Genomic DNA, 57,671 nt, shown 5'->3' on the forward strand with positions numbered 1-57,671 from the left:
GAAGGCTGTGTGCCTTCGATGGAAGCAATAATAACCTTAGTTATCATTTCACGATTGATAATTAGTGCGATAACTGTGATCTGGCTAATTATCACTCCCGCGTTAACCGTTTATTTAGTCAGTTCAGCTGACAGGTAAGCACCGTTATCGACGCGTGCACCGGTGATTTTGTAAGAGGCACCCGCCTGTTTAGCCTGAGCAGCGATTTTGGCTTCTGCGCCATCCAGAGTTGAAGCGGAAGCGGTGATGCTCTGTGCGAAGCTGCCGAAAGAAACCAGTGACAGGGCCGCAACTGCAACGAAAGTTTTGATAGATTTCATGGTCAATTCCTCAGAGATAGTTTTTAGTGGGTGGGGCGTTGTGCCCCGATGTGAGAGAGAATAGACCTGTGGACCGGCGAGTAAAAGCTGAGGGTTTTGCTGAAAGCATTCAAAAAAACTGAATGAATTTTGATTGCGAAAGCAGGCAGGGCGCCTTATTAACTCTACCAAGATGTTCGACGTGTACTTCCGCAGCTGAGTAAAACATGACGACAGCACGGGTAAACCGATGAATAGAATCATTCCTTTATCATTTGGAACGCTTTATCAGCCTGCCTCAATGCATTTTCTTCAAGAGAAAATCGACCAGCACTTTGATCCTTTTTGTTTTCCCTGCGCTTTTCAGATAATACAAATACACGGGCGGATAGGTACTCCAGAAGGGTTCCATCACCGGAACGAATTTTTGTTTATCCGAGAGCAATTCATATACGGGTTCGAAAATCCGGCCGATCCCAAGGCCATTACGAATACCATCAGCCATAACATCTATGTCGTTGCTCATTAACTGAAACGGCATTTCTACCGTCAAGTGTTCGCCCTTTTCTTCCAGAATCAGCGGCAGAATACGGTTATTGGTGATAAACCGATAACCGATTAATTTATGCTGCTGAAGATCTGCAGGGGTCTCCGGCATACCGTATTCCTTAAGATAGGCTTCCGAAGCATACAGACCTGCACGAAAAGGTTTCATCAACTGGCGGGCAACCACTCCCCCATCAAGAATGTCACCAAAACGAATTCCCAAATCATATTTCTCATCAATGATGTTGATCGTGCCGTCATAGACGGATATCTCCAGCTGTATTTCAGGGTAACACCGGCAGAACTCAGCCATAAAGGGTTTGAGAATTAGCACATACGCAAAGCGGGAAAGGGTTATTCGCACCAGTCCTGATGGCACCTGATTAAGGTCTCGGACGTTTTCCAGCGCGGTTTCCAGCGATTCGACGGCCAGGGTCGTCTGCTGCAATAGCTGCTGGCCCGCATCGGTCAATTCAATGCGTCGGGTTGTCCTGATAAATAATGGGTGCCCGGTATGTTGTTCAAGCAACTTTAATGCCTTACTTACCGATGGTGGCGTGATACCCAACTTCCTGGCCGCTGCGGTAATGCTACCCTCGCGGGCAATGCTCTGGAAAATACGTATCTGACTATAAATCACGTTGTTCATTACTTCATCCTGATGCAATGCGCCTGACAGAGGGTTTGTAAAAACATTATTAGCCAATGGCTAAGAGTCTTTAAGCTATTGATGCCCTAAAAAACACAACCCACCCAGCCTATACTGAGCCCCATTCAACCAACTCTTTGTAAAGAATCAACAATGCAAAACGTATTAATAATTTCCGGTCATCCGGACCTGACACAGTCTGTAGGCAATGCAACCATCCTGAAAGAAGTGGCGAACACCCTTCCCGGGGTAGAAATCCGCTATCTGGATACGCTTTATCCGGGTTATCAGATTGATGTCGCAGCAGAACAGGCAGCGCTGTTAAAAGCAGACGTGATCGTCTGGCAGTTTCCCTTTTCCTGGTATTCAGTCCCGGGTTTGATGAAGTTATGGATTGATCAGGTATTTCTTCACGGTTTTGCCCATGGTTCAACGGCACAGCTAAAGGGTAAAAAACTTGTCGTGTCGTTTACTACGGGGGCACCACAATCACTCTACTCACCCGAAGGCTTGTTTGGGCATGATCTTGAAGATTATTTAATTCAGTTCAACACCACGGCCGCATTGTGCAATCTGGAACTGCAAGCCCCAATTTATACCTGCGGCATCAGCTACGCAGGCCGTGACGAAGCAAAAACGGCTGAGCAGATTATTATTGCAAAAGAACATGCCTCGCGTTTGATTAGCGCAATCAACAATATGGCTGCCTGAACTGAGCAAATCTGGTAAAGGTGAAATAAAATGTACATCATCAATATAACTGTTAATGCTGATATCAGTGCAGAGCAGCACGAAAGCCTTTTTCCAAAACATGCTAGCTGGTTTAAGAAATATTTTGAGGAAGGAAAATTTGTGCTGATCGGCCCTTATTCTGATCAGGAGCGCACGGGTATCATCATTGCCAGCACTGAAACTCGCAGTGAGCTGAATGCCATTCTCAGCGAAGACTCTTATTTTCCGGACCTGGCTAATTATGAAATCCGTGAATTTATTCCAAAGATGATTGCATCAGATCTGCAGAAATTACAGATAGCTTAACGCGAAAGGTGAAAATAATGACCTGGAATAAAGATGTCCTGATTAATATAAATGCAGCAGATGACCTGAAAATCGCACCTTATACCCCGGATATGCGGACCACCGGTACACCAACATGGATTTGGGAAGTCGAAGGACGCCTTTTTGTCAGAGCATACAGTGGCACATCCTCACGGTGGTTTCAGGCAGCACTTAATCAGCAGGCAGGAAAAATCCACACCTTAGGCCAGACGTTTGAGGTGTTATTTGCCCGGATAGACGATGCATCGCTGAATGAAAAAATTGACCAGGCCTACCGCCAAAAATACGCGAAAAGCAGTTATATGAAGGCAATGATTAGCGAACGCACAAAGCTCGCTACCGTTGAAATTTTGCCTGAATAAGATGCATGAGATAATACAATGCAATATACCAAACCTGGCAATATCGACCTGATTGTCTCCCGCATTTGCATGGGATGTATGGGTTTTGGGGATCCGACAATTGGACAGCATAGCTGGACACTGGCAGAAGCAGAGAGCCGCGAGATCATTCAACACGGTCTGGAAAACGGTATCAATTTTTATGATACCGCCAGAGTGACGTACAAACCCAACCAGCATCAAAAGATGCTTACGCTAAAGGCAAATACGACAAAACCGCCGCACAAGGCCAGATCATGATTGGTCGCGTGGCTGAGCTCGCCACTCGTCACCATGTTTCAATGACAGAAATCTCTCTGGCATGGTTGTTGACCAAAGTGACTGCCCCGGTCGTTGGCGCAACGAAAAAGCACCATATTGAGGGTGCAGTAAAAGCGCTTGAATTAAACCTTAGCAAAGATGAGATTGCTTTTCTGGAAGCCTGTTATCGGCCACATAGCTTATCCGGCATCATGGCGCAAAATACTCCTCAGACGAAAGAAAATAAACAGGCGCAGGACTGGTATAACTCTCCAGGATACCAGCAAATTATCCCGATCCGTCATCGCTCGGGTAATTCACGTACTTATATTGTAGAAGGTCAACCTGAATAGTTGCCGCCGGATAGTGGATTTTGACGGCCATTCAACTCACGCCAGCAGCCGTGTGAATGAACCGTCTACGGTAGAAAATATCAAATATCACTGGAGATATTGTTCATCTCCGACCTTTTCCAGCCAGTTAACATTGGTTCCCTCGTTGCTGGTTTCCTGTATCGCGATGTGAGACACACTGGTTGTCGAAGTTGCCCCGTGCCAATGCCGGACGCCAGGAGGGCAGCTTACTACATCACCGGCATGGATCGTTTTCTTCTCTTTTCCCCATTCCTGTACCCACCCCGTTCCTGCCGTCACGACCAGCGTTTGGCCTAACGGATGGGTGTGCCATGCCGACCTGGCACCAGGTTCAAAGGTGACGACCGATGCTGATGTACGCTGAGGTGCAACAGGCATTAACAGGGGGTCGACCCACACGCGGCCAGTAAAATTTTCCTGCGGTCCCTGAATAAAATCACGGCTGCCACTTTTAGAAATCGTCATCGCTGACATGTCATTGGCCATTGCCGATAACGAAAACAACACGCCAAATGATAGTGAGAATGCAGCAGTTTTTTTCTTAAGCATCATTAACTCCATAAGGTTATTGAATAAAAAGGTCAATACGTACGTTTTAAATCAAGGTCAATATTTCAACAGGCAGATCATTTGAACGTAATTATTTATAAAACCGCAGTGCATCAAACAATAAATTAAAAGCTTTTGAAGGCTATCCTCGACCTGGATAATAGATATAATATCCATCCCGGTAAGGACACCAAGCCTCCAGCACACTGGCTAACGCCCCTGCATCAAGATATTGCTGAGCAATATCCCTCGATACATATACCAGGCCATAGCCTTCAATCGCCGCATTTAATATCAGGTAGATACGGCTGAATTAGTCAGAGACACACTCCGTTTGGTTCTGGTCAGAAGTTTAACGCCAAGCCGGCTTTCCAGGGAATGCAGGCCGTGGCTCAACGCTGACTGGGATATGCCGAGATGCGCGGTTGCTCTACTTGACACCAAGGTTCGGTCGCAGTCTTAACATTTTGCAGTATAATTAATGAGAAATTCTCACAACACTTTCAATTTATCGTCACTTATCAAACACCTGCTTTCGGAGTAAAGTGCATTAACGCTTCAGGTAATACCTTTTCAGCTGATTTTCCCGCCCATTATAGACATAATTATTCCTGAAAATAATTAGTGGTGTTTATATTTTATTACCTGCCCTGGCCATACATGTTAATAACGGAGAATAAATCCGATGTTAAATGCCTCTATTTTTAATTACCACCGAGCCAGACATTTTGCCATCATTACACTTCTTGGGTTGACATCGGCATTCTGTGATGCTGCCCCTGATATTAAAGAGAAAAAGCCGATGCAACCTTCTGATAATTCCCCGACGCAAGTAAAAACCGATATATTATCCGCTCGCCAGCAAGCTATCATTCCTGTCGCCGCATTCGGTTCGGCAGGCACAATCGACAAACTCAATACAGCACTGAACGAAGGTTTAGATGCTGGCCTGACAGTCAATGAAATAAAAGAAGTTTTGATCCAGCTCTATGCCTACGCAGGTTTTCCGCGCAGCCTCAATGCCCTTGGCGAGTTAATGAAAGTGCTGGAAAAACGCAAACAACAAGGTATCGAGGATGTTTTGGGTAATCCACCCACCCGTGATATTCCCGCAGGAAGCGCACTGACTGCGGCTGGCACCCGTAATCAGACACGTTTGTCTGGTGGTCCTGTTCAGGGGCCGCTATTCGATTTTGCACCAACGATAAACCAATACCTCAGAACACATTTATTTGGTGATATTTTTGAGCGGGATAATCTCGACTGGCAAAGCCGTGAATTGGCGACGTTAAGCATGTTGTCTTCCCTTCAGGGTGTCGATTCTCAGATACAGGCCCATATGCGGATCGCCATGAATACCGGATTATCCGCAGGTCAGTTACGACATCTGACCCAGGTGCTGGCGGATCGTGTTGATGAACAAACGGCACAACGTGCACATGAAGCACTGCAAAAGCATCTTGCTGCGGTTGCAGGAAAATAGCATCAATGCAGGCTGTCTCAGTAAAGAACCCAGCACGGGCGGCACTGAGTGCCGCATTACTCGGCTTTTTTATCATCACTCTTGACGCTGTCGTCGTGAATGTCGCACTGCCAACCATTGGGAGGGAACTGAACGCGAGTATCATCGATCTCCAGTGGATCGTGGACAGCTATACTCTGGCTTTTGCCGCATTGCTGCTGTTTTCTGGTTCGCTGTGTGATCTGATCGGAGCACGCATGACCTTTGTTAGCGGACTATCCATCTTTGTGCTGGCATCAATAGCCTGCGGGATGGCTAAAAATACCGACACCCTGATTATTTCACGTTTTGTTCAGGGAGTGGGGGCAGCATTAATTATGCCAGCAACAATGTCGCTTATCCGACATCACTTTGTCGATGCAACGCAGCGAGGACGTGCGGTTGCCATATGGGCAATGGGCGGATCTGTTGCTTCCACTTCCGGACCGTTAATTGGCGGTATACTGACGCAAACAGACTGGCGATGGATTTTCCTTATCAATATCCCGGTCGGACTGATTGCCCTGGCATTATTGACACGTATTCCTGCTTCGCCAAAACGCGCCGCGTCGTTTGATTACCTGGGGCAACTGGCCGCCACCCTGTTTATGGGCTCGCTGATTTACGGCACCATTGAGTCTGGCCGGCACGATTCGGACACATTCTCTGTCTGGTTGCCTTTTATTCTCAGCCTTGTATCTCTGATATTTTTTATGATTATACAAAAACGCAACGAGCATCCTATGATTCCTGAGGCGTTAATCGCTTCCAGTAATGTGAGAATTTCCATGCTGGTAGGTTTCACGTTTATGGCTGGATACTTTGGTTTGCCCTTTTTAATGAGCCTCTATCTGCAACAACACCTTGGCCTTTCAGCCGCTAAAACAGGTGTAGTTTTCCTGCCCATGATGCTGACAGGACTTATCATCACGCCTTTCACGGCCCGGCTGGTTCACCGATTTAATGCGCGAAATTTGATCGTCTCCGGGCTGACGTCGATGGCTGCGGGTATGCTGTTACTGACGTTGCTCCCTACATCGGTGTCGGTGGCGTGGATTTCACTCACGATGATTCTGGTTGGGATCGCGGGGCCTTTGGTTGCCCCACCGGTAGCCGCCTTATTACTGAACAGCGTCTCTCCTGCACTTGCCGGTATTGCCAGTGGAGTTTTCAATACCAGTCGACAGGTAGGTGGCGCGATGGCGATTGCCATATTTGGTGCCATCCTCGCGCAATCGCCGTCTTTTATGCCGGGTTTGCATGCCAGCCTGATACTCGCTGCTTGCCTGTCTCTGGGAACCGCAGTGATTGCGCTGAAATTACATTCATAGTTTGCCTGATCCCCCCTTCTTTTGAGTCGCCACTATGCAAATGAACCGAACCGATATAGCAGATTTATTCTACTTTTGCGCTATCGCGCGGCATCAAAGCTTCAGCCGTGCCGCCATTGAACTGGGCGTAAGCGCATCCGCTCTCAGCCATGCGCTAAAAGGATTCGAAGCACGTTTAGGTGTTCGTCTCCTGAACAGAACAACAAAGAGCGTCACGCTGACCGAAGCGGGAAAAACATTAGCACAGACGGTTCAGTCGCCGATTGAGACGATCGATTCGGCACTGGAGAAACTCAATTTATTCCGTGACTCGCCTGCTGGCCGTATTCGCCTGAATGTCGCGGTTGAAGCTTCGACATTATTACTGGCCCCGATACTGCCTGATTTTGTCGAACTCTATCCCGACGTTGAACTGGATATTGTGGCAACTAACCGCATCGTGGATATGACGGAGGAAGGATTTGATGCCGGGATCCGTTACGGCGGCACCATCCCTGAAGATATGATTGCCCAGCGCTTATCCGCAGATATCCGCTGGGTTGTGGCTGGTTCTCCTGACTATCTTGATCGCTTTGGTACTCCCCTGCACCCGAATGACCTAGCCACACATCGGTGTGTCAGTAACCGACTGGGTGACAACCGCATCTATCGATGGGAATTCGACCGGGGTCACGAATCACTGGCAATTAAAGTGCCGCCGTTGATCACCGTTGACCAGGCCGAGACAGGGCTTGTCGCAGTGCTGAAAGGGGTGGGTTTGATGTATTACCCTGAGCCGTTAATTGCTAAATACGTCAAAGAAGGAAGCCTGCGTCTGGTACTTACCGATTGGGCCTCAATAGGGTCGGGTTTTCATATCTACTACTCCAGTCGCCGCCAGTTACCCACAGGTCTGAGACTATTAATCGATTTAATACGCAAAATTCAGCCGCTCGGCTTGTGATTCATTGCTGAGGAAAACTCAGCACTGCGTTAAATACGCATATCTGGTCTCAGTACAACGGAGAAATTATTGGCCGCTGGCTTGCCAGCAGTGGCAAACGAAACCGGATTGTACTGGCGAAGAAAGTTTATCAGCCCATGGAAACCGGTCCCAACGATAAATATCTTTCCGCCTGGCATATACGGCGCGCATGCGATGAAAGCCTGAGACGGCTGAAAACAGGCCATATCGGTGCATCATATTGACCGGTCTACCCTGTGGGAAGAAATATGGCAGGCGATGGAGCAACTCATCCGCGAAGGCAAGATTACCTATGCAGGCAGTAGCAATTTCGCAGGCTGGAATATTGCTACCGCGCAGTGTTCAGCCATCTCGCGTAATCTTATCGGTCTGTCATCAGAACGGAGCCTTTACAATCTGACGCAGAGAAGCATCGAACTGGAAGTGATTCCTGCTATCCGCCATTTTGACCTTGGGTTGATTCCGTGGAACCCTTTGGGCGGTGGATTACTCGGTGGTGTTTTGCAGAAGACACGCTGCGTTGCCTTGATGAAATCTGGCCGGGTCCAGGTGGACAGGCACCTGAAGCCTACGCCTGGTAAAAATGAGGCGCATTAACAATGGCGTTGAAATATTAAGCCATACTGGCGACGTGCAAGTGACATTTGGACATGTTGCAAGTGATTAAAATACGCAGTAACAGGCACATTCAGGTCGGCTGATTGATTGTCTATCGGCAGCACCTATCGGCGTGATAGTTAGCATGTTAACAATTGCAGCATTTATTGATAATATTGCAATAGTAACCTTGGTTATCATTATTCCCATCGGAGGCACACAGTCTCCCACCCAAATAAACTAAGGAAATGACCATGAAAACTATCAAAGCAATGTCTATCGCCGCTGTCGCCGCTCTTTCTCTGATGTCATTCGGTAGCTTCGCTCAGAGCGTTACGGCTTCTGACTTAACTCTGGATGGTGCTGAAGCACAGATTGCTGCACAGGCTCAGCAACAAGGCGCACATTATAAAATCACTGAAGCCAGCAACAATAACTTCGTGCATATGACTGCTGAACTTTATAAATAACAGTGAGTGGGTTGTAAGAAACAGCATCTGCTTTGGCCGCCCATCGGGCGGCCTTTTTCGCAGGGATCACGGCGTTTCAACCCATGACCAGCAATGTCATGACTCCCCGCGCCATTGATCACGGGTGATGTTGAACATCAGGCTTGGTGGCAATCCGTCAAAATCGTAAACCTTTTTGAGAAAGGTCAGCCCCGCCTTTTCCAGCACCCTGCGTGAAGCAAGGTGGTGCTCCCGGACCACACCAACGATTTCACTTAAACCCACTTCTTCAAACCCGTAGCGGAGCGCTCTTAAGGCAAGCTCTGTGGCATAACCTTTTCCCCATGCGTCGGGGGCAAAGCGGTAACCCAGGTTGTTCGTCTGGCGACCATCGAACTGGCTGACAAAAACACCGCCAAAACCGATAACTCTGTCGGGGCTGGACTTTTCAGATATCGTCCAGTCACCGAAACCGTGCTCTCTGTATATCTTCAACGTTCGTTCAAGCGCATCACGTGAATATTCAATGTCAGGATGAGGCCCGCGTGGATTAAATTTATGCGTCTCCGGGTCACCATATATTCTGAACAGATCATCGAGATCTGCAGGAGTGGTGTATCGGTACAGTAACCGCTCTGATTCCCAAAGCATTCTTCTTTCCTTAGGTTTGTTAGCTTTATATTCGGTGAGGCCTTTACAGACCTCAATCATATTGCTCACACCTGGGGTAAAAATCGAGTGGAATGTTAACAGAGTGTCAGACTCAGTTATCCACAGTTAAGGTGCATATCCGGCTCAACACCCTGTGGATAACAAAGGAAATGTCACGCAGAATGCCAGCTGGCGGCGAGGTGATCAATTCCCGACCAACTGGATACTCATTCAATAACAGTCTGGCACCAGCATACTTTCCGGAACGGGATGCCGGGCGTAATCAGCATGATGAATACGCGAAGGTAAGGTAATCGGAGTGCCTTCTTCAGCCTCATAAGGCACCTGTTTTAACAGATGCGAAATACAGTTGAGTCGGGCTTTTTTCTTATCCACGCCCTGAACGATCCACCAGCGCGCCTCCTCAATATTGGTGCGCTCCAGCATGATCTCTTTGGCTGCGGTGTAATCCTCCCAGCGACGGCGACTTTCCAGATCCATTGGGCTCAGCTTCCACTGTTTTAACGGGTCATGAATGCGGCTCAGGAAGCGCGTCTCCTGCTCTTCATCGGTGATTGAAATCCAGTACTTCACGATCTGAATGCCGCTGCGAACCAGTAACCGTTCAAACTCCGGAGCGCTATGGAAAAATTCCTCGTACTGCTCGTCACTGCAAAAACCCATCACTTTTTCAACGCCAGCGCGGTTATACCAGCTGCGATCAAACAACACGATCTCACCCGCCGCAGGCAGATGTGACACATAACGCTGGAAATACCATTGTGAACGTTCACGCTCGCTGGGCGCAGGCAGCGCAGCCACCCGGCAATAACGGGGGTTCAGTCGCTGCATGATGCGTTTGATGACGCCTCCTTTACCCGCCGCATCGCGGCCTTCAAAAATCACCACCAGACGGTGACCCGTGCGTACCACCCAGTTTTGCAGTTTGACTAATTCCCCCTGCAGATGCAGAAGTTCAGCAAAATAACGACGGCGCCAGGCCAGCTCTTCAGGGTCACGCCTTGCTTCGGGATCCAGATCCTCCAGTTCCAGCTCAAGCGCTTCATCGTAACTGTCACAGAACTCCTGCAAAAAGCGCCCATCATATTTATTGTTGTAATCAATTTCATGTGCAGACATCGTCTTATATCCCTGTCGAAGCGAGCGTTACAGTGAAACCATCATCCAGTAGAGACCAGCGGAGAGCAGTGCAGCGGCAGGCAGCGTTAATACCCAGGCCAGCACCATGTTGCGAATCGTCCCCATCTGTAAGCCGCTTTTGTTTGCCGCCATGGAGCCGGCAATACCCGAGGAAAGCACATGCGTGGTGGACACCGGCAAACCGAAGGCATCTGCCGCCCCGATAGTCCCCATTGCGACCAGCTGAGCGCTGACACCCTGCGCGTAGTTGAGATGGCTTTTGCCGATTTTCTCTCCCAGGGTAGCGACAATGCGACGCCAGCCCACCATGGTGCCCAATCCAAGCGCCAGCGCGACAGCCACTTTTACCCAACTCGGGATAAACTGCGTGGACGCGTTAAGCTGTTTCTCCAGGTCCTGAAGATTCTGGCGCGTTGTGGCCGGTAAGGTCAGCGTCTTATCGGTTGTCAGGTGTTTAATGGTCTGAGCGGCAAGATACATGTCATTGCGCACGGAAGGCATCTGTTCAGCAGGAATATTCTGGAGCGATCCATAATGACGCAGGCTGTCCCCAATTTGCCCCGAGACCTGAGCCAGCGCGGCTAATACCGTGGCATTGCTTTCGCCAGTACGCAGATAGGTGGTCAGCACATCATTCACAGGTACCGAAGAGGCAACCGACGTTTGCTGCAGCAGCTGGGTTTTGCTGTTCTCAGCCAGCGCAATAATATGTGGAACTTCAGACTGCGGCATGGCGCGGTTAAGGGAATAGGTCACCGGCAGAGCAGCGACCAGAATCAGCATCATCAGCCCCATCCCCTTCTGACCGTCATTCGAACCATGCGCAAAAGAGACACCGGTGCAGGTCAATACCATCAGACCACGGATCCATAATGGCGGGGTGCCCTGCTCTTTCGCCGCCTGATACAGCTCTGGTTTCTTCACTAACCTCTTCATCAGCACCAGCAGCAACGCCGCACTGAAGAAGCCAACAATCGGCGACAGGATCAGCGCATTGCCGATGTTTAACGCCTGGCCCCAGTTCACACCACTGAGCGCACTACGGCCATGCATCACCGCATTGGCAATACCGACACCCATAATCGAGCCAATCAATGTATGGGAAGAGGATGCGGGCAGCCCCAGCCACCACGTTGCCAGATTCCAGATGATGGCGGAGAACAGCAGCGCATAAATCATGACAAAACTATCGCCACTGCCACCCTGAATAATTAACTCAGCCGGTAAAAGAGCAATGATGCCAAAGGCCACTGCCCCGGTTGAACACAGGACACCAAGAAAGTTAAAGATGCCGGACCATACCACGGCAACCGTGGGCGATAACGAGCGGGTATAAATGACGGTTGCTACCGCATTGGCGGTATCGTGGAAACCATTGACGAATTCGAAACCCAGCGCGGCCAGTAGCGCGATACCTAAAAGAACGATGGGCAGATAGCTGTTGAATGTCAGCCCGGTTTGCTGAATATCGCCGAGGAATTGTGTTCCAGTGAAAACAAGACCAGCAATAATCAAAGCACCAAAAATCAATAACGGCTTTTTACTGTTGCCCTGATTGATTTCTTCGGAAGTGGATAACGGAGTTGCGGTAACACTCAAAGCCTGAGACGTAACGTAATCGCTCACTAGTGAAAATTTCCTATAGATCGCTAAAGCAGCAAAAGCACAACGATTTGTGTGAACACCATATAGAAAATTTATGAAAGTTTTATGACAGAGCTGTCAAAAAAGCGTCACATAGAAAAGAGGGAAAGATCGTGAATTCATAATAAATTACATATACATCAATATATTAACTTAAAAATGAAAAAATCTCAACTTCAGATTTGAGTTAGCGAAATGTCATAAACCTGTCACAAACACCCGAATTATGATAACCAATGTTAACATTTACCATAGATAATTATTATCTTTCTGACGCCATTGAACCCGGGCCTCTTTAATTTAAGAGGCCCATCTGCTGCTTATTTAGTCGTATAACCGCCATTGACCAGGATAGTCTGCCCGGTCATCCACCAGCCATCACTGACCAGAAAACGCACCCATGGCACGATATCTTCAATGTCTGTCAGACCGGTTTTGCTGAAGGGGGACAGCGCCGCAGCGGTTTTGTGATATGCCACCGCCTCGGCACCTTCAGCCGGATAGAAGAACGGTGTATCCATCGGGCCGGGACCTATCGCGGTGACCGAGATACCACGCTCACCCAGTTCTTTCGAGGCTGCACGTGTAAAGTGCTCGACCGGAGCCTTCATGCCCGCATAAGCGGCATAAAATGGCGTGTAAGCCCCCAGCAGAGATGTCACCAGCGTGCAGATTTTCCCGTTATCGCTGACATGCTTACCGGCTTCCTTCAGAAAGAAAAACGCAGTCTTCGCGTTAACCGCACTCATGGCATCAAACTCTTCTTCTGTGATGTCCGCCATCGGCTTCTTCAGCACTTTACCCACGGTGTTGATAGCAATGTCAGGCTGTCCCACCGCAGCCACAACATCTGCGAACAATTTTTCCATCGCCGCAGCTGAGGTCAGATCCGCCCGAAATGCGCAAGCCTCAGCGCCGGAAGCCTTTATGGCGTTCACCGTGGCTTCGGCATCCTGTTGCGTAGCGGCACTGTTATAGTGAATAGCAACAGCACGAGCGCCGTGTCGGGCAAAGTCACGGGCAATCAATCCCCCGAGATTTTTAGCCCCTCCGGCGATAAGGACAGTTTTTCCTCTGATGGCATGGTCACTCATGGTTGGCTCCTGATGCAGTGGTTTTGCGGGCAAATCCCGTGATCAACAGCTTAATGTGAATCAAAAATAGATAAAGACTGATAATCTGCATGCACTGTGCAGAATTAACGAATAATCAGGACATATGGATACTGTTGATCTGTTTAAGATATTTCTCCGGGTAGCGGAAAACGGCAGCTTTATTCGCGCAGCTGAAACGCTGAATCGACCTGCCTCCACCGTCTCAGCCGCGATCCGCGAGCTTGAGTCCCGGCTGGGCACGCGCCTGTTCCACCGCACAACACGCACCGTATCGCTGACACATGACGGCAATGCTTTCTATGCGCGCTGCCAGGTGGTGGTGCAGGATATGGAGGAAGCGGAGAATCTTTTCCGACAGACCAGCAATCAGGTGACCGGGAAAATCCGCGTCGATGTCCCCGGACGCGTTGGCAGCCGTATCATCATCCCTGCCCTGAAGGATTTTTTTACCCGCCACCCCGGCATTCAAATCGAGCTTGGGGTAACCGACCGCAGCGTTAATCTTGCTGAGGAAGGGATTGATTGTGCGGTACGCGTCGGCAGGCTGAATGATTCTGGCATGGTGTTACGGAACATCGGATCGCTGAGTATCATCAACGTCGCTTCTGAGGCGTATATTGCGGCTTCTGGCGGATTTTCCTCACCTGGTGAACTTAACCGTTATGCGGCTGTAGGCTATGCCTCGCCCACTACCGGTCGCAGGGAGCGCTGGGAATGGGTAGAGGAAGGGGAGATGTTCAATACAGACGTCGACAGCCAACTCACCGTTAACAGTGCTGAAGCCTCTATCGCCGCCTGCGTCGCGGGTTTAGGTGTCATTCAGATCCCCGAGTATGACGTCAGTGACCTGCTGGCTACGGGGGTATTGCGCCAGGTCATGACCGATTTCCGGCCAGGTCCGCTCCCCGTCAGCATTCTGTACCCTCACCGGCGCCACCTTTCCCGCCCTTTACGCTTATTCACCGACTGGCTGACGCCGCTGTTGCAGGAAAAGATGTGCCTGCTGAATGCACAGTGAGGTCTCCCCTCACCTTCTTCAGTCAACCAAATCCTGCAATTCACTGACGGTGGTACGGCTGGAGAACCCACTCAGCTCGCCAAACAGCGGATCCCATTCCTGAATATCCAGCTGCGAGATGAGATCTTCACGCGCAAACGGGTCCGCATTGACCATCGCATGAACCTCATCCAGCGTTTCTGCTTTGAAAACCAGAAAGCCAGCCCGTAACGGGGTGTTCTTCAGTGGTCCGGAAGCCAGCAGTTTCCCTTGTTTGATCAGCGCTTTGAGATAAACCACATGTTCACGCACAAAGGCGTTCCATTCCGTGCCATCCGGATGGTCCATTCTTACCACATAGATACCCATCATTATCTCCGACCTGTTGCTGATGAAAAAAACCAGCATAATGCGTACTGACAGTATTTAAAATTGACCAGTATTGCGTTCTGAAACAACCAGGAGTTGTTAATGCTTGATAAACTTACGGGGATGCGCACCTTTGTGGCTGTGGTACAGACCGGGTCTTTCGTCGCCGCCGCAGATAAACTCAGCATGTCTCCGCAAATGGTGGCTCGCCATATCACCACGCTGGAGAAGCAGCTGGCGACCCGCCTGCTGAACCGAACCACTCGCAGGCAAAGCCTGACGCCTGCTGGCAGCCAGTATTTCAGGCGATGCGAGGTTATTCTGCAGGCGATTGATGCCGCCGAGCGTGAAGCCAGCGGAAATACTGACCTCCCTTCGGGCACATTGCGGCTCAACGCGCCGGTGACATTCGGGCGCTATGTATTGGTGAATTTCCTGAGCCAGTTTCTTGAGCGTTATCCGCAAATGAGTATTGAACTGACGCTGTCCGACGAAGTTATCAATCCGGCGGCAGAGAGTTTTGATATGGTTATCCGTATCGGCGATCTGGATAAAAACCTTCGTTTTGCGGCAAAACCGTTACCCACCTGGCGGCTGATTGCCTGTGCCGCCCCTCAATATCTGGCAAAACATGGCTGGCCGCAGCATCCCTCCGATCTGCAACATCACGAGTGCCTGGGCTTTTCCCCCTGGCCTGCGGGACTCACCCACCAATGGCCTTTCGTCAGCAATGAGGGACTCACCGACGTGACGATACATTCCCGGCTCACCATTAACGACTGGGGTGCCATTCTGGCAGCAGCAATAAATGGGACGGGCGTGCTAATTGGTTATGAAAAGGGGCTTGAACAACCGATTAAACAGGGGCAACTCGTCACACTCCTGGCTGACTATAAAATTCCCGAACGGGCGATGCATCTGTTGTATGACCCTTCCCGCGCCAGTGAAACCCGTTATCAGGTTTTCATTGATGAGTTGTGTGCGTTTTTTAACTGATGAATCTGGCTGAAATACCGAATGTTTGCACTACACTTTACTCCCAATCGTGCTGATGAAGGGAGTTCTTATGAAGCTATGGCATGTGGTGACCGGTGCTGCTATCGCGCTGAGCCTGGTTGCCTGCAAATCGCCCACACCGCCGAAAGGGGTAACGCCTGTCACCGGTTTTGACGCCAGTCGTTATCTGGGAAAATGGTACGAGATAGCCCGTCTCGAAAATCGTTTCGAACGCGGGCTTGAGCGCGTCACCGCCACCTATGGCAAACGCAGCGATGACGGGATTAGCGTGCTCAACCGCGGTTATGATCCGCAGACGCAAAAATGGCAGGAAAGTGAGGGAAAAGCTTACTTTATCGGTGATCCGGCAACTGCCGCACTGAAGGTTTCGTTCTTTGGCCCCTTCTATGGCGGCTATAACGTGATCAGGCTGGATGATAATTACCAGTACGCGCTGGTGAGCGGCCCCAACCGTGATTATCTGTGGATCCTCTCCAGAACACCCTCCATCCCGGATGCAGTGAAACAGGATTACGTTAACACCGCACGTAAGCTCGGCTTCCAGGTTGATCAACTGTTGTGGGTGAAACAGTAATATCCTTGTTTAGCAGCATGCAGGGGGTGCGTGCGCCACCCTGCCTGTACATCAGTCGGGCGGAGGGAAACTCGCACGAGAAATAAAAGATGCCAGGAAAAATAAGACACTTAGCCTCGGGTATTATTACCTATTACAAATTCCTCCCGAATTTTTTGAAGTATGACAACTAATTCATCGACCCTTGTTGTTGGGTTGTCTGTCCCGGAGTCTGCTGCGGCGGCTCTTGCACGTTGACTATGAGTGATTGCACTGTCTAACCGACTAACAAGTGTAGAGAATACTCCCTTTTTTCTCTTTTCATAATCAGGCATGAACTTTCTCAATTCATTCAACATTTGATTCCCCGAACTATTTTCCTTAAAATTTCCAAAGGATTTTGTCGAGTAAGTAAAATGTAATAACAGCCAGAATTCAAAGCAAGGCACTGAATTAATGGCCATGAAGACACCTGCAGGCTTAAATGTTTTTAAACGATAGATAGCGTCTTGATAACAGGAATGTGAGTCTTTATCAAAAACACAATATACGTGGTCATATGGGGCACTCCGCTCATCTTCTAAACGATATTTTTCTCGTGCATGCTCCACTACACTTTTAGGACTTGATCCGCAATCGCCTGTTACTTCAATAACGCTAGCCGCGCTTAGTCTAAAATGACTGATAAGATCGCTGAAGTATTGAGGTTCTGTTTTTTCCCCTTCGCATACTATGAGTATTTTTTTCATAGGTATGCGTTTTTTGTTACCACGTCTAAGTTCAACAGATTTTTTTGGCCTGCGTTTATGAAAAAGATCTTCAGAACCCATCGATTTTCTCCAGTTTCCCTACATATGGCAGTGCTCCGTATCTTCCATCAAGATAAGATGCTTCAAGATTTTCTCTTCCTTTTCTTGGGCTGAATTCAGAAAGTGGGAAAAGTTTAGTTGCCCCATTAGCATCTTTCTCGACAAACCAGATTTGATCCCTTCTAAATACACTCTGACTCAGAATAGAGGTTTCATGAGTTGTGAAAATTAGCTGTGCGCCATTTATGTTTAACAATGGGTCGTTAAATAATGTTACGACAAACTCTACAAGTTTGGGATGTAAATTATCATTTAATTCATCAATGAATAGTACATTCCCGGTTTTAAGAGTATGAAGTAAAGGGCCTGCGAATCTGAAGATTTTCTTCGTTCCATGTGACTCATCTTCTAAGTTAAAAGGCGTCAGGCTTCCTTGTGCATTTTTATGAAATGTTTTAACAATGTACTCATCCTTATCCTTCATGTTCTGGATGATAATGTCCCTGATTGCTTCAGGCATGATGTCAGGCACTTCATTAGGATCAAATTTTTCCTTAGTCACTTTAATGTCATCAATGCCAACATCAGCCGCCTTGAGGAAGTTGAGAATACCCTCCTTATTATCGATGCATTGTTGTGCTGTAAAGTCGTGATTCCAGCCTGACAATTCAGTGAATTTGAATTTATAGTCAAACCAGTCATAAATTGGTTTCAATTGTTGGCTATTCAACTGAACAGCTGTAGATAAAAATAGTGCGTTAGACCTTGTTGACTTCACCCATGTTTGCTTTTCTCCAGTTAGAGCATTTCCAATATCCCATTCATATTCAGATTTTTCATCATTCCACAATCTTAGAAACCATTTTTGGGATCTTCCTTTGGGAAAAGCAAAAAGCCACTCATCGATAATACGTTCTTTTGTTGCTGAAAAACCATATTGATACCTGATATTCTCTGCAATGAAGTTAACTTCAAACTCAGCTGGATTGCCACTAAAGTTGTCATCCAATCTAAAATTAGAGAGTGGAAGTAAATCTGAACTTTTAAAGTCAGTTGCTGAGTTTACTACGATAGCAGCCATAGTGGTAATGGCTTCAATAATATTAGACTTTCCCGCAGCATTTGCGCCATAAATTGCAGCGCTCCTTAGAAGCTTTAATTTTTTAGGGTCATCGAGTGCAATGATGTTTTTTTCTAATTCATTACCGGAATCGGCAATAAGACTTAACGTTTGCTTATCCGCAATTGATTTAAAATTATAAACCGAAAATTCAATTATCATTATGCATCCTCTCTGGCCTGGTTTAAACCAGCATCAGTAAATAGCCATCAGATGTCATTTTGGGTGAAAAAATGACATTTTTTGTCAAAAATCACCCCCAAATGGGCCTGACACTCATTTTACATGTTGCCAAACGGAATGATAGTCGCCAAAAGCCGCATTTTAAGGGATTTGAGACAACACTCGTGTAAAAGTGCATAGTCTCATTTTTTGCATACTCACTATGTGAGAGAACACCATAGGTCGTTATGGGCAAGGAGAGAGGGGAAAGCTACCCTGCTCTCAGATTAGGAATTCCAGGGGATGTGATACTAAACAGTGACGCTCAGCGAATGGTTTTCCGTCCTGCCTGGCAAACCACACCAGACAGGACAATCAGCAAGATACAACTATTTGCGTTGTTTTCTGCGCATCAGCAGCAACAGGGCCAGCACCACAATCACCCCACCAGCAATCATGCCGCCTTTCGCCACCGCCAGCAGCGACGAAGGTTTACCCCCCGCACGCAGTTCCTTCACCCGTTCCGCAGTCGTCTGGACCTTAGCGTCACCAAAGTTCTGGAACAGGTAGTTCACCAGCGTCGCAACCTGTTTATCATCCATCTGACGGGAGAACGCAGGCATTGCCTGGCCCTGATCCGGCACCAGACCATCCAGCACCGCCATCACGGCATTATCCGCCACCGGACGGCGGAACACCGCGTTGCCATAAAGCGCTGGCAAACCGTTACGCCCTTCCCCCGACAGCTGGTGACAGGTGGCACAATGGTTGTTGTACAACGAGGCACCTTCTGACGCATTACCTGACATCAGATCGAATTCACTCATCGGTTTTGCCGGAGGAAGCTGCGCTTTGTCAGCGGTCGGATTGATTTGCTGTGCCGGTACATCGCGCAGATAGGTCGCAATGGCGCTGAGATCCTCTGACGACAAATGACTGAAGCTCTTGTTAATCGCCTCCAGCATCGGTCCACCCGCCTGCGAACCTTCACCGGAGTTACCGGTTGAGAGATAAGAAATCAGGGCTTTGTCAGACCAGCCACCAATTCCTGCATGCACATCTGAGGTGATATTAGGCGCAAACCATGTCCCCAGAGAGGCACCCGCCAGCGACTTATCCGACTGCTCGGCCATCAGCACATTACGTGGGGTGTGGCAGGTTGAACAGTGAGCCAGCCCTTCTACCAGATAAGCTCCGCGATTCCATTCAGCAGATTTACTGCTATCCGGCGTGAACGGTTTACTGTCGGCAAACAGCAGATTCCAGCCCGCCATCGACAGGCGGATGTTGAACGGGAATGGCAGGTCAGTCTGCGGCCCTTTGTCATCAACCGGCTGCACGCCATGCATAAAGTACGCGTACAGCGCCTTCATATCCTCGTCGGTAATCTTTGCATACGAGGTATAAGGCATGGCCGGATAGAGATTCGCCCCGTCCTTACGTACACCGTGTCGCACCGCCTTTTCAAAATCACTCAGGCTGTAATCGCCAATACCGGCGGTTTTAGAAGGCGTGATGTTGGTGCTGTAAATGCTGCCCAGCGGGGTCTGTAGTGATAACCCACCGGCGAAGGGTTTACCCGCAGGGGCGGTATGGCAGGCACCACAGTCTCCGGCGGTAGCCAGGTACTGGCCTTTGGCGATTAACGCGGCTGAGGAATCCTCATCGGCGTGAGCCGATGCGCTGAGTGACAGTGCCAGAGCCAGTCCGGTCAGGCTTAAAGAAAGCGATTTTTTCATGGTGGCTCTCCTTAAATTTTGCCCAGAATGGCGTCGGCGGTACGTAATCCGAGCGCGCATGCTGTCAGGGTTGAGTTAGCAGTCGCGACCGTCGGCATGACGCCGGTCGATACGATGTACAAATTGTCGTATTCCCAGGCTTTACCGTGATGGTCAGTCACAGAGGTTTTTTCATCAAACCCCATCGCCAGCGTACCTGTAATATGCTGGTTATTGCTGTAAACACCCGGTGTGGAGTAGCGCACATCGGTGGCACCCAGCATCCTGGCGATATCGGCATACACGGCTAAAGAATGCTGCATGCCTTTCTCTACGTAGCTGTCAAATGAGTAGGAGAAAGACGGCGTGGGCAGACCCAGCGCATCCTTTTTCGAGGTACTCAGCATGGTGCGGTTGTTGGGATCCGGTAACTGCTCCAGAACGTTTTTAATACTCAGTTCGTGAGAGGCACGGAAACGAATAGCATCGTCCAGCGCCTGCCCGGTCAGACCTTCCTTGATCGCGCCAGCGGTAACGCCAGCAACGCGTGATGAGTTGGAAATATCGATACGGAATGCAGCAGATTCAGAGCGGAAAGCCCCATCACGCAGCTGCTGAATGGAAGACGGGCTCATCGGACCGCGACCAGGCCAGATCGGTTCATCGACATAAAAGGTTGCCGAGTTGGAAGGGTGATCCATCAGATTGCGTCCCACCTGGTCATAGTTATTACACAGACCATGCGGGTTTTTCGCATCGGCGGAGAGGAACAGAATTTTGGATGATTCGATCGCATTGGCCGCCAGCACCACGATTTCGGCTTCCACCCGATGCGATTGCTTGTTCCAGTCGTAATAATGTACGGCAGTTATTTTGCCCTGACCATTCTGCTCCAGCTTATACACCACCGCCTGAGGAATCAGTTGCACGCCCGCTTTTTCTGCGGCATCGGCGGCGATGCCACCGTGATACTGCGCATCAATCGGGCAGATCGGCATACAGTTATTGTTGCCGCAGCACTGAGGACGTCCATCGTAAGGCAGAGAATTGCGCCCGGTGGTGTTGGTCAGCACTTCATACTTCGGTGCCAGACGCTCCGTGACCCGCTGTTCAAGGTAAGATTTTTTCACGCCAGGCATCGGAAAAGGCTGTTTGCGCGGCGAATATTTTGCCATTTCGTCCGGTCCGGACACGCCCCACAGCAGCTCGGCCTCATAATAATAAGGTTCCAGGTCGTCATAGCTGATCGGCCAGTCACGCCCTACTCCGTACTGGGTCTTCAGACGAAAATCGGCGGGAACCAGGCGCCATGCCTGTGCTGCCCAGTGCCAGCTGGTGCCGCCCACCACGCGCAGATATTCAGGTTTATAGGCCTGCGGACCGGTCTGGTCGAGGTAACCGTTATCGTCCGGTTTGTAATCCGGAAAGGGGGCGATTTTTGAGTTGGGATAAGGGGCAATAAAATCGTCTTTACGTGCTGAGTGACGAAAATTGCTGACGATGGTATCGCGCTGAATACGCGGGCCAGCTTCCAGCATCAACACTTTGCGTCCAGCCAGTGCCAGCTTACGGGCGGTTAATGCGCCCACCACACCGGAACCGATGACAACAACATCAGTAGTAATAGTTTCAGACATGTCAGTGACTTATTCTCAGTAGATGGATTTAACCGATGGTTAACGGTGGTTTTGCAGCCCAGCTGCCATATGCGCCATAGGCGTAGGTCGGTGGCCTGAGTACGTCGGCGACAACCTGATTGGAGAAAGCGTCGACATAGGCCACACAGACGGCCTGATCGCCTTTACCAACGATGCCCAGATACCAGCCCGTCAGAATGTCGGCGGGGAGATGGGCTAAATCGGCGACGGCGGGATCTGCGGCCAGTTTGCTGCTGATCTCGCTGGCATCCAGGGACTGCTTTTCAATCCACTGCTGAAGTTTGCTGACTTTACTGCTGAAATTACTGTCGATTCGGGAGAAGGCGGAGAGGAGAACCCGGGTGAAATTTTCCGGGAGTTGTGCTTTTCCGGTTAGCAGCGTGGAGATTTTGGTGAAATCATCATCCGGAGAAGCGCTTGCATAAGAGGGAAACGCCGGGATAACCGCAGCCGCAGCCAGTACCCCCATGCCTTGCAACAAACGCCTGCGCGAGACACGACCTGCTTGCTCAAACATAAATTTCCTGCCAATTATGATTATGTTGTTATGACTCAATAGTCACCGGGGCCGGGTAATACCTGCCCTCTGCGCTAGAGATCTTTAATACCTCAATCATTATAGGGTGATAAAATTTAACATAGATCACAAAATCGCAGAAAAATGATAACCATTAACGCTAATGGTTATCATTGTTTCATGAATGGTAACAAGATGTGTTTGTGCAAATCTGTTGGCAGAGTGTCGGGAGCGGCAGCAAATTGAATTCTCAAGCGAAGCCAGCAACATCTGTTAACCCGGTCTGATTAAGGCCTCCCCTCACGCCGTCCCTATACGCCACTGATATGACGGTGCCTGACTTTTAACTACAAAATCCCGGACAATAAGCTCCTTCTCTGAATCGACACGATTTATCGTTATCGCGCGAATTTTGGAATGCCACGGAGTACCGGAAAACGGCGCAATAAATCGCGCCGTTACAAATGATTGCAGGCATGCACAGCCCCTCGGCCAGTTCCTGCCCGTAACCCAGCCAGATCTCCAGCCGGGCGATAGGATCATGTGTCTCGTGATACGTTTAATGTCCCGATGGTCCAGACCTCCAATTTAGTGGGTCCGAATATAATCTGCAATGTCTGGTGGTACCGGGTTACCGTAATGTAGTCCCCCACCCCACTTAACCATATATTGGGGGAAAGTGAGATTTAATCTGTCTTTCATCTCACCGTAAGATCCGATCCCACGCTTGGGTAATTTTGCTATTTTGTCTTCAACTGAATCAACTGTTGGCGATATAACTGTTGGCTCAGCGTTTGTGAAAAGCTTATCCAGTTTATCATAAACAATTTTCGCACTATTTCCTGTTAATCTGCCAAAAAACATTTTTCCACCCGGAGTTAATGAGTTCCAAAATTCCGCGGCACTATTCCACCCTTTCCTTCCACTATTTGTTAAAACTGAAGCTGTTTGTTTAAAGAATGATGCTAGTATCTCAGTTTTGTTTTGTGGATTTCTTATAAATTCCTGGGCCGCATTGGTTGCATGCTCACTCAACTTATCCATGTTTGCTTTTGCAAGTGATCCGGCACCCATATTCACCACCCAACTAATTAATGCATCCCGAATATGCCCACCTTGTTTTTGAGGGTCATCTTCAATTGAGGCCTTAAGTAATGAAGGTACGCTATTTAATAAACTAATGCCATAATTAACGGCTGGAGTTATTTTCATTGCAGGCCCCCACACAGGATATGCAGAAAGAAACAATTGTAATGCATTCGCTCCATATGTAACATTGGATTCCAGGCTACTCCAGGTGGCGAAATCAAAATCGCTTTTCTTGTTACGAATAAGGGTTGGCGTAAGAATATAGTCTATTTTCCCCCTCACACCAGGTTTAATTGCGAATTCCTTATCAAACGGAGGAGCCTCATTTTGTATTGTTCTATAATTACCCACATTTCTCAGGGAAATATTATCTCTTTTCGAAAGACCTTCGTTAATAGCCGCTCTTAATTCTTGAGATATATTTTCCTCTCTTTGTAGTTTAGAGTAACTCACTGGTTCAAACCCTGGAGTGGTGCTAAATATATAGCCCTTGTGGAAGAAAAGATTTGGTACAACTTTGCCACAAAAAACCACCTGTGTTACATCATTGAGATCGGCCTCAGTAACCATTCCCACAGGGCTGCTGTTTTGGTGGGTAATATTATAAAGCTCAATGCTCGCCTTTGCATTTTGTTTTAAATTATCCCGAATTTCATTCGTATGACTATCCAGGGCTGCCTCGTATCGATCCTCCATATAACTTACTAAAAAACCATCATTTAATTGATGTTTCAAACTATCAGGGTAGTCCGCTGGCCATGTAATTTTATATCCTGTGCCAGCAATTTTTCTTAATAGAGTATTGTTTTCCTCAATAAACTTCCGTGCTGTCCCATTAGCAACTTCAGCGGGAGTAAACCCTTCCTCAATTTTTTTCTTTAAAAATTGTGACTTAAACAAACCAAAAAGGTCCCAGGAATTATCAACATCCACTTTTATTCTGTCGTTTTTAATTCGACTGTCTGGATTTGACATGCCATTTGAGGAATATGCTTCCTTCAGTACATCGTTAGTGAATTCTGATAACGGTTTTTTTACGTCAATCTGGACATTCCTATCCAGAGATTGTTCAAGAAGATTATTTTGAAAATTTCTGGTGAGGCGCGTTTCTCGAGATATCTCACCCAGGTGATCATTAACGGTGTCAGGTCGTGAGGATATATTTGCCGTTTTTCCGGAACTGAACAGAGAATCGCCTCCAAATGCAAAGTGTAGCCCATCAGTATTATTTTCATCGTTCGCATCAAGGTTAATGTTAAACTTCCCTGCCATGCTGTGGTCACCCGTCCGCAATCCCATCAGCGTCGCCGTAATGTTGCGGGTCTCCCTCTCTCCTTTCCCCCACAGATGGGTCACCTCGTGGCGCAGCAAGTCTTTATCAGCAGCGCCTTCCCGGATAAAAATACGGCTGTCGCCCTCCCTGACGCAGGCATCAAACTCAGACTGCCCGGGCTTACTCTTCCCGAGAATAACCAGCTGGTTGGCGTTCTCACCACCAGTCTGGTAAGAGCGCAACCTCTCAGACTGGGCATCACATGCCGCTATCAGGTCCTTCTGCGTCAATCCTCTTGCTTTTATAAAATCACTCTCTGCTTTTGTCAGGGTACCGTTTAACCTGGCTTTTTCCTGTGCAAGATCTTTCAGTGCATCGTCCAGGGCGCGGTCAATCATCGCAACTTCGTCTTTCCGCATGCTCCCAGGACCTGCCCGCCCACGTCTGGCAATATCAGCCATCTCTCCGACGGCCTGTTCCACGCGGTCTCCCTGCCCCTGGTAAGGGAACACCTGATTGCGCAGTGACGCACTCTCCATGGTATTAGTGATAAATTCTGCAGCCGCCCCGACACCTTCCCTTCCCGCGGCAGCGGCCAGCGTGAATCCGGCACTGATGAGGTTATTTGCCACGAAATGATTACCTGCCTGCACCATCGTATGAGCGAAGCCGTTATTTCGGATGTCCCTCACCATCGCCAGTCCGTTTTTGGTATCCCTGAGGAGCGACGGCATTGCCGCATCGGCGGTCAATGCCCCGGCAAATTTCACGGTGTCCAGTTTGGCGTCGGAAATGGTGTGGGAAGGCAGGCCACGGCGAGGCATGCGCGTTTTTTCCAGAGAATCAACACGTTCATACCCTGCCTGAAGGACTAAACCTGCTGACACAATTCCACGGATAGCTCCCCATACATTGCCCATGACACCTCCCGGCACAAGGATGTTGACACTCTGTGAAATCAGTTTGCGCAATGTCAGACGGATGAGCGAACTCCCCAGCCTGGCTGCGCCTTTCTCTTTCATCAGATTTGCCCACTTCAGACCCGGCTCTGCCAGAACTTCCCTGTACGCGCGGGGAAGTTTTAACGTGCCGTCACATTTTTGCCGGTAATATTCTGTAATCAGTGCAACAAATGCTTTCCTGTCAAATCCGGGTGAGTCAATCTCTCCGGCAAGCTTCTCCGCCTGCGCCTCTACCAAAGCGTGCTTTTCCGCCGGACTTAACCCCTTTATTTCATCCACCTGCTCAGCCAGCACCAGTGCAAGATATATCGCCAATCTCTGCTCTGGGCCGTAAACCTCAGGATCCCGCTGGGTGACCTCCCGAAGTTCTGCTACCGCTGTCCGCATCGCCCCCTCAGCCTGTAGCAGAGCCTCTGAGGCAGGCAACCCCACTTCGGTTTTTGTTAACCGGTTCTGCGAAAACACCAGGGTCTCTGCGCTTCCTGCCGCCTTACGGGCTTCATTCACGGCCTCTTTAAATCCGTCCCGACACTTTTGAATATCTGTAAGGAATTCCCTGAGAATATTCACTTTTTTTCGCTGCTGACTTATGTCTTCAGGTCGCGCAGGGAGTTTGCGGGGGTCATCTTTTTCCATAGCGTTCAGTTGAGCTTTCGCCAGGGTGAATTCATTCTCACTGGTCTTCTGCAGCGTGTGCAGTGTATTTTTGGTTTCCTGCCAGCGGTGTTCAACGAACGAAAAGGCTTCTTTCATCTCAGTCCGGGCTAATGAAATGGCTTCAACACTTTTAGTGCGCATGTCACTCACATTGCTCAGGGAATCAGCGCCTTTTTTATGCACCCGCATATCAGCCACTTTATCGGCAGCGTTGGCATTCCCTGCCAGTGCCTTGCTCTTGAGCGCAAACCAGTACAGTGACGTAAGCAGCGGGTCACTTTTTACCTCAAGCAGGTCCGTCAGTTTTTTCCTCTCTGCTCCGGGCGAACCCATCTTTTCAGTAACCCCCACCACCTTATGTACCGCTTTAGCACCCGCACCACGAAGCGCCACCGACATCTCTTTCAGCTGCGTCAGTGTATCTGTCTTGATATCAACAGACTGCCCGCTCCGGCTATTCTCGCGTACCAGGCTGAATGCCAGTCCGGTATCTCTGAGCGGCTGTTTAAGCTCCTGCGACTTGATACTTTTATGTGCATGTATGAGTTTATCCACCGCCTCATTAAACACGTCACGCTGCGTTTTCGGCCCATCAGTAGTGTTGCCGGCACTCATAAGCGTTCTGTACATAGCAACCGCCGCAGTAGCGGCCTCTTTGAGCTCCTGCGCGCCGGCTATGGTTGGAGTTTTCCCTGATGCCAGTGCCTTCAGGTGGGGCGCCAGGAATGCGCAAAATGTCTGCAACTGGCTGACAGCATCCCTGACCTTCCCTTTCGGTAGGGTATCGACAGCCTGTGACAGCGTTTGCGTGGCCTCCCTGATATAAATCCTCTCCCGGTGAACTCCTTTTTCAAGATTTTGCTCATGTGCTTTCAGGTTGTTCAGGACATCGGTCACCGGATCTTTTTTGCTGCCGGGGATGGATACTTTCAGAAGTGCAGCTTTTACCCTGCCGGATTTATCCGGATAAGTACTTTCAATAGATTCATTTCTTCTCTTCTTCACGATCTTAAGCGCATCTTTTATTTTATGCCGGGCGTTGCTCAGTTTCTCCGGCAGTCCAAGAACATCACTCCCCGTGGCTGCTGCCCTGACGCTCTTCAGTATGTCAACCGCACCTTCCAATGCCGCAGACAGGTCTATCAGCGCCTCGCAGGCGTCAAGGCGTACCTGTTTTTCTTCCGCTGACAGACGTTCTGCGGTTTCAGGCTTGTTAACAGCTTCCATACTGTCCTTCATCACCTTAACGGCCGCCGCCAGCAAACTGCGATCTTCCTGGTTGGCCAGCTTTGTTTTCTGTGCGTCATCCAGACTTTCCACTGCGGCTTTCAGTTCCGATCCCAAATCATCAAGGTGCTCTCGGTTTCGTCCCCCCTCCCGGATAAATTCATTCGCAGTGGCAACGACGCTTTCACGGGTCTCCTCATCCAGCAGCACACGGAGAGTCTGAACATCAACAGCCGCTTCCTCTTCCGCTTCCGCTATGGCTGGCTGCGTTCCTGTGCGTTCATCCGTTCTGGCCAGGTTTTCCTTCAAATCCTGCAGGAACACTTCTGTGGAGTTGAGAAGGTCTTCGGCCTCTTTCGTGGATCCTGCTCCTCCAGAAATGTCCTGAAATTTTTCGGCGGGAAAACTCTCCCACAGTGCCTTCCAGTTTTTGCAGGCATGGGGGGCGTCCAGCTCGCCATTATCTGTTATGAATCCCTCCTCCGAGAGGTACTCCCTGAGAGCGGGAGAAGATTTCTGGTAATCATTCAGTAACCGGAGAGCTTTTTCATCAGGTTCAGGCATGTGTTGCATTACATTGCATCCCACTGATAAAACGTGAACACAGGCTATGTCCTCATGGGTGCCTGGGCTGTGTTTCCGGACGCTATCTGCCGGAGCGATGGGATCTACGAATGAGGATGGGGCGGTGTCGTTCTGCAACTTCATTGTGGTGTGCACGGGAGGTTTTCCTTGTCAATTGAGGCTAAATTGACCGGGATTCTATGCTGCCACTAAAGTAGGCTCTTTGGAGTTAAGCCGATTTTTTATGTTTTTTAGCATTGCCGTTACCCAAGCGGTGCCAGGTCGAGGCTGCTACGAAAATCGCTGCCCTGATAATCCGTATCCAGCAACCTGCGTCGTCGCAGTTCCGGTAGCAGGCCAGCCTGATAACGTTGTTCAATAGCATCCGCCAGAGTTGAGGAATTGAACATATCGATATCGAAAGCCAGCGATGAGGTTCCGCAACGCTGGCGTTCCACCTTAACGAGTCAAAAACAGTGCGGATGTCCAAATCCTTGACTGATCTTTTTGTCGTGCCGAAATGAACAGGGCATGTTCTTTTTTCTCTGCCAGCGGCAAATCGCCTAAAGCAATCTCCCCTGTGACATCGCGCGGCAACGGTTGTTCGGTGATCGCTTCAATCTCAACCTGCAATTCAGTACCGGGTAATGAATAGGTTTTCTTCGCTACCTGCAGCAGTTCAGCACCCGTGAGTTCGACGCTGAATTCCGGCGCCCAGGCATGTGGATGGGGAGTACGGATGTCCCCGACCTTTACGTAGCCAGCGATATTGAGCTGAAGTTTTAAAGCGGCATTTTCCAGCCCACCCGTTACCACCGTAAGGGTATCGCTGTCACCATTGGTATCGGTGCGCAGCCCTATTTGTGTATGACTGTGACGCCAGACTGTCTGCTCCGGGTGATCAGCCCCCGTCAGTTCAAAATGATTGATGGGGGTACCGGAAACCTCAATATGACCATGCCAGTATGCGCCACGATAGCGATCTTTAATGCGTGCACCGCTCAACCGCACCCGAAACTGACGGATTGAACGCCCCAGCTCAGCGTGGAGATCGCGTTCCCAGACTTTTTTCTCGCCGTCGTAAAGCGTAATGACTTCCCAGCCTGTGTCACCCAGCAGACGGTAGTTCAGCACCTTTTCTGCGTGGAACGGCGCAACATCCCCCATCACCGCCTCCCCATAACGCAGCTCACCATAACTGCGCTCGCCGGTGGTGGCGAAGGTATGACGCGCCCTGAGCGCCGTCGCCACCCCCTTTCGATCAAAATGTTCGGCCAGGACACCGGTCAGCCCGCCCCGTGAACCAAATACCGCCGTGGCCGGCACCCCTCCGCCACAACGTCCCTGATGTTCATCACTGTTCGCCGTCGCCCCCAGACGATAGCCGCGCTCCAGGGCTTCGGCATAAACCCAGTGAAACTGCCCCCATGCCGAACCGACCTCAATCAGACGCTCCAGTTCGGGATGATGCCAGTCAAGGTTGCAACGCCGTCCACCGACATGCGGTATCAGCAGATGTTTATGCGGTTCTCTGGCATACGCGGCATAAAGTTCATCAAGCGGCCATGTCCCCGGTTTGATTGTGCCAGCGGTAAACTCATTCCATTCGAAGGAACGAACCAGCCGCCCTTCGCGATCAAACGGAAACTGTGGATCGTCATCTTCAAGAAAAACAACATTATGGTCGCCACCGGCGCAGGTATTGCCGCACCATTCCGTGCCGGAATAGCAGACAAATTGCTCAGGCTGATTTAGTTCATTGATCAGTTTCACGGCATTTTTCCAGCGCGCTTCCGTGATGTTGAAATCATTTGCGGTATAACCCAGGACATCGAGACCCGCGACATCACGGCCATAGCTCAGGTTATACAAAGTATCGTTAGTGCCTACAGTGTCATCCGAATGCACATGCAGATCAGCATATAAGGGGCGAAGCCCGGTATGGGTTTTCTCAGCATTGATCCATATTTGCCCCTGTAACAGGGGCAGTGCATCGACAGTGGCCGTCAGGTGCCATTCACCGTTGCGAAGCAGCAGCTCCTGGAGACGGGTAATTGCCCAACCTTGTTGTGCAAGGGTGAAACGTTGTTTCAGCACATCACCATCCTGATGGGTTAACGTCAGCCAGCCCGTCAGCGGTAAATTGATACAGGTATTACCCCAGGCATCATCCAGTCGAACAATGGCCGAAAATGCGGTTTCAGGCGTTATCAGCCTTGGTGCGATTACCGCCAGACTCACCGGCGCACCCGGCTCGATATCCAGCAAAATATCTCCCGGCACTTCAGCAAATTTGGAGCTTCCCAGTGGGTCGACGAACATGCGGAAGGCAAAATCTTTTTCCACAAAACTTTGCACACGGGTGCCACCGCCGCCGTAACGGCGATCGCCGAGACGAATGATGATTTGATCGCCGGGATTAAGATAACCGTCGACAATATCGATCAGAATGGCTTTCTGAAACGGACGTTCGTGTCCTTTTTGATCGAAACGCACCTTGAGGTGCTGCACCGTGGCCGGGCTTTGTCCCGGCACCAGCGGCCCGGCCTGATATTCAGCACTAACGAAATCCGCAGCGGTGGGTTCACTGGTCTGAAAGAGCGCCCAGTCTGAATAGAATTTAAACGCAAGTTTTAGCCATGCTCCATCTGCCAGACCACTGGCGCCAACGGTGTATGTCAGGACAATCTCTTCCCAGGCCCCGGCGGTCACCGTCCGGTGCGAACATTGTACGCTGCCAAGAAATGGCCGCGCTTTATTCAGCTCATACAACCCCTGCGGTGCCACATAAAGTCCGGCATCGCGAATATCAAACTGGCTCACATTTCACCTCTCAATAATTTAATGGGCACGCCAGCGCTGATAGCGCTGTTCAATACGGCGGAAGACCAGATTTTCCATTAACCAGGCAATCAAACCGATCAGGCAGATACCGAGCAAAACCTGGCTGCTGTTACCTGTCTGGCCCCCCATGGCAACCATCCAGCCAATACCCTGTGATGCACCCAGCATCTCGGCGGCGACCAACGCACGCCAGGCCTGGCTGAAACCAATACGCAGCGCTGCGGTGATAAAAGGCAATGAACTGGGCAGATAGACATGCAGCAACAGCTGACGACGACTCGCACCCAGCGTGCGTGCAGCACGTACCTCCCCTCCCCGAATACCCCGGATCCCCTCCTGAATGGTGATACACATGGGAAACAGGGCGGCAATAATGATCACCACCACAATGGAGGTAAAACCCAGACCAAAAATCAGCAACATCAGCGGTGCCCAGGCGATGGGCGGGATCGCCATGAACAGGCTATTCAGCGGCGTAATAAAGTCGCGAAACCGGTCGGATAAACCGGCGCTGACACCGAGCAGCAGCGCCAGGACGACAGCAATGCTGAAGCCGACAAATTCTTCCAGCAGACTTGCCCCCAGCTGTACCCAGATGGAGCCATCACTGAACCAAAGCTGCGCCTCATGCCAGACATCCCAGGGCTGAGGCAACACGTAAGAGGGATAGCGACTGGCCACCGCGATCCACAACAGCAGCAGCACCGGTAACGAGGCCCAGCCCCAGTTTGGTTTTATTCTCATCACGACTACAGACCTGCTTTGTGAAGCCAGTCAGGATTCACCACATCATTCAGTCTGGGTGCCTGCTGCATATAACCCAGGCTGAGCGAATCCTTCATCAGTCGCTGAATAAAGGCGCTATCCTGACCTGTCAGGGAAACCGACCAGTGAATGCGTTTACGCGCCTCCTGCACCACCGCTTCAGGCGCTATGGTCTTCCCGTCAGCGGTTTTGATAGCCTGAAGTTTGAAGGCAGCGGCAATGATCTTATTCGCCTCATCAGGATGCTGGTTGATGAAGGTGACGGCTTTCTGGTGCGCACGTAACAGCTTCAGGACGTCATCGGGACGATTTTTCAGTGTCTCAGGTAACGCCATAATGACGTACCAGGGATAATCCGGTTGCACCTGGTTCACATCCAGCAGAATTCGGGCCTCACCACGCAGCACGGCTTCACTGATAAAAGGCTCCCAGGTGAATGCCGCATCCACCACATTCTGCTGCAACGCCGCTGCCATATTGCCCGCTGGCATACTGAGCACCTCAACATCTTTATCCGCCGTCAGTTTCGCCTGCTGTGACAGCACCAGCCCGCGCAATAGCACATCCATGCCACTGCCTTTTTTCACACCCGCGATACGTTTGCCTTTGAGATCGGCAAGGCTGGCAATCGCGCTATTTTTATCCACCAGCAGTGCCGCCTGGCCGCTGTTCACTTTGGCGATAATCTGCCCCTGCAAACCACGGGAGTACCATTGAAACACCGGTGGCGCACCAATATAGGCCGCATCCAGCTCATGCGCGGCTAATGCCTGAGTGATAACCGGGCCATCGCCAAAAGATTTCAGCTCGACATTGAGACCTTCCTGCTGATAAAAACCTTCCTTCTCGGCAACAATTGCCGGTGCGTTAGCCAGTGCATAGACCCAGCCAATGCGCAGCGGTGGATTATCCGCCGCCAGTGTGGATGCAGAAAAAAGGATGGCCGCGACCAGCACGGCAAAGCGTGATTTACCCATAATGGTGTCCATTTTAATGTTGTGATTTTTGCGGGGATTGCTGCATCACGTAACTGATGCGCTTGAGTAATTCTGTGCGTAAAGCAATAAATTCCGGCAACTGGCGTGTCTCAAGATTGCTGCGCGGACGGGGTAAATCGATGCTGAGTTCACTGTGAATGCCACCCGGTGCAAGGTTGAGCACAATGACGCGATCGGCCAGGAACACTGCCTCTTCAATATCGTGGGTAATGAACACCGTGGTCTGTCCCAGCGCGGTCCACAGACGCAAGGTTTCTTCGTTCATATCGCTGCGGGTGATGGCGTCCAGTGCCGCAAACGGCTCATCCATCAACAGCACTTTCGGTTCCATTGCCAGCGCGCGAGCCAGCGACACGCGCTGTTGCATCCCCCCGGACATCTGATGAGGTAACAGATTGGCAGCATGTGCCAGACCTACGCGAGCGAGGTATTGGTGTGCCAGCGCGAGCTGCGCCGCTTTGCTGATCTGATTGCGCATGCGCAGGCCAAAACGGACATTCTCTACCGCGCTTAGCCAGCCGAATAAATGTGGTTGCTGGAAGACGTATCCCAGTACATCGTCCTCAGGTGCAAGACTTTTGCCACCGACCTGTACGCTGCCCAGGTCAGGTTGAGTAAAGCCCGCCAGCAGATTCAGGAGGGTACTTTTTCCACAACCTGATGGCCCCAGTAATACGACGAACTCGCCTTCGTCCGCATGAAAACTAAAGTCCCTGAAAACCGCGGCTCCGCCAGGATAACCAAAGGTGAGGGAATCAATGGACAACATGGCAACCTGTGTATTCATCAAAACGACTCTGTGAGAGAATGTATTGGGATGTGGTTATAATACGTATTAATACAAGTTGATCTAAGATCGCTTCTGGCTAAATTAGATCCAAATGGAATACCAGCAGGCGGAGGATGCAATGGCATTGGTTCGTGAAAACCTGACGTCACTTTACCGACAGATAGCCGATACCTTACAGCAGGAGATTACGGCGGGTTGCTATCAGCCCAGCGGCAAACTCCCGTCAGAATCAGCGCTGGAACAGCGTTTTGCGGTGAGCCGCGTGACGGTGCGGCTGGCCTTAAAACACCTGACGGAACAGGGTGTCGTGGAGCGTAAGCAAGGGAAAGGGACTTATGTCTCCGGGAAAAAAGTGGCACATGGGATTAATGTGATGCGCAGTTTCCATGAATCGCTTAAACAGCAGGGCCTGGATGCCACGATGCGTTTGCTAAATAAAGAACGCTATCCAACGCCAGCCACGCTGCAACCTTTGTTTGAGGTACAGGATACGCTGACCTTTATTGCGCGATTACATCTGGTGGACAATGAGCCGATTGCGGTGGGTCACAGCCATTTCTCGGTGTTTAATCAGCAACTGAGTTGGGAGGAAATTGAACAGCAGCCGACATGGGCCTTGCTGGAAAAAAGTGCCGGGCTGGCTATCACGCGTGCCGACATCCGTATCCGCCTGCATTACGCCGATAAAACCCTCGCTGAAATACTTCATGTCGCAAAAGGTGCCCCTTTGTTCTGCATGGAAAGAACCTCCTGGTTTGAAGATCAGCGTTGTGCTGAACATTCAGTATTTTTCATTCGACCAGAACGGTATGAATTTACCTGGAATAACGGCTGAAGTTTATCAGCAGCATAATTTGCACCATTCATTCCCCAGAGAGAGCTGGGGAAAAGATCTGACGCTCTTTTATTCCATTGCTTATTTAATGCTCACCTGAATTCAGCTGGCATTATTTCTCGCCTTGTTCGCGCTACAGAATATCCACTCTTTGATGTAAGTCACAATGTTACTAAACAACAAATTCACCCATGTTTAGCCACAAATATACTAAGGATTTTTGGTTATTTATTATAGCGTTTGGTTGTTAGACACCTGATTAGGGGAAGATTAATTTTCAGTTTTTGTAAATGAACATTGCAATTATATTGATGAGGGATCTCTTTTGGTCAGGTTAATAAATAAACAAAGCATTCAGCTCAGTCTTAAAATCGCCCTCTTTAGCGGCATGGCAGCCTTCACCTCCATGACTTTCGCGGATGAACCCCTCAAAGAAGGTATTACCCCGGCAACGGACGCCAGCCAGATTCCGGCAGCGGCGAAGCTGCGCAAAGACACGGTGGTGGCAGGGATCTCTGAACCACAGGGTATTTTTAACCCCTACTTTTTTGTGAATGGCTGGGATGAAAATGTCACTAACGTCATCTTTTCGCGCCTGATTGACTGGGACAGCCACGGGAATCTGGTTCCGGGTCTGGCTGAAAGCTGGACAGTAAGCCCGGACAATAAAGTCTATACTATTAAGCTACGGCCAAACCTGACGTTTAGCGACGGCTCTCCGTTGACTGCTGAAGACGTCGCTTTTACCCTCACCGTCCTTTACGACCCGAAATATGATGGTGACACCGATATCACGCTGGCCAATATTGCTGGCGGCGCTGCATATAAAGCAGGCAAGGCGGACAACGTCAGCGGTCTGAAAGTTATCGACCCGCTTACATTACAAGTCACCACCACGCAACCCGGCGCCACTACCCTGGCTAAAATTGGTGGCCCGGTACTTTCTAAAGCGTATTACGGTAAAGGCTATCAGCGCGGCAATCTTGACTATCTGCGTACTCTGCACGGTAAACCACTGGGTAATGGTCCCTATGTTTACGAGAAATATATTCCCGGCCAGGAAATTCGCTTTCATGCCAACACCCACTTCTATCGTGGTACACCTCCCACACCACGGTTTATTTATCGTGTAACCAATCCGTCGACCAACTTCCAGCTCTTCCAGACAGGTGAGACCGATTATGACGCCTTCACCTCGCGCCCGGATGATATTGAACAGCTGAAACTGCTTGGCTTCGCCAATATCAATCTCTACGGCTCCAGCGATTACAGCAAGGTCGAGTTTAACGTTCGCCGCCCGGCGTTGCAGGATGTGAAAGTACGTCAGGCACTGATTTACGGGCTGGATCGTCAGAAGCTCATCGATGTGGTGTATCAGGGTTATGGCAAAGTGGCCATCGAACCTATCGCACCCATTTCCTGGGCGTATAACCCGGACGGCGTGAATCCGTATAAATACGATCCTTCCCAGGCAAAAAAATTGCTCGATGAGGCAGGCTGGAAGCCGGGTGCCGATGGTATTCGGGTGAAGGATGGCAAACGCCTTGAACTGACCTTACTGGTGAGTAAGAAAGTGCTGAATGATGCGCTTATCCCTATCGCTAAAGAGAACTGGCAGCAAATCGGCGTGCTGCTCAAACCGCAGGTGGTGGATTTCAATGCCCTGATGGCACAGCGTAAAGCTGGCAATTACGACCTGGCATCCTTCAGCACCAGCACCTTAAACGATCCGCATGATGGCGTGTGGGATTACTACAGCACCGAGGCAAAAGAATCAGGCTATAACAATCCGCAGGTCGATAAGCTGATAAATGAAGGCAACGCGGTACTGGATGTGGAGCAACGCAAGCCGATTTACCATCAGCTGTACAAAGTCCTGGCAGACGATCCACCGGTCATTCTGCTGGGTTATCGCCAGATCCTCTCAGCCAGCAGCGCCCGCGTCACCGGTTTCAAACCGGATATCTATAACGGCCTCACCGGCAGCTTGCCGGACGTCAAAATCGTTAAGTAACGCCGCTAACAGCACAGCCGTCGGAAAATCCCGGCGGCTGATATGAGAAAGCTATGAGAAATTTTATCCTGAGGCGACTGTTGCAGACCCTGCCGATGCTGCTGTTTGCCTCCTTCATTATCTTTATGCTGTTTGCGAAAACCCCCGGTGACTTTATTGATGGCAACGTCACACTCACCGCCGCCCGTGCAGCAGAACTGAAAGCCATTTACGGTCTCGATCAACCCCTGTTCACCCGCTATCTGCACTGGCTCGGCCAGCTATTACAGGGTGATTTGGGTTTCTCACTGCAATATCAGATCCCCGTCAGTCAGTTGCTCAATCAGTACATCTGGAATTCATTCCTGCTGGCCAGCATCGCGCTGGTATTTTACTGGGGGATTGGCCTGGCCGCAGGTATCGCATCGGCTATCAAACCTAACTCGTGGTTTGATCATCTGGTCAGTGTGATGGTGTTTGCCGCCATGTCATTTCCAACTTTCTTCCTCTGTCTGCTGCTGATCAAATGGTTCGCGGTCGATCTGCACTGGTTGCCTGTCGGCGGTATGACCAATACTGGCAGCGATGATACCGGCTTTGCGTTAATCCTTCAGGTTGCTGCCCATCTGGTGTTACCTGTGATGGCACTGGTGATGTTACAGGCGGGCAGCCTGACGCGTTATTTCCGCGCCAGTATGCTTGATGTGATCAAAATGGATTTTATTCGCACTGCGCGCGCCAAAGGATTGCGCGAACGTACGGTGATCCTCAAGCATGCCTTGCGCAATGCCTTGCTGCCCATCATTACCCTGCTCGGGTTTGAACTGCCGGGACTGTTCTCCGGCGCCATCATCACTGAAAAAGTCTTTAACTGGCCGGGCGCAGGCCATATCCATATCGATTCACTGGCCGCCCGTGACTATCCCGTGTTGATGGGGTTTACGCTGTTCCTCGCTGTATTAACCATTCTCGGCAATCTGATTGCTGATGTGCTCTATGCGTGGGCGGACCCGCGCATTCGCGTGAGGTCGTGATGATCAGTTCATTTTTTTCCACTAATCGCCGCCTGCGTAAAGCCATCCTCCCCGCGCTGGCGCAGACCACCCCTTCACCGTGGCGACAGGCCTGGCAAACATTACGCCGCAATCCGCTGGCGATGCTGTGCCTGTTATTACTGATGGTGATGGCCATCTGGTGTGTGCTGGGGCCAATCTGGTCGCCATGGAAGGATGATGCCACCGACGCGCTGATGATCAATAAACCACCGGGCACACAGCACTGGCTGGGCACCGATTTTCTTGGTCGTGACGTCTATACCCGCCTGCTCCTTGCCGGACGCATTTCGCTGATTATAGGTTTGCTGACGATGTTGTTATCCGTGGCGCTGGGTTACCTGCTCGGCGCAGTATCGGGTTATATGGGTGGCCTGACTGACAAACTGATCATGCGTCTGGCCGATCTGGTGATGACTATCCCCAGCCTGCCTCTGCTGATTGTCGCAGGGGCCATGCTGTCGGAACTCGATTTCTCTGCGGATTCACGCATCTATATGGTGGTCATCATGCTCAGCCTGCTGGAGTGGCCAAAACTGGCCCGGCTGGTGCGCGGACAAATCCTCTCACTCCACGAGCGCGACTTTATGCTGGCAACAAAGGTGCTTGGTCTTTCGTCACGCCGCCGCCTGTTTGGTCATCTGCTGCCCAATACCATTCCGATTCTGGTGGTGATGGCGACGATGGCAGTGGCTAACGCCATCCTCAGTGAGTCCGCACTGAGCTATCTGGGCCTCGGCGTTGTGCCACCCACACCGTCGTGGGGCAATATGATGGATGCCGCCAACAGCCTGATCGACTTTCAACGCCGTCCCTGGTTGTGGATGCCACCTGGCCTCGCGATTTTTATCACCGTGGTCGCCATTAACGTACTCGGCGATGGCCTGCGTGATGCGCTCGATCCCCGCATGAAACGGAACCTGAAATGAGCGCACCGCTGATCACATTTGAACGCTTATCCGTCTCCTTCGCCGCCGACCAGGGTCGTGTGCGTGCCGTGCAGGATGTCTCCTTCAGCATTTATGCCGGTCAGACCATCGGCATCGTCGGTGAATCGGGCTGTGGCAAGAGCGTTACCGCCATGTCCCTGATGGGATTGTTACCGCCACAGGCGGCACGCATTGACGGTGGTGCGATTCGTTTCCAGGGCGAAGATCTGCTGCAACTTAAATCTGCGAAAATGGCCGACCTGCGTGGCAACCAGCTGGCGATGATTTTTCAGGAGCCGATGAGCGCCCTGAACCCGGTACTAACGATTGGTGAACAGCTTTGCGAACCCCTGATCCGCCATCGTGGTGCATCCCCTAAGGCCGCCTGGCAGCAGGCGATAACGCTGATTACCCATGTCGGACTGGCGCGTGCTGAAAGTCTGATGAGTTGCTACCCGCACCAGCTTTCCGGTGGCATGCTTCAGCGCATCATGATCGCGATGGCACTCAGCTGTCAGCCGCAACTGCTGATTGCCGACGAGCCGACCACGGCGCTGGACGTGACCGTGCAGGCACAGATTCTGCGGCTGCTGCGCGATCAGGCACAATCGAACCGGATGGCGCTGATGCTGATCACCCATGATTTGGGGGTCATCGCCCAAATGGCGGAATATGTGGTGGTGATGTATGCCGGGCGGATCGTTGAACAGGGACCGACCACTGAGGTACTTCGTCACCCGCAGCATCCCTATACCAAAGGACTTATCGCTTCCCGTCCGGTTCCAGGTGAACGGCGGCGGCGGCTTTACTCCATCCCCGGTCAGGTGCCGGATCTTGCGACGTTACCCGCCGGGTGTGCCTTTTTCGATCGCTGCGAGCGCGCCAGCGAAGTTTGCCGCACAGGCATCCCACCATTGGTCGGCCAGACACATCAGGCCGCCTGCTTTCACCGTGAAACACTGGAATCCTGCGCATGAGTAGCGAATATGTCATTGAAGTGGAAGGGCTGAAAAAGTACTTCCCGTTGCGTGAAGGCTTGTTTGGTCAGGAAACCGGACAGCTGCGAGCCGTGGATGATGTCAGTTTTCGCATTCGCCAGGGCACCATCTTTGGCCTGGTCGGCGAATCCGGCAGTGGCAAAACCACGGTTGGCCGCACATTGCTGGGGTTGTATGAGAAAACAGACGGTAGCATCCGGTATCGTGGGCAAGAGTTACAGACCCTGTCAGCGCGAGATATGCACGCATTACGTCCCAAAATGCAGCTGGTGTTTCAGGACCCCTACAGCTCGCTCAATCCGCGCATGCGCATCGGTGATGCCATTGGCGAGGCGCTACTGGAGCACAAACTCTGCTCCAAAGCGCAGCTGTATGACAAAGTGATTGAGGTGATGAAGATTTGCGGGCTGTCTCCGCAACATTACGCGCGTTTTCCACATGAATTTTCCGGTGGACAGCGCCAGCGTATTGGCATTGCCCGTGCACTGATTCTCAACCCGGACTTCATTATCGCTGACGAGCCAATTTCCGCGCTCGACGTTTCTATTCAGGCACAGATCATCAACCTTTTTTCCGACCTGCGTGATGATTACGGCGTCACCTTCCTGTTTATATCTCACGATCTCGGCGTGGTGGAGCACCTTTGTGATGATGTGGCGGTGATGTACCTGGGGCAGATCGTGGAGACCGCCAGCCGCGATACCCTTTTCAGTCAGCCACGGCATCCCTACACCCAGGCGCTACTGGCTGCCGTGCCGACGCTGGACCCGTCAAGTGAACCGATCGCCGTGGTACAGGGTGAAATCCCTGATCCGTCGCGCCCGCCCTCGGGATGCCGCTTCTCGTCACGTTGTCCGCGTGCAGAAGCGCAATGCCACCAGGCCGTGCCGGTATTACGTGAAGTGTCGCCAGGGCACCGGGTGGCATGCCATCATATTCACGAAGAGTAAGCCTCTCCTGACATCGCAAAGAGATGGCATTGGCGATCGTTTATACGCAACGACACCCTGTCACCAACATTGATCCCGCTGTCACCCGGTAGTCTCTGCGTCAGAGGTTCGTCAATGCCGGGAATTTGATGATACAGCAGGGTTTCATAGCCAAGCTTTTCCACCAGCACCACCTCGGAAGTGAGATGCGCCTGGGCCGCATCGGTAAGATAAAGATGCTCCGGGCGAACGCCCAGTTGCAGTTTTTCGCCTGATGGCAACGACTTTCCTTCCAGCGGCAAAGACAACAGTTTCGTCTCCGGTAGACTGACCACAATGCCATCGGGAGCAGTATCCACCACGCTAACCGGAAACACATTCATGCGCGGTGAACCGATAAACTGCGCCACCTCCAGAGTCGCGGGGTGATGGTACAACGTCAGTGGCGAACCAACCTGGGCAATTTTGCCACCGGACATCATCACAATACGATCGGCCAGCGTCATCGCTTCCACCTGGTCATGCGTGACATAAATCATCGTGGCGCGTAACCGCTGATGCAGGCGGGCAATCTGCACCCGCATATCAACGCGCAGTGCCGCATCCAGATTGGAAAGCGGCTCATCAAACAAAAATAACGCGGGCTCTTTGGTCAGGGCACGTCCTATCGCCACACGCTGGCGCTGTCCCCCCGAAAGGGAGGCAGGCTTGCGATCCAGATACGGTGTTAACTGCAACATGTCTGCGGCGTGACGAACGCGAGCGGTAATGTCGGTTTTGTTTAATCCGGCCAGCTTCAGACCATAGGCCATGTTTTCCGCCACTGACATATGCGGGTAGAGCGCATAGGACTGAAACACCATGCCGGTACTGCGTTCCTGCGGCAGTGTATCGTTAATCAGCACCTCATTAAGATACATTTCACCACTGCTGATATCCTCCAACCCGGCGATCATGCGTAACAGGGTGGATTTGCCGCTGCCCGACGGCCCGACAATCACCACAAACTCCCCTTCCTCAATCGTCAGATTGATATTTTTCAACACTGGTACGTCAGCGTACTCTTTGCCGATGGCTTTTAACCGCAAACATCCCATATTTCGTCCCATACTCAGAAAAATCGCTGCGGATTGATAAAATCAACGTCAAGCTCAGGCACGCGTCCACTTGCCAGCCGGGCAATCACCTCACCGACGGCTGGTGCGTGTTTGAACGCATGACCACTGTCGCCCCCCGCCACCAGCACGCGCCCCTCATAACGTCCTGCGACAAATTGTGCATCGGGTGTGCGGGTAATCATGCAGGGATCCACCCGGATGGGTTGTGGCGATATCCCACCAAGCCACTGCTGCACCGCATGGAGAGTCTCAGCGCTTTCCGCCGTGCCGACTCCACGATCCATATTATCGGGATCGAGAGCCTGACGCGGTACGCCGATATCTCCCAACCCCAGTTTCACGTCACCACCGGATAAATAACCGTGCCCCCACAACGTCAGCTGCGCATCAATTTCACGCACGAACACCGGGAAGTCTGCCAGCGCGTAATGCGGCACAGCTTCAAACCAGGTCATTAACGTACGAATCGGGTCGAGCGGCAGGCGAGGCGCAAAGCGCTTCAGCCAGGCACCGCCTGCAATAACAACCTGGTCGGCAATCAGCGTGCCGGTTGCAGTAGTAACATGGACTTCGTTGCCGCAATCCCGCGCCTCCGTTACGCGCGTACCATTAACGACGCGCGCGCCCAGCGAGATTGCGCGTTGCAGCGCCGCCTGCACAAAGGCTTCAGGGTGAGCGACACCGGCGTAAGGATCGATCACCGCGATTTCGTCCTTGCGCAAATGAAGGTGCTGCGGCTGACGGCGGGCCAGTTCCGCGCCACTGATTACCTCCAGCGACGTACCCGCACGCTGTGCTGCCTGAAGCGTCCCAGCCACCGCCTGAGAATCAGGGAGACCAATCATCAGCCCCCCTGTCAGGTGCAGCAGGGAAGGATCCAGCGAGGCAAACAGCTGACGCGACAATCCGGCATAGTCACTCAATGCCGGATGCTCCAGACAGAAGGTGCGAAACAACCGGGTTTTACCGTGCGTGGCACCCAGCGCATGCGGTGGCACAAACTGGTCGATACCGACGACCCTTGCCCCCATCTCCGCCAGCCGCCACAGCGACGCAGCGCCGAGCGCGCCGAGGCCAATCACCGCGACATCATATTTATCGCTCATGGTTACAGCTCAGAAGAGAGTTTCCACGGATTGACGCCACCGTCATGAACCGCGAACTGATCAATACGCTGCAATTCATCATCACTGAAGTGAATGTTATCCAGCGCACGCAGGTTTTCGGCCAGCTGTTCGGTACTGGACACGCCCACCAGCGTTGAGGCTACGCGCGAGTCGCGTAACGTCCAGGCAATCGCCAGCTGTGATAAGGTCTGGCCGCGTTCTGCGGCAATCCCTGCCAGGCCACGTAACCGCGCCAGGTTCTCCTCAGACAACGCGGCCTGCGGCAAGACTTCGCGTTTATGCGCACGCGTGACCTGGTCAAAGCCCTGCAAATAACGATCTGCCAGCAGTCCCTGCGCCAGCGGGGTAAAGGCGAACTCCGCGCCGCCGAAACGCTGTAAATCATCAAGCAGCTCATCCTCAATCCAGCGATTCAGCAGCGAATAGGCATTCTGACTCACCAGCAGGGGAGTCCCCAGTTCCTGCGCAATGGCATATGCCTCGCGGGTACGTTGCGCGGAATAAGAGGAGATACCAACATAAAGCGCCTTGCCCTGCTGCACGATTTCATGCAGCGCAGTGATGGTTTCACGCAATGGGGTGTCCGGGTCAAATCGGTGGGAATAGAAAATATCGACGTAATCGAGTCCCAGGCGTGCCAGTGATTCGTCAATGCTCCCCAGCAGGTGTTTCTTACCGCCGAGACGACCATTCGGCCCCAGCCATTGTGGCCAGCCCGCTTTCGTCGTGACCACGATTTCATGACGATAGGTACGAAAATCCTTGCGCAGCACGCGGCCAAAGTTTTCTTCCGCAGCCCCCAGCGGCGGACCATACTGGTTAGCCAGATCAAAATGGTTTATCCCCTTCTCAAACGCAAACCGGATAATGTCGCGTTGCTGCTGAAACGGGGTGTTGTCGCCAAAGTTATACCAGAAGCCTAATCCAATCGGAGACACCAGCAGGCCGCTGTTACCGACCCGGTTATAGGCAAAGTGTTTGAATCGATCCTCTGGCGCAGACCAGTTCACATTTGGATCGGGTCGGGGATCAAGAAACTCAACGCGTTGGTAAGGCGTACTCATGCAGATTCTCCAGGTGGTTATTTAATTTATTTTCCGCCGCTCGCACTGAGCGACTGGGTAAAGCTGCGTTGTCCCCAGAAAATCATCAGGGCGGGAAGCAACGCGAGAATGAAGACTTCGGCAAAGGCGAGACCGTAATTTTGTGTGTAAGCGCTGTCCTGCAAACCAATCGCAACCGCCCCGGTTTGTTTGCTGTTGTCGGTGATGATCAATGAAGGCCAAAGCCAGGCGTTCCATTGCGCCATCGCGAGGATCATGGCGGAACCTATTACGGCCGGACGCATCAGTGGCAGGTAGATTTGCCACAGGATGCGCCACCAGCCAGCGCCATCCAGCCAGGCTGCTTCCAGCTGTTCACGCGGGATGGCGAGAAAAAACTGGCGCAGGTTGAAAATGGCAAGACCGTGCACCAGACCCGGCACAATCAGCGCCGTCAGGGTGTCAGCCAAACCGAGCTGGCTGAAGACGGAAGTGAGCGGCAGCGCCACCACCTCGAACGGGATCATGAAGGCGAAGACCACCAGTACGAACAGGGCATCACGGCCCGGAAAGCGCATTACGGCCAGCGGAAACGCCGCCAGCAAAGCCAGGAGGGTGCCGCCTGACGCTGAAGCGCCAGTTACCCACAATGAATTAAACATGTTCTGTGCAAAACCTCGGGAGAAGGCGGCACTGAAATTCTCCAGCGACCAGGTTTTAGGAAAGAAGGTCCAGAGATCGACGCTGGCCTGAAACGTCTGTGCCACCGGGCGAAATGCCGACGCAACCAGCCAGACAAACGGGATCAGAAACAGCAAGGAAGTCAGCAACGCCAGCGCAGATAAACTCCAGCGCTTCAGTTGCCGACGATGCAGTGCAACGCGACGCACCGCATTCACACGCTGCGCAGCCGACCCAGCATCCTGAATTGCAGCCATACCGTTAACCCCATCAGAAGAAAAAGAATCGTCATCTCGGCCAGTGCGGAACCGGGCGAGCTGAGCGTGTAGTAGCGGGTGATGATGTCGTACATCAGGAAGTTGGTGGAGCCCTCTGGCCCCCCTTTGGTCAGCGCACTGACCGGGGCATACAGGATAAAATTCCACACGGTACTGGCTGTGAGCACAAACAACAGCTGACGCTGGATTAACGGGAGCGTCACATGAAAAAACTGACGCACTTCGCCTGCACCATCCAGCATCGCCGCTTCGTAGTAATCACGGGGGACATCACGGATGGCGGCAATGAGGAAAATCATCCAGTAACCGACCGCTGTCCAGGTCGACAGAATGATCATCGCACTCAGCGCGCCGTCAGCCTCGGTAAACCAGCCACTGGTGGGTAAACGCATCAGCGTGAGCAGGCTATTAATCACCCCTTCCGGTCGCATCAGCACCCCGAATACCACTGTGGTACCCATCAATGGCAACGCAGTGGGCAGAAACGCCAATGTGCGCCACAGGCCGGTTAATGCCACGTTGCGTGTCAGCAGCCAGGCCAGGAACAGCGCCACCAGCATGGTGAGCGGATTCACCAACAGCGCAAACAACAAGGTGCGCTGCACCGACTCCCAGAAGCTGGGGTCGGCAAACAGATCAAGATAATTATCCCAGCCGACAAATTTTGGCGGGATGACGCTGCCCGGTACCGAGGTGTAAAACGACTCACCAATCGCAATACCTGCGGGGATGATGCGCAACACCAGCAGTAGCACCAGTGCCGGTGTCAGCATCAGCAGTGCAGTACGCGCTTCATGGCGCGCCGCTCGCGTTGCCGGGCGTCGCGTCACTGATATTTTCTCCACGCAGATTTCAGGCGTGCGTTGGTTTTATCCAGCGTTGAAGTTGGGTCAGCCCCATTGATAATGTCGCCAATCGCCCCTGCCGTCAGCTGGGTGAACTCTGCCCCACCCACTGTTTGAGGACGGATAAAAGCGGAATGCTGCGCCTGCCAGGTCAGGATGTCCTGCAACCCCGCGAGACGCGGATCGGCGTAGGTCTGATTACGCCAGAACACGGCGCGCGTTGCCGCCGTCGTCGGCACGTTTTCAGTTTGCGGATCGGCAGAGACGAAACCGCCATTCTCACCGAACAAATACCAGTTGAGGAACAGAGCCGCGGCACGTTGCTTCTCTGGTGTCGTCAGCGCGCTGATACCCAGCGCCCAGCCACCGCTGGTAGTGGCATCTTTGCCATCTTTAAAGCGCGGGGCCGTGGTAATGCCAAAGTCCAGATTTTTATCTTTGGTGATAGTCGGAGAGTTCCAGATCCCCCCATAGAAGAAGGCGCTGTCACCGTTAGCAAACGCCAGCGCGGTTTCCTTCACCCCGCGTGGTGCCAGACCATCCTTATATAAGTTGCCATAGTACGTCAGCGCTTTTATCCAGCCAGCATTATTGATATCCGGTGTCAGCTGCTTATCACCGGTCACGCCGTTGCCGCCCCCGGCTGATTCCGCCAGTGGATACACGTAGTAATACATATCCGGTGTCGAAAAGGTGATGCCATAATGCGAGGCTTTAGCGCTGACGGCTTTACGTGCCGTCTCTGCCACCCACTCCCAGGTCGGCGCTTCACCCGCTTTACTGGACGGGAAATCGACACCAATCTGCTTCAGTACCTTCTTGTTGTAATACAGAAAGGTGGTACCGATCTGATAGGGCAGGTTCAGCAGTTTGCCGTTAATTGTCGACTCCTGTAATGCCGGGGGATCGATCTGGTCACGCTTGCTGGCAAACGTCTGGGTTAAATCGGCCTCCCAGCCACGTACGGCATAACTGGCGCTTTGCGGCTGGTCCAGATCGTAAATATCCACATCGCCCTGAGCAAAGCGCGCGCCCAGTGTTTCGTTGTAGCTGTTAAATGGCACCGCGTGATAGGCGATTTTGATGGTTGGATAACGCTTTTCAAACGCGGCAATAATTCTGTTGGCGCGCTCCTCCGGGATTGCCCCGCCGTAATAATTCAGCGTCACGGTCTGTGCCGGTGGCTGGATATGTTCAATGGCCGGAAGCGGATCGGCCGCCCAGGCGAGACTGCCAGTCAATGCCAGCAGCGGGGCTGCCAGCGCGATGTGTTTTGTGACTTTCATGGTGTTCCCTTAAAGATGGCTATCATCATTTTTATGTTGTAGTGAACGGTATGCTGCTGCCGGATGAGGTTCACGCAGGCGATCGCCATGGTTGAATAAGCGCTGGCGCAACGAACGACTGCCCGTGGGGCGCGTTAGCAGACCACGCTCTGCCAGCAAGGGCATGACATGTTCGGCAAATTCAGTGAAGTCTCGCGGGCTGACAAACTCATGCAGGTTGAAACCGTCAACGCCAGTGATGCGGACGATATTTTCAATCTCATCCACGATGGATTCAGGCGTGCCGACCAGCGTGCGGGCATAGGGACTCAGATCGACCAGCCGTTTCTTAATGGCTCCGACACTGTCCGGGCGCGATTTCTCGCTGGTAAAGCGGGCTGACTCCGATCGGGAAAAATTATGGGGTTCGGTGGTCAACGTGTCGTCATCGTGATATTGCGCGAGATCGTATCCGCTGGCACCGCCAAAGGCGGCGAACTGTGCTTCTGCTGATTGCGAACGACGTATGGCATCCGCTTTTTCTTCCGCTTCCGCCTGGGTTGTGCCAATAACGGTGGAAAGATCGGTAACAACCTTAATGGCATCCGCCGCACGGCCAGCAGCAACCGCTGCGGCACGCAGTTTGTCGACGTTAAGGCGCAGCGCTGCGGGGTTCATCCCATTAACGAAGACCACTTCTGCATGACGTGCGGCAAAGGCTAACCCCCGATTCGATGCCCCCGCCTGAAATATCACCGGGGTACGTTGTATGCTGGGTTCAGTCAGCGCCGGTCCCTGCACGCTGAAATGTTCACCCACATGATCAATGCGTTGCACTTTCGCCGCATCGGCATAGCGTTTTCCCGCTTTGTCATACAGCACCGCATCATCCTGCCAGCTGCCTTCCAGCAGCTTATAAAACACCGTAAGAAACTCTTCGGCGCGGGCATAGCGTGCTTCATGGGGTAACTGATCCGGTAAGCCGTAATTGCGTGCCGCATTCGGCAGATAGGACGTCACCACGTTCCAGGCAATGCGGCCCTTCGACAGGTGATCGAGCGTTGCGAAACGCCGGGCAAAGGTGAACGGGTGTTCATAAGTAGTCGATGCCGTTACGGCAAAAGACAGATTTTTTGTGACGGCCATCATCGCCGGAATCACCATAAAGGGATCGTTCAGCGGAAAATCGGTTGCCCCTTCAATGGCCGGAATGGGTGACTGACGATACACGTCATACACCCCCAAAACATCGGCAAAAAATAGCGCGGTAAATCCGGCATCATCGAGGAAACGTGCGCGTTCCAGCCACCAGTCGAGATCTTTATAACGATGGCGCTGCGCTTCGGGATGGCTCCAGCTGCCCTGCGCGTAGTAACCAATGCCATTCATTTCAAAGGCATTCCATATTAACGGCTTCATTGAGCAGCCCCCTGTTCGGCGGTGAATACTCGCAACAGTTGCTGGCCCAGTTCCTGATAGCGCAGGCGGACGGGATCATGAAGGGTGTGAGTCCGGGCGTTACGCCAGTAACGATCCACCCGCAATTTCCGATCAGCAGCACGCGCGCCACTCCAGGAAAAAACGTCACTACTGGTTTGCAGGCTGACTTCCGCCGCCAGCGCTTTGATCGCTGCAAGCTGCGATTGCAGTAGCAGATAGTCGTCGGGATGCATAGTTTGCACCCGGTCAAGCAGCTGCGCGGTGTTATCCAGCAATGCGCCAGCCGCCAGAATCTGCGCACTCAGCGTACCAATCTGGTATTGCAGCACCGGATCGCTGGCAAGCGTAGCGTAAGGTGATTCAAAGGGGATACGGGTGTCACTGGCAACCTGACGCAGGCCCCAGCCCAGGGCACCTTCGGCGATGCCAAGATCGATAGCCGCATGAATCAGACGGCCACTTTCATGCCAGGCGAGCGCACGATGCCCGATGTCCCACACAGGGACAACATAGTCCGCAGGGACCACGACGTTATCTAACATGACGGTGCCGCTGGAGCTACCTCGCTGCCCCATGCCATTCCAGTCATCAATAACCTTTAAGCCCTGCGCATCCGCCCGCACCCAAGCCAGCGCCTGCCCCCCCAGTTCATTACGACCTATCACGGTGATCCAGCCCGCACCAACGGAACCGGTCGCATAATATTTGGTGCCCTGTATCACATACCCGTCACCCTGACGAAGGAGGGTAGTGGCAAAATCCGCCGAATGCTTACCGCCGCGTTCGCTGGCGGCACTGGCAATACGCACGCCGCGCAATACATCACGATACAGGATGGCCTGTGTTGCAACCGGGAGTAATTCGATAGTATCGGTAAAGCCATAATGTGGCTGTAACAGTTGCGCCACACCGGGATCGGCCTGGGCAACACGGCGGGTAATATCGATGGCCTCAGACTGAGAAATGAACACGCCTCCCGCCTGCGCTGGAACGCGCAGTGACAGCAATCCGGAATGCTCCAGTGCACGTTGTGCTTCGGCGTAATCACGTTGTTGATCGGCGGCACAGGCGCGTGCTTCCAGCGTGAACATTAACTTTTCTACGCTGCTGTTCACCTCGGCATTTAATACAGCCGTGCGCTGTCCTGCTCCGTACGGAGTATTCGCGTGTGGATTTGCGTTCATTATTAACCCGGTGTTTAAATACTATTGCTTAAATTAAATAAGGTCAGGGCAGGCAGTTTTTGCCTGACAAAAAATAAAGTTTTCTTGCTTTATATCATAAAACCACCCTTACCTTACCCAGGATACCCACCATTTCCCATTCATATTTCTGTATTTTAAAACTCGTTATATGCTTCGAATTTTAAAACATTGACCAGTGAAACAAAAAACAGATTCAATTAATGTGCAATTCCATTTTCAGTATATTCATTAACTTTTCATAAAAAATACAAATAACACCAATGGGCGACAAGTAATATTAAGCCAGTGTCACCACTGGCCATCATGACTATTTCTGTTCTGTTATTGGTTTAAGCACATTTTTTTCTGAAGGATGCAAGCGCGGCCATAGCCCCTGCTCCCAGGCCAGATATTGCCGCGCAGCCGCTTTATTTCCCTGATGTCTGTCGTGGGTGAAAAAGAGATAATCGATACGTTCCGCATCGGGCGGGGAATCCGGTGTGACATCAACCTCCCCTCCCGCGTCCAGCCAGGCAGTAACACCGCCCTTAAGCCACCCCAGCGGATGACCATCCACTGCCAGCCACCCCGCCTGCTGCGGTTCGTCACTGACAATCACCACATCACTCACATCAGCATCAATAAGATGGCGGCGATTCACCCAGACACTGCCAGGAATATGACCGTTGCGATAATCCTGGCTGCTACGAATATCCCATATTCGCAGCGGGCGCGATCCCTGCCATGCCCGTAACTGGCTCACGCTAATGTGTGGCAGCACCGGCGCAAGCGGCTGGCTCAGGTCAGAGCGAATGTTTTCACGCAGACCCGCCGCGATACCGCCTTGCAGGATGTAAGCCTGGTGCCCCATCTGTCGCAACCAGTACGCGGTCACCGGCGCACGAACATTTTCCGTATCCAGCAGAACGAGGCGGGCATTCCGCACCCCGACATACTGATCGGTGGCCTGCTGCAACTGGCCGCCTGGCGCATGTTGCGCACCAGGCAATGTCCCGGCCAGGAACTCGGTTTCGGTGCGAACATCCAGTAAATAGACGCTGTCCTGCTGTGATTGCCAGCTTTTCACCTGCTCCGGGGAAACCCAGCTGGCCCCTGCCGTTTCCGCCAGCTTACAGGCAGCATGTTCGCGTTCGGTGCTGATCGCGCTGTCATCGGGACAGCGCCGGTGTTGACCATGTTCAAGTGCATAATCCGCCAGCATCCAGCCCTGCGTCCCATTCTCCAGCGCATAGACCGGATTGCTGATGCCTAGATCGATCAGCGTTTGTGCCCCAATGATGCTGCGCGTCCGCCCAGCGCAGTTCACAACGATCGGCGTGTTCTGATCCGCCAGCAGGCCATCAATACGCGCACTCAACTCACCGTTAGGACAACAGACGCTGCCCGGAATACTCATTTTCTGGTATTCGCTAAACGGGCGACCATCCACAATCAGTAACGGCTCCTGCCGATAAATGCGTTGATGCAGTTCCGAGGCGGAGAGGGAAGGCGTATGGCGTATCGCTTCCACATGCTCGCCAAAGGTTTTCGAGGGCAGGTTTACGCCTTCAAACAGGGTGTAACCAGCAGCTGACCAGGCCTGGGTTCCCCCTGCCAGCAGATAAACCTGCTGATACCCCAGAGCCGTTAAACGGCGCACCGCTGCCGCCGCAACACGGCTATCCCCATCGTCATACACCACCATTCTGGCGCGGTAGCTGGGAGCAAGCCTCGTGATATCCAGCTCCAGTCGGCTGTAGGGCAGTGGTACGGCAAAAAACAGATGCCCCTGCCCATATTCACCGTGTTCCCTTACGTCAAAAATGGCCAGTTCCTGCCCGTCAACCAGCCAGTTCTCCAGCTGGGCGACATTAATTTCAGCGCTCATGTTCAGTCCTTTTTCTTCAATCAGTAGAGGTAGCTAATCGGAGGTGGGCGGTGATTAACGCGATAATCGCCGATTGCCCGATATTTCCAGGCGATGGGATCGTGTGTTGTGTGGGTCCGCGCATTACGCCAGTGGCGATCAAAGCCATGCTGGCGCAGCGTCATCGATGCCCCGCCAACATCAAACATGGTCTGGCAGGCAAACAACGCGGCTTCCGTGGCAATCGCCTTGGCCTCGGCGGTGATAACTGCCGCATCAATGGCAAGCTGTTCAATTTCCTCTGGTGCGGCACCCGCAAAACGCGCCACCCCAGCGCGCTCCACCTGCTCTGCCGCCAGCAGCACCAGCGCTTCTGCGCTATGGGTGCGCGCGGCAATTTCACCCACTTTATGCAGCAGGTAAGGGTCTTTATTGCCCTGCGGTTGCCCGCTTTCCCGCACCGCCCGCACTTTGCTGCGCGCCCAGCCAGCCGCATCGGCCAACGCGGCCTGAGCAATGCCGACCTCAATAGCACAATGGATAATCTGCGAAGCCGATCCGGTATGGTGCCGTTGCTGCTGCCACGGATGCACGCGCATGATTTCCTGCTCATCCACCCGGACCTGATGTAATTCGGTGCGACCGCTGAGCGTGCCGCGTTGCCCCATGCCAGACCAGTCATCATGACGCACCACCCCGGCGCGGTCAGAAGGAATCACCACCAGCACCGACTGATCATCATCGTCCAGCGCCAGCACCTTCAGCAGCTGCCCCATCAGTGCGCCGGTGCTGTAATGTTTCTCGCCGGACAGACGATAAGCGTCTCCGCTGCGACGTAAACGGGTGCGCACTTCGCCGCGATATTGCCCGCCCAGTTCTGCTGAAGCGCCGCCCACCAGAATTCCCTGCGCCACCTGCGAGAGAAAATGATCGCATTGCGCCGGGGTTGCCATCAGGCGGGTGCGTTCGACAAAGACAAAATGGGGCAGCATCGCCTGAGCGACAGAAGGATCGCCCTGCGCCAGCGCAGTCACCAGCCGGGCTAAGTCCGGCATCGTCCCGCCCGCGCCACCGTATTCCCGTGGGACGCGCAGTGCCCCCAGTTGCAGGTGGCTAATACGCTCAAAAGCGGAGAAGTTGGCTTTGCCGATGCGATCATACTCGGCGGCCTCGGCGGCAAGCTGCTCGCCAAGCGCTTTGGCCCGTGTAAGTAAGATGTCGGGTTCCAGACAGGGTGCGCTCATGATTATTTCTCCAGCCAGGCATCGGCCAGCGTTGAGTAGAACAGCATCGGGCCTTTGCGCAATCCCTGTAATTTCTTTGAGTAGAAGCCAAAGAACTTCAGTTCCAGCAGGTTGATAGAGGCAACGTCAGTCTGCACCAGCTCCTGCATCTGCCAGATGTATTGTTTACGCTTCTCCACATCCCCTTCCTGCTGGATGCCTTCGATGATGCGATCCATCTCGGGATTGCTGTAGCCGGAATCATTACTGGAGGGCGTGCCGGGTTTGATGTTTTTGCTCCAGAAGCGCCGCGTTACACCAATCTGCGGGTCGGGATAGGCTGAGTACCATTGTGAAAAAGTATCGAAGTCATATTCGCCAAACACACGGCGAATCATGGCCGCAAGCTCCAGGTTGACCAGCTCCATCTCAATCCCCACCTTCTTAAGCTGCTGCTGCATATATTCCGCCGCACGCAGATAAACCTGGCCGTAGGAGACCTCGGTAATATGGTTGATGCGCAGGCGCACGCCATCCGGCCCGCGTTTCAGACCTGCGTCATCCAGCAGTTTTTCGGCTTTCTCGGGTGAAAACTCATGTTGCGGTAAACCGGGTTTGAAAAACTGCTTCTGGAAGCTGGGCACGCAGCTTTCCGCCACATTGGCCAGCCCGTACCAGACAATGTCCGCCAGCCCTTTGCGGTCGATAGCATGGGCAAAGGCCTGACGCACCCGAATATCCTGGAAGGTTTTACGCCGGAAGTTGAAGTCGAAGAAGAATATCGGGGCCGGAACCTGCCAGCCCACGGTATCCAGCACCAGATTAGGATTGGCTGCCAGGCGAGCAACATCGCTTTCTGCCACCGGGTTGTTGGCAGCAAACTGGATTTCATTACTTTCCAGCGCCACGCTGCGCGCACCGGCGTCCGGCAACATTTTGAAGATGATGCGGTCGAGGTAGGGTTTCCCTGTATCCCAGTAATCCTCATTGCGCTCCAGCACGATATGGCTGCCGCGCACCCACTCTTTAAATTTAAAGGCCCCGGTGCCGATGGGTTTCACATTCCACGGATTGGTCAGCGGGTTGGTGCCTGCATAAAGGTGTTTCGGCACAATCTGAGTTTCGGTACCGAAAAGTACCGACCAGATAACCGGAGCCGGGCCGGTAAGACGCAGGATCACGGTATGATCGTCCGGCGTCTCAACGGAGGTCACTTTGGCAAAGTTGGATGCGCCACGCGGGTGGGTTTTCTTCACCACATTGAGGATCGACCATTCCACATCTGCTGAAGTGAAGGGATGACCATCATGCCACTTCACCCCTTTGCGCAGATGGAAAGTGATCGATTTGCCGTCCTCCGACTGCTCCCACGACTCCGCCAGTTGCGGCTGTGGCTGATAATCTTTGTCATAGGTCACCAGTCCATCAAAGATACTGGAAGAGACCACCACCGCCGGGCTGGAGATGTTTATCCCCGCCACCAGGCCCGCAGGTTCCGGTGTCACGTTGGCAAACAACGTTCCGCCTTTAATCACTCCGTCACCGGATGACTGGCTGGTCACCTGGGCGGCTATCGCAGACGGGAGGAACCCGGATGCAGCCAGTGCACCGCCACTGATAGCCATCATCTCCAGCAGACGACGGCGACTAAGATGCAACGAATCCGCAGATTTCATGCAAAAAACCCCTGATAAAAGTTAATAAGAAAAAGTCAGCGGCGGTAACTCGCCATTAACGTAGAAATCCCCCAGCGTGCGGTATTTGTAAGCCAGTGGGTCATGCGTGGTGTGAGTTCGGGCGTTGCGCCAGTGACGATCAAGATTGCGCGTGCGCACCGTAGCCGAGGCCCCGCCGATATCGAACAACCATTGCGACACCGCCAGTGAAGCCCGCGTTGAGACGGTTTTTGCTTCCGCCACGGCCAGTGAGGCCTGCGCTGCCAGATGCTCGCAAGCCTCAATGGTCTGCTGAGTGAAGCGGGCGCTCGCGGCCGCTTCCAGCTGGTCTGCCGCGCTCAGTACCAGCGCTTCCGCCGCGCGGCAGTGGGCCGACATCTCCCCCACCGTATGTAGCAGATAGGGATCTTCACTGGCTTTGGTTACGCCGCTTTCTTTTACCGGGCGCACATGCTGGCGGGCAAAATCGAGCGCATCATCCAGCGCCGCCAGGGCAATGCCGGTATCAATGGCGCAGTGAATAATTTGCGCGGTGGCTCCGGCGTGATGGCGCTGGTGACGCCAGGGTTCCATCATCAGCACTTCTGACGCCGCTACCCGGACGTGGTTGAGTTCCGTGGTGCCACTGGCGGTGCAGCGCTGCCCCATACCATTCCAGTCATCATGACGAATAATGCCGGGGCGGTTGGCCGGGACGATGGCGGATACCAGCTGATTCTGATCGTTAAGGCAGCGGATTTTCAGCCAGTCGCCGAACAGCGCACCGGTGCTGTAATGCTTCAGGCCATTGAGCCGGAAATAATCGCCTTCGGCGGTTAACCGGGTTTGTAATTCCCCCCGGAACTGACCGCCCCGTTCAGCCGCCGCGCCACTGAACAGATAACCCGCTGCCGCAAGGGGAAGATATTGTTGCTGCTGTGCAGCAGTGCCCATCAGACGCAGACGCTCGACGAAAACCACATGACCGAGAAACGCCTGTGCAACGCTGGCATCGCCACGCGCCAGCGCCAGGTATTGCTGTGCCACGTCGCGCCAGCTACCTCCCGCACCGCCTGCCGATATCGGCACACGCAGTGCACCAAGGCGCAATTGCCGGATTTCCGCGAATACATCAAAGGGCAGCGTTCGCCCGGCATCACGGGCCGCCGCCTGCTGCGCCAGCCGCGTCGACAGTTCATGCGTTGCCGCCAGCAGCGCATCACGGGTCACTCCCGTTACGGGAATATCTGCATTGGCAGCAGTCATGATACGGCTCTCCTGATGATTAAAGTCTGCCCGGATGGGGCATAAGGATGATGGCAGGCCACCTGATGGCCCTCGCCCTGCCCGCTCAGCGCAGGCGCACGTTCACGGCAATCGGCCTGCACATTGGGGCAGCGTTGCTGAAAGCGGCAGCCCTGGCTCAGGGCATACGGATTGACTGGCGACTCCTCATCGGGAGGAGCCTGGCGCAACCGACGCTGATCCGGGCTGGTGCCAGGAATGGTGCTCAGTAACAGACGGGTATAGGGATGAGCAGCGTGACTCCACATCTGCGCTTTCGGCAAAACCTCAACAATTTGTCCGGCATACATCACCGCGATACGCGAAGCGATGCGCTCCACCACCGATAAGTCGTGGCTGATAAACAGGATGGCAACGCCGGTGCGCTGTTGCAGGGTCTGGAGGAGATCGACAATCTGTTTTTGCAGGCTGACATCCAGTGCTGAAACCGGCTCATCGCAGACGATCAATTCAGGTTCTGGCGCCAGTGCACGGGCAATGTTCAGGCGCTGACGTTGCCCACCCGATAACTGATGCGGATAGCGATCCATCAGCGTGCTATCCAGCCCGACATCATTGAACAGCTGCGCGGCTTTTTCACGCCGTGCCTGGCGCGATAACCCGCTATGCAGGCTTAACGGTAGTTCCACCGCTTTTTGCGCACGCTGACGCGGGTCCAGGGCTGACAACGGGTCCTGAAACACCATCTGGATCGCCCGGCGCAGTGGACGCAGCCGACGCGCGGATAGCGCGGCCAGATTGGTATCGCGGAAGTGGATATCGCCTTGCTGCGCACGCTGCAAGCCAACCAGCGCCTTACCCAGCGAGGTTTTACCGCAACCGGATTCACCAATCAGCGCGAGGATTTCTCCGCGATCAATATGAAAACTGACGCCATCAACCGCGGTAAAACTGCCTTCGGTGGTGTCATAGCGAACCGTTAACTCCCGCACATCCAGTAGCCGGGCGCTCATAATTGACCTCCGGCCAGCGGGCGCGCGTTCAGCAGTTGCCGGGTGTAGGCATGTTGCGGATGCTGATATAACCGCTGCGCCGACTGCGTCTCCAGACATTCGCCGTGACGTAACACCGCAACGCGGTCCGCCAGCTCGGCCACCACGCCTAAATCATGGGTAATCAATAAAATGGCGGTCCCGGTTTCCTGCTGGATGGCAGCAAGCAAACGAATGATTTGCGCCTGAATAGTGACATCCAGTGCGGTAGTGGGCTCATCGGCAATCAGCAGCGCCGGGTTCCCGGCCAGCGCCATCGCGATCACCACGCGCTGACGCATGCCACCGGAGAGCTGATGGGGATAACTGGCATAGCGCTGATCGGCCATCGGTATGCGGACTTTATGCAGCAGCGCCAGCGCACGGAGTCGGGCTTCTTTGCGCCCAACCTGCTGATGCAGCCGGACGGATTCAGCGATTTGATCACCCACCTTCATCAGCGGGTTTAAGGCAGAAAGAGCATCCTGAAAAATCATGCCGACGCGTCCACCCCGTAACTGGCGCAGAGCGCTTTCGCTGAGATGACGGATATCCTGCCCTTCAAATTGCAGCCGATCCGCCGTGGTATGCGCTCCAGCGGGCAGCAAGCCTAACAATGCGTAACCGGTGGTGGTTTTACCGCTGCCTGACTCCCCCACCAGCGCCAGCGTCTCTCCGGCTTCAATGGTGAAACTCAGTTGCTTTACGGCCGCCTGATGCTGGCCGCGATAACGGATGGTGAGATTTTCCACCTCTAATAGCGCCATTATTGCAGCCTCCCGCGTTGTGGATTAATCACGTCATTAATGGCCCGACCCAGCAGGCTCAATGACGCGACGGTAAAGAAAATCGCTATCCCAGGAATGGCGGAGATATATCCGGCACTGCGTAACACATCTCTGCCCTGCCCGATCATGCTGCCCCAGGAGATGACGTTAGGATCGCCCATCCCGAGAAACGCCAGCGCGGCTTCGGTCAAAATGGCGTGACCGACCAGCATGGCCAGCATCGCGACTACCGGGATCAACACGTTGGGAAGGATATGCACCAGCAGGATGTGGCTATCGCGCATCCCCATGACCTTGCCAGCCAGTACGAAATCGAGATTACGCAACCGGCGGGCTTCGCCTCTGGCAATGCGTGCCACGTTAGGCCACGCGGTCGCCGCGATACCAAGCGTGATAGTTGAGACCGTGGGTCCGAGGATCAGTACCAGCACCAGGGTGAACAACAGCGAAGGCATGATCTGAAACAGTTCGGTGATGCGCATCAGCTGGTTATCGACCCAGCCACCATAGAAACCGGCAAAGCTAC

Annotated in this window: 51 protein-coding genes and 4 pseudogenes (1 of these 55 running past the window's edge); 20 read left to right on the forward strand and 35 right to left on the reverse strand. The window is 52.5% G+C overall.

Translation table 11 applies throughout. The annotated features are described in order from the left end of the window. Positions 1 to 110: 110 nt before the first annotated feature. Both CUN67_RS26595 and CUN67_RS26600 read right to left on the reverse strand, forming a co-directional pair. Entirely contained in the window at positions 111 to 320 is a 210-nt protein-coding gene (locus CUN67_RS26595; protein ID WP_013508023.1) for a YdgH/BhsA/McbA-like domain containing protein, read from the reverse strand. A gap of 277 nt (positions 321 to 597) precedes the next feature. Continuing rightward, the gene (locus CUN67_RS26600; RefSeq protein WP_208718464.1) at positions 598 to 1,494 is read right to left on the reverse strand and encodes a LysR family transcriptional regulator; all 897 of its coding nucleotides are present in this window, start codon (positions 1,492 to 1,494) and stop codon (positions 598 to 600) included. A gap of 153 nt (positions 1,495 to 1,647) precedes the next feature. Between CUN67_RS26600 and CUN67_RS26605 the strand changes: the two genes are divergently transcribed. The 6 genes and pseudogenes from CUN67_RS26605 to CUN67_RS30520 form a co-directional block, all read left to right on the forward strand. Beyond that, positions 1,648 to 2,205: an NAD(P)H-dependent oxidoreductase gene (locus CUN67_RS26605; protein WP_208718465.1), complete on the forward strand. Its 558-nt coding sequence runs from the start codon at positions 1,648 to 1,650 to the stop codon at positions 2,203 to 2,205. 30 nt (positions 2,206 to 2,235) lie between these two features. After that, positions 2,236 to 2,532, forward strand: a complete 297-nt coding sequence (locus CUN67_RS26610; protein ID WP_208718466.1) for a YciI family protein — start codon at positions 2,236 to 2,238, stop codon at positions 2,530 to 2,532. Positions 2,533 to 2,549: 17 nt separating this feature from the next. Beyond that, the gene (locus CUN67_RS26615) at positions 2,550 to 2,915 is read left to right on the forward strand and encodes a DUF2255 family protein (protein WP_208718467.1); all 366 of its coding nucleotides are present in this window, start codon (positions 2,550 to 2,552) and stop codon (positions 2,913 to 2,915) included. Between the two features lie 78 nt (positions 2,916 to 2,993). Then, the gene (locus tag CUN67_RS30790; RefSeq protein ID WP_439332301.1) at positions 2,994 to 3,194 is read left to right on the forward strand and encodes an aldo/keto reductase; all 201 of its coding nucleotides are present in this window, start codon (positions 2,994 to 2,996) and stop codon (positions 3,192 to 3,194) included. Continuing rightward, a pseudogene (locus CUN67_RS30795) lies at positions 3,122 to 3,445 on the forward strand (aldo/keto reductase); the annotation flags it as partial. The gene CUN67_RS30790 and the pseudogene CUN67_RS30795, both read left to right, overlap by 73 nt. 6 nt (positions 3,446 to 3,451) lie before the next feature. Beyond that, positions 3,452 to 3,547: pseudogene (locus CUN67_RS30520) on the forward strand (DUF1330 domain-containing protein); the annotation flags it as partial. Positions 3,548 to 3,634: 87 nt separating this feature from the next. Here CUN67_RS30520 and CUN67_RS26630 read toward each other — a convergent pair. Both CUN67_RS26630 and CUN67_RS30710 read right to left on the reverse strand, forming a co-directional pair. After that, positions 3,635 to 4,033: a (R)-mandelonitrile lyase gene (locus CUN67_RS26630; RefSeq protein ID WP_208719529.1), complete on the reverse strand. Its 399-nt coding sequence runs from the start codon at positions 4,031 to 4,033 to the stop codon at positions 3,635 to 3,637. A 393-nt stretch (positions 4,034 to 4,426) separates the two neighbouring features. Further along, positions 4,427 to 4,552: pseudogene (locus CUN67_RS30710) on the reverse strand (helix-turn-helix domain-containing protein); the annotation flags it as partial. A 250-nt stretch (positions 4,553 to 4,802) separates the two neighbouring features. Here CUN67_RS30710 and CUN67_RS26640 point away from each other — a divergent pair. The 5 genes and pseudogenes from CUN67_RS26640 (at position 4,803) to CUN67_RS26660 (ending at position 8,980) form a co-directional block, all read left to right on the forward strand. Further along, positions 4,803 to 5,600 carry a carboxymuconolactone decarboxylase family protein gene (locus CUN67_RS26640; protein WP_208718470.1) on the forward strand — a complete coding sequence of 266 codons (798 nt, stop codon included), beginning with the start codon at positions 4,803 to 4,805 and terminating at the stop codon, positions 5,598 to 5,600. Between the two features lie 5 nt (positions 5,601 to 5,605). Beyond that, entirely contained in the window at positions 5,606 to 6,949 is a 1,344-nt protein-coding gene (locus CUN67_RS26645) for an MFS transporter (RefSeq protein WP_208718471.1), read from the forward strand. A 34-nt stretch (positions 6,950 to 6,983) separates the two neighbouring features. Beyond that, the gene (locus tag CUN67_RS26650) at positions 6,984 to 7,892 is read left to right on the forward strand and encodes a LysR family transcriptional regulator (RefSeq protein WP_208718472.1); all 909 of its coding nucleotides are present in this window, start codon (positions 6,984 to 6,986) and stop codon (positions 7,890 to 7,892) included. 62 nt (positions 7,893 to 7,954) lie between these two features. Beyond that, positions 7,955 to 8,494 (forward strand): annotated as a pseudogene (locus CUN67_RS26655) (aldo/keto reductase); the annotation flags it as partial. A gap of 270 nt (positions 8,495 to 8,764) precedes the next feature. Then, positions 8,765 to 8,980 carry a YdgH/BhsA/McbA-like domain containing protein gene (locus CUN67_RS26660; protein WP_208718473.1) on the forward strand — a complete coding sequence of 72 codons (216 nt, stop codon included), beginning with the start codon at positions 8,765 to 8,767 and terminating at the stop codon, positions 8,978 to 8,980. Between the two features lie 96 nt (positions 8,981 to 9,076). Here the strand turns inward: CUN67_RS26660 and CUN67_RS26665 are convergent, their stop codons facing one another. From CUN67_RS26665 to CUN67_RS26680, 4 genes are all read right to left on the reverse strand, one after another. Further along, positions 9,077 to 9,610, reverse strand: a complete 534-nt coding sequence (locus CUN67_RS26665) for a GNAT family N-acetyltransferase (RefSeq protein WP_208719531.1) — start codon at positions 9,608 to 9,610, stop codon at positions 9,077 to 9,079. A 231-nt stretch (positions 9,611 to 9,841) separates the two neighbouring features. Beyond that, entirely contained in the window at positions 9,842 to 10,750 is a 909-nt protein-coding gene (ppk2, locus tag CUN67_RS26670; protein WP_208718474.1) for a polyphosphate kinase 2, read from the reverse strand. Positions 10,751 to 10,777: 27 nt separating this feature from the next. Continuing rightward, the gene (locus CUN67_RS26675; protein ID WP_208718475.1) at positions 10,778 to 12,397 is read right to left on the reverse strand and encodes an inorganic phosphate transporter; all 1,620 of its coding nucleotides are present in this window, start codon (positions 12,395 to 12,397) and stop codon (positions 10,778 to 10,780) included. Between the two features lie 338 nt (positions 12,398 to 12,735). Continuing rightward, positions 12,736 to 13,509 (reverse strand): SDR family oxidoreductase, encoded by a 774-nt coding sequence (locus CUN67_RS26680; RefSeq protein WP_208718476.1) that lies wholly within the window; start codon positions 13,507 to 13,509, stop codon positions 12,736 to 12,738. A 124-nt stretch (positions 13,510 to 13,633) separates the two neighbouring features. Here CUN67_RS26680 and CUN67_RS26685 point away from each other — a divergent pair, with 124 nt between their 5' ends. Then, complete coding sequence (locus CUN67_RS26685) at positions 13,634 to 14,548, forward strand: LysR family transcriptional regulator (RefSeq protein ID WP_208718477.1); 915 nt, start codon at positions 13,634 to 13,636, stop codon at positions 14,546 to 14,548. Positions 14,549 to 14,566: 18 nt separating this feature from the next. Here CUN67_RS26685 and CUN67_RS26690 read toward each other — a convergent pair whose 3' ends face one another. After that, a complete protein-coding gene (locus CUN67_RS26690) occupies positions 14,567 to 14,896 on the reverse strand; it encodes a YciI family protein (RefSeq protein WP_208719533.1) in 330 nt (109 codons plus the stop codon). 102 nt (positions 14,897 to 14,998) lie between these two features. On the opposite strand from CUN67_RS26690, the gene CUN67_RS26695 reads away from it, so the two are divergent. Further along, positions 14,999 to 15,892: a LysR family transcriptional regulator gene (locus CUN67_RS26695; RefSeq protein ID WP_208718478.1), complete on the forward strand. Its 894-nt coding sequence runs from the start codon at positions 14,999 to 15,001 to the stop codon at positions 15,890 to 15,892. Positions 15,893 to 15,962: 70 nt separating this feature from the next. Further along, positions 15,963 to 16,487, forward strand: coding sequence for an outer membrane lipoprotein Blc (gene blc, locus CUN67_RS26700; protein WP_208718479.1), 525 nt, complete (start codon positions 15,963 to 15,965; stop codon positions 16,485 to 16,487). Positions 16,488 to 16,597: 110 nt separating this feature from the next. On the opposite strand, the gene CUN67_RS26705 is transcribed toward blc, so the two are convergent. From CUN67_RS26705 to CUN67_RS26755, 11 genes are all read right to left on the reverse strand, one after another. Beyond that, positions 16,598 to 17,296, reverse strand: coding sequence for an RloB family protein (locus CUN67_RS26705; protein ID WP_208718480.1), 699 nt, complete (start codon positions 17,294 to 17,296; stop codon positions 16,598 to 16,600). Beyond that, on the reverse strand, positions 17,286 to 18,557 hold the full coding sequence (locus CUN67_RS26710) for an AAA family ATPase (protein WP_208718481.1): 1,272 nt from the start codon (positions 18,555 to 18,557) through the stop codon (positions 17,286 to 17,288). Before CUN67_RS26710 ends, CUN67_RS26705 begins: the two co-directional genes overlap by 11 nt. A 389-nt stretch (positions 18,558 to 18,946) precedes the next feature. After that, the gene (locus CUN67_RS26715; RefSeq protein WP_208718482.1) at positions 18,947 to 20,296 is read right to left on the reverse strand and encodes a c-type cytochrome; all 1,350 of its coding nucleotides are present in this window, start codon (positions 20,294 to 20,296) and stop codon (positions 18,947 to 18,949) included. Between the two features lie 11 nt (positions 20,297 to 20,307). Beyond that, on the reverse strand, positions 20,308 to 21,912 hold the full coding sequence (locus CUN67_RS26720; RefSeq protein WP_208718483.1) for a GMC family oxidoreductase: 1,605 nt from the start codon (positions 21,910 to 21,912) through the stop codon (positions 20,308 to 20,310). A 28-nt stretch (positions 21,913 to 21,940) separates the two neighbouring features. Beyond that, entirely contained in the window at positions 21,941 to 22,450 is a 510-nt protein-coding gene (locus CUN67_RS26725; RefSeq protein WP_208718484.1) for a sugar dehydrogenase complex small subunit, read from the reverse strand. 588 nt (positions 22,451 to 23,038) lie between these two features. After that, positions 23,039 to 28,231 carry a hypothetical protein gene (locus CUN67_RS26730; RefSeq protein ID WP_217621318.1) on the reverse strand — a complete coding sequence of 1,731 codons (5,193 nt, stop codon included), beginning with the start codon at positions 28,229 to 28,231 and terminating at the stop codon, positions 23,039 to 23,041. A 254-nt stretch (positions 28,232 to 28,485) separates the two neighbouring features. Further along, complete coding sequence (locus tag CUN67_RS26735) at positions 28,486 to 28,680, reverse strand: hypothetical protein (protein WP_208717866.1); 195 nt, start codon at positions 28,678 to 28,680, stop codon at positions 28,486 to 28,488. A 1-nt stretch (position 28,681) separates the two neighbouring features. Further along, on the reverse strand, positions 28,682 to 31,045 hold the full coding sequence (locus tag CUN67_RS26740; protein WP_208718486.1) for a hypothetical protein: 2,364 nt from the start codon (positions 31,043 to 31,045) through the stop codon (positions 28,682 to 28,684). An 18-nt stretch (positions 31,046 to 31,063) separates the two neighbouring features. Further along, positions 31,064 to 31,810: an ABC transporter permease gene (locus CUN67_RS26745; protein WP_208718487.1), complete on the reverse strand. Its 747-nt coding sequence runs from the start codon at positions 31,808 to 31,810 to the stop codon at positions 31,064 to 31,066. Between the two features lie 5 nt (positions 31,811 to 31,815). After that, positions 31,816 to 32,808 (reverse strand): ABC transporter substrate-binding protein, encoded by a 993-nt coding sequence (locus tag CUN67_RS26750; protein WP_208718488.1) that lies wholly within the window; start codon positions 32,806 to 32,808, stop codon positions 31,816 to 31,818. A 13-nt stretch (positions 32,809 to 32,821) separates the two neighbouring features. Next, entirely contained in the window at positions 32,822 to 33,616 is a 795-nt protein-coding gene (locus tag CUN67_RS26755; protein WP_208718489.1) for an ABC transporter ATP-binding protein, read from the reverse strand. Between the two features lie 121 nt (positions 33,617 to 33,737). On the opposite strand from CUN67_RS26755, the gene CUN67_RS26760 reads away from it, so the two are divergent. The 6 genes from CUN67_RS26760 to CUN67_RS26785 all read left to right on the forward strand — a co-directional run bounded on the left by CUN67_RS26760 (position 33,738) and on the right by CUN67_RS26785 (position 40,376). After that, a complete protein-coding gene (locus tag CUN67_RS26760; protein WP_208718490.1) occupies positions 33,738 to 34,454 on the forward strand; it encodes a GntR family transcriptional regulator in 717 nt (238 codons plus the stop codon). A gap of 388 nt (positions 34,455 to 34,842) precedes the next feature. Then, entirely contained in the window at positions 34,843 to 36,468 is a 1,626-nt protein-coding gene (locus tag CUN67_RS26765) for an ABC transporter substrate-binding protein (protein WP_254711508.1), read from the forward strand. Positions 36,469 to 36,521: 53 nt separating this feature from the next. Next, positions 36,522 to 37,481 (forward strand): ABC transporter permease, encoded by a 960-nt coding sequence (locus tag CUN67_RS26770; RefSeq protein ID WP_208718492.1) that lies wholly within the window; start codon positions 36,522 to 36,524, stop codon positions 37,479 to 37,481. Continuing rightward, entirely contained in the window at positions 37,481 to 38,428 is a 948-nt protein-coding gene (gene opp4C / locus CUN67_RS26775; protein ID WP_208718493.1) for an oligopeptide ABC transporter permease, read from the forward strand. Before CUN67_RS26770 ends, opp4C begins: the two co-directional genes overlap by 1 nt. Beyond that, complete coding sequence (locus CUN67_RS26780) at positions 38,425 to 39,405, forward strand: ABC transporter ATP-binding protein (RefSeq protein ID WP_208718494.1); 981 nt, start codon at positions 38,425 to 38,427, stop codon at positions 39,403 to 39,405. The genes opp4C and CUN67_RS26780 overlap by 4 nt, the downstream gene beginning before the upstream one ends. Beyond that, positions 39,402 to 40,376, forward strand: a complete 975-nt coding sequence (locus CUN67_RS26785; protein ID WP_208718495.1) for an ABC transporter ATP-binding protein — start codon at positions 39,402 to 39,404, stop codon at positions 40,374 to 40,376. The genes CUN67_RS26780 and CUN67_RS26785 overlap by 4 nt, the downstream gene beginning before the upstream one ends. On the opposite strand, the gene CUN67_RS26790 is transcribed toward CUN67_RS26785, so the two are convergent. From CUN67_RS26790 to CUN67_RS26860, 15 genes are all read right to left on the reverse strand, one after another. Continuing rightward, positions 40,364 to 41,452 (reverse strand): ABC transporter ATP-binding protein, encoded by a 1,089-nt coding sequence (locus CUN67_RS26790; RefSeq protein WP_208718496.1) that lies wholly within the window; start codon positions 41,450 to 41,452, stop codon positions 40,364 to 40,366. The genes CUN67_RS26785 and CUN67_RS26790 overlap by 13 nt on opposite strands. Before the next feature lie 14 nt (positions 41,453 to 41,466). Further along, entirely contained in the window at positions 41,467 to 42,579 is a 1,113-nt protein-coding gene (gene solA / locus CUN67_RS26795; RefSeq protein WP_208718497.1) for an N-methyl-L-tryptophan oxidase, read from the reverse strand. Positions 42,580 to 42,581: 2 nt separating this feature from the next. Then, a complete protein-coding gene (locus tag CUN67_RS26800; protein ID WP_208718498.1) occupies positions 42,582 to 43,664 on the reverse strand; it encodes an aldo/keto reductase in 1,083 nt (360 codons plus the stop codon). Between the two features lie 26 nt (positions 43,665 to 43,690). Then, positions 43,691 to 44,581, reverse strand: a complete 891-nt coding sequence (locus tag CUN67_RS26805) for a carbohydrate ABC transporter permease (RefSeq protein ID WP_208718499.1) — start codon at positions 44,579 to 44,581, stop codon at positions 43,691 to 43,693. Further along, positions 44,539 to 45,447 carry a carbohydrate ABC transporter permease gene (locus CUN67_RS26810; protein ID WP_208718500.1) on the reverse strand — a complete coding sequence of 303 codons (909 nt, stop codon included), beginning with the start codon at positions 45,445 to 45,447 and terminating at the stop codon, positions 44,539 to 44,541. The genes CUN67_RS26805 and CUN67_RS26810 overlap by 43 nt, the downstream gene beginning before the upstream one ends. Continuing rightward, positions 45,429 to 46,733 carry an extracellular solute-binding protein gene (locus CUN67_RS26815; RefSeq protein WP_208718501.1) on the reverse strand — a complete coding sequence of 435 codons (1,305 nt, stop codon included), beginning with the start codon at positions 46,731 to 46,733 and terminating at the stop codon, positions 45,429 to 45,431. Before CUN67_RS26815 ends, CUN67_RS26810 begins: the two co-directional genes overlap by 19 nt. A gap of 9 nt (positions 46,734 to 46,742) precedes the next feature. Continuing rightward, positions 46,743 to 48,131, reverse strand: a complete 1,389-nt coding sequence (locus CUN67_RS26820) for an NtaA/DmoA family FMN-dependent monooxygenase (RefSeq protein WP_208718502.1) — start codon at positions 48,129 to 48,131, stop codon at positions 46,743 to 46,745. Further along, the gene (locus tag CUN67_RS26825) at positions 48,128 to 49,336 is read right to left on the reverse strand and encodes an acyl-CoA dehydrogenase family protein (RefSeq protein ID WP_208718503.1); all 1,209 of its coding nucleotides are present in this window, start codon (positions 49,334 to 49,336) and stop codon (positions 48,128 to 48,130) included. The genes CUN67_RS26820 and CUN67_RS26825 overlap by 4 nt, the downstream gene beginning before the upstream one ends. A 328-nt stretch (positions 49,337 to 49,664) precedes the next feature. Beyond that, the gene (locus tag CUN67_RS26830) at positions 49,665 to 51,224 is read right to left on the reverse strand and encodes a rhodanese-like domain-containing protein (protein ID WP_208718504.1); all 1,560 of its coding nucleotides are present in this window, start codon (positions 51,222 to 51,224) and stop codon (positions 49,665 to 49,667) included. Between the two features lie 20 nt (positions 51,225 to 51,244). Continuing rightward, on the reverse strand, positions 51,245 to 52,447 hold the full coding sequence (locus CUN67_RS26835) for an acyl-CoA dehydrogenase family protein (protein ID WP_208718505.1): 1,203 nt from the start codon (positions 52,445 to 52,447) through the stop codon (positions 51,245 to 51,247). A 2-nt stretch (positions 52,448 to 52,449) separates the two neighbouring features. Beyond that, positions 52,450 to 54,102, reverse strand: a complete 1,653-nt coding sequence (locus CUN67_RS26840) for an ABC transporter substrate-binding protein (protein WP_254711496.1) — start codon at positions 54,100 to 54,102, stop codon at positions 52,450 to 52,452. Positions 54,103 to 54,123: 21 nt separating this feature from the next. Continuing rightward, the gene (locus CUN67_RS26845) at positions 54,124 to 55,347 is read right to left on the reverse strand and encodes an acyl-CoA dehydrogenase family protein (RefSeq protein WP_208718506.1); all 1,224 of its coding nucleotides are present in this window, start codon (positions 55,345 to 55,347) and stop codon (positions 54,124 to 54,126) included. Beyond that, entirely contained in the window at positions 55,344 to 56,339 is a 996-nt protein-coding gene (locus tag CUN67_RS26850) for an ABC transporter ATP-binding protein (RefSeq protein WP_208718507.1), read from the reverse strand. The genes CUN67_RS26845 and CUN67_RS26850 overlap by 4 nt, the downstream gene beginning before the upstream one ends. Continuing rightward, positions 56,336 to 57,124 carry an ATP-binding cassette domain-containing protein gene (locus CUN67_RS26855; RefSeq protein ID WP_208718508.1) on the reverse strand — a complete coding sequence of 263 codons (789 nt, stop codon included), beginning with the start codon at positions 57,122 to 57,124 and terminating at the stop codon, positions 56,336 to 56,338. The genes CUN67_RS26850 and CUN67_RS26855 overlap by 4 nt, the downstream gene beginning before the upstream one ends. Then, positions 57,124 to 57,671: the 3' portion of an ABC transporter permease gene (locus CUN67_RS26860; RefSeq protein ID WP_208718509.1), read on the reverse strand. It continues 298 nt past the right edge of the window; the window shows 548 of its 846 coding nt (coding positions 299-846); its start codon lies off the right edge, out of view; it ends in the stop codon at positions 57,124 to 57,126. The genes CUN67_RS26855 and CUN67_RS26860 overlap by 1 nt, the downstream gene beginning before the upstream one ends.

This window comes from Pantoea cypripedii (assembly GCF_011395035.1).
Lineage (GTDB): Bacteria > Pseudomonadota > Gammaproteobacteria > Enterobacterales > Enterobacteriaceae > Pantoea > Pantoea cypripedii_A.

Excerpts from the sequence above, each read along its gene's own strand:
- CUN67_RS26815 (WP_208718501.1), bottom strand. The coding sequence starts at position 46,733 with ATGAAAGTCACAAAACACATCGCGCTGGCAGCCCCGCTGCTGGCATTG.
- CUN67_RS26695 (WP_208718478.1), top strand. The coding sequence starts at position 14,999 with ATGCTTGATAAACTTACGGGGATGCGCACCTTTGTGGCTGTGGTACAG.
- CUN67_RS26800 (WP_208718498.1), bottom strand. The coding sequence starts at position 43,664 with ATGAGTACGCCTTACCAACGCGTTGAGTTTCTTGATCCCCGACCCGAT.
- CUN67_RS26610 (WP_208718466.1), top strand. The coding sequence starts at position 2,236 with ATGTACATCATCAATATAACTGTTAATGCTGATATCAGTGCAGAGCAG.
- CUN67_RS26685 (WP_208718477.1), top strand. The coding sequence starts at position 13,634 with ATGGATACTGTTGATCTGTTTAAGATATTTCTCCGGGTAGCGGAAAAC.
- CUN67_RS26650 (WP_208718472.1), top strand. The coding sequence starts at position 6,984 with ATGCAAATGAACCGAACCGATATAGCAGATTTATTCTACTTTTGCGCT.
- CUN67_RS26725 (WP_208718484.1), bottom strand. The coding sequence starts at position 22,450 with ATGTTTGAGCAAGCAGGTCGTGTCTCGCGCAGGCGTTTGTTGCAAGGC.
- CUN67_RS26730 (WP_217621318.1), bottom strand. The coding sequence starts at position 28,231 with ATGCAACACATGCCTGAACCTGATGAAAAAGCTCTCCGGTTACTGAAT.
- CUN67_RS26850 (WP_208718507.1), bottom strand. The coding sequence starts at position 56,339 with ATGAGCGCCCGGCTACTGGATGTGCGGGAGTTAACGGTTCGCTATGAC.
- CUN67_RS26820 (WP_208718502.1), bottom strand. The coding sequence starts at position 48,131 with ATGAAGCCGTTAATATGGAATGCCTTTGAAATGAATGGCATTGGTTAC.
- CUN67_RS26750 (WP_208718488.1), bottom strand. The coding sequence starts at position 32,808 with ATGGGTAAATCACGCTTTGCCGTGCTGGTCGCGGCCATCCTTTTTTCT.
- CUN67_RS26845 (WP_208718506.1), bottom strand. The coding sequence starts at position 55,347 with ATGACTGCTGCCAATGCAGATATTCCCGTAACGGGAGTGACCCGTGAT.
- CUN67_RS26805 (WP_208718499.1), bottom strand. The coding sequence starts at position 44,581 with ATGGCTGCAATTCAGGATGCTGGGTCGGCTGCGCAGCGTGTGAATGCG.
- CUN67_RS26830 (WP_208718504.1), bottom strand. The coding sequence starts at position 51,224 with ATGAGCGCTGAAATTAATGTCGCCCAGCTGGAGAACTGGCTGGTTGAC.
- blc (WP_208718479.1), top strand. The coding sequence starts at position 15,963 with ATGAAGCTATGGCATGTGGTGACCGGTGCTGCTATCGCGCTGAGCCTG.
- CUN67_RS26710 (WP_208718481.1), bottom strand. The coding sequence starts at position 18,557 with ATGATAATTGAATTTTCGGTTTATAATTTTAAATCAATTGCGGATAAG.
- solA (WP_208718497.1), bottom strand. The coding sequence starts at position 42,579 with ATGAGCGATAAATATGATGTCGCGGTGATTGGCCTCGGCGCGCTCGGC.
- CUN67_RS26840 (WP_254711496.1), bottom strand. The coding sequence starts at position 54,102 with ATGAAATCTGCGGATTCGTTGCATCTTAGTCGCCGTCGTCTGCTGGAG.
- CUN67_RS26640 (WP_208718470.1), top strand. The coding sequence starts at position 4,803 with ATGTTAAATGCCTCTATTTTTAATTACCACCGAGCCAGACATTTTGCC.
- CUN67_RS26630 (WP_208719529.1), bottom strand. The coding sequence starts at position 4,033 with ATGACGATTTCTAAAAGTGGCAGCCGTGATTTTATTCAGGGACCGCAG.
- opp4C (WP_208718493.1), top strand. The coding sequence starts at position 37,481 with ATGATCAGTTCATTTTTTTCCACTAATCGCCGCCTGCGTAAAGCCATC.
- CUN67_RS26645 (WP_208718471.1), top strand. The coding sequence starts at position 5,606 with ATGCAGGCTGTCTCAGTAAAGAACCCAGCACGGGCGGCACTGAGTGCC.
- CUN67_RS26595 (WP_013508023.1), bottom strand. The coding sequence starts at position 320 with ATGAAATCTATCAAAACTTTCGTTGCAGTTGCGGCCCTGTCACTGGTT.
- CUN67_RS26690 (WP_208719533.1), bottom strand. The coding sequence starts at position 14,896 with ATGGGTATCTATGTGGTAAGAATGGACCATCCGGATGGCACGGAATGG.
- CUN67_RS26825 (WP_208718503.1), bottom strand. The coding sequence starts at position 49,336 with ATGAACGCAAATCCACACGCGAATACTCCGTACGGAGCAGGACAGCGC.
- CUN67_RS26680 (WP_208718476.1), bottom strand. The coding sequence starts at position 13,509 with ATGAGTGACCATGCCATCAGAGGAAAAACTGTCCTTATCGCCGGAGGG.
- CUN67_RS26855 (WP_208718508.1), bottom strand. The coding sequence starts at position 57,124 with ATGGCGCTATTAGAGGTGGAAAATCTCACCATCCGTTATCGCGGCCAG.
- CUN67_RS26770 (WP_208718492.1), top strand. The coding sequence starts at position 36,522 with ATGAGAAATTTTATCCTGAGGCGACTGTTGCAGACCCTGCCGATGCTG.
- CUN67_RS30790 (WP_439332301.1), top strand. The coding sequence starts at position 2,994 with ATGGGTTTTGGGGATCCGACAATTGGACAGCATAGCTGGACACTGGCA.
- CUN67_RS26660 (WP_208718473.1), top strand. The coding sequence starts at position 8,765 with ATGAAAACTATCAAAGCAATGTCTATCGCCGCTGTCGCCGCTCTTTCT.
- CUN67_RS26720 (WP_208718483.1), bottom strand. The coding sequence starts at position 21,912 with ATGTCTGAAACTATTACTACTGATGTTGTTGTCATCGGTTCCGGTGTG.
- CUN67_RS26715 (WP_208718482.1), bottom strand. The coding sequence starts at position 20,296 with ATGAAAAAATCGCTTTCTTTAAGCCTGACCGGACTGGCTCTGGCACTG.
- CUN67_RS26755 (WP_208718489.1), bottom strand. The coding sequence starts at position 33,616 with ATGAATACACAGGTTGCCATGTTGTCCATTGATTCCCTCACCTTTGGT.
- CUN67_RS26615 (WP_208718467.1), top strand. The coding sequence starts at position 2,550 with ATGACCTGGAATAAAGATGTCCTGATTAATATAAATGCAGCAGATGAC.
- CUN67_RS26790 (WP_208718496.1), bottom strand. The coding sequence starts at position 41,452 with ATGGGATGTTTGCGGTTAAAAGCCATCGGCAAAGAGTACGCTGACGTA.
- CUN67_RS26705 (WP_208718480.1), bottom strand. The coding sequence starts at position 17,296 with ATGGGTTCTGAAGATCTTTTTCATAAACGCAGGCCAAAAAAATCTGTT.
- CUN67_RS26760 (WP_208718490.1), top strand. The coding sequence starts at position 33,738 with ATGGCATTGGTTCGTGAAAACCTGACGTCACTTTACCGACAGATAGCC.
- CUN67_RS26600 (WP_208718464.1), bottom strand. The coding sequence starts at position 1,494 with ATGAACAACGTGATTTATAGTCAGATACGTATTTTCCAGAGCATTGCC.
- CUN67_RS26765 (WP_254711508.1), top strand. The coding sequence starts at position 34,843 with ATGGCAGCCTTCACCTCCATGACTTTCGCGGATGAACCCCTCAAAGAA.
- CUN67_RS26835 (WP_208718505.1), bottom strand. The coding sequence starts at position 52,447 with ATGAGCGCACCCTGTCTGGAACCCGACATCTTACTTACACGGGCCAAA.
- CUN67_RS26745 (WP_208718487.1), bottom strand. The coding sequence starts at position 31,810 with ATGAGAATAAAACCAAACTGGGGCTGGGCCTCGTTACCGGTGCTGCTG.
- CUN67_RS26605 (WP_208718465.1), top strand. The coding sequence starts at position 1,648 with ATGCAAAACGTATTAATAATTTCCGGTCATCCGGACCTGACACAGTCT.
- CUN67_RS26665 (WP_208719531.1), bottom strand. The coding sequence starts at position 9,610 with ATGCTTTGGGAATCAGAGCGGTTACTGTACCGATACACCACTCCTGCA.
- CUN67_RS26780 (WP_208718494.1), top strand. The coding sequence starts at position 38,425 with ATGAGCGCACCGCTGATCACATTTGAACGCTTATCCGTCTCCTTCGCC.
- ppk2 (WP_208718474.1), bottom strand. The coding sequence starts at position 10,750 with ATGTCTGCACATGAAATTGATTACAACAATAAATATGATGGGCGCTTT.
- CUN67_RS26785 (WP_208718495.1), top strand. The coding sequence starts at position 39,402 with ATGAGTAGCGAATATGTCATTGAAGTGGAAGGGCTGAAAAAGTACTTC.